The organism is Pedobacter nyackensis (assembly GCF_900176505.1).
Lineage (GTDB): Bacteria > Bacteroidota > Bacteroidia > Sphingobacteriales > Sphingobacteriaceae > Pedobacter > Pedobacter nyackensis.
Window position 1 is genome coordinate 1 of sequence record NZ_FWYB01000014.1, and the last position, 57671, is coordinate 57671.

General features: G+C 40.2%; 38 protein-coding genes (1 of these 38 running past the window's edge). 11 read left to right on the forward strand and 27 right to left on the reverse strand.

The window, feature by feature from the left end:
- Both B9A18_RS19860 and B9A18_RS19865 read left to right on the forward strand, forming a co-directional pair.
- Window positions 1–244 (forward strand): integrase core domain-containing protein (locus tag B9A18_RS19860; protein WP_144009553.1); only part of this gene is annotated, 244 nt, incomplete at its 5' end.
- A gap of 222 nt (window positions 245–466) precedes the next feature.
- Window positions 467–742: a hypothetical protein gene (locus B9A18_RS19865; protein ID WP_084291299.1), complete on the forward strand. Its 276-nt coding sequence runs from the start codon at window positions 467–469 to the stop codon at window positions 740–742.
- Between the two features lie 11 nt (window positions 743–753).
- On the opposite strand, the gene B9A18_RS19870 is transcribed toward B9A18_RS19865, so the two are convergent.
- The 3 genes from B9A18_RS19870 to B9A18_RS19880 form a co-directional block, all read right to left on the reverse strand.
- Window positions 754–2664, reverse strand: a complete 1911-nt coding sequence (locus B9A18_RS19870) for an AAA domain-containing protein (protein WP_084291300.1) — start codon at window positions 2662–2664, stop codon at window positions 754–756.
- Between the two features lie 37 nt (window positions 2665–2701).
- Window positions 2702–4231, reverse strand: a complete 1530-nt coding sequence (locus tag B9A18_RS19875; protein WP_084291301.1) for a sulfatase — start codon at window positions 4229–4231, stop codon at window positions 2702–2704.
- Window positions 4232–4305: 74 nt separating this feature from the next.
- Window positions 4306–7110, reverse strand: coding sequence for an FAD-binding and (Fe-S)-binding domain-containing protein (locus B9A18_RS19880; protein ID WP_084291302.1), 2805 nt, complete (start codon window positions 7108–7110; stop codon window positions 4306–4308).
- Window positions 7111–7381: 271 nt separating this feature from the next.
- Here B9A18_RS19880 and B9A18_RS19885 point away from each other — a divergent pair, with 271 nt between their 5' ends.
- On the forward strand, window positions 7382–7810 hold the full coding sequence (locus B9A18_RS19885) for an SRPBCC family protein (protein ID WP_084291303.1): 429 nt from the start codon (window positions 7382–7384) through the stop codon (window positions 7808–7810).
- 3 nt (window positions 7811–7813) lie between these two features.
- On the opposite strand, the gene obgE is transcribed toward B9A18_RS19885, so the two are convergent.
- From obgE to B9A18_RS19925, 8 genes are all read right to left on the reverse strand, one after another.
- Window positions 7814–8821 (reverse strand): GTPase ObgE, encoded by a 1008-nt coding sequence (gene obgE, locus B9A18_RS19890; protein ID WP_084291304.1) that lies wholly within the window; start codon window positions 8819–8821, stop codon window positions 7814–7816.
- Window positions 8822–8901: 80 nt separating this feature from the next.
- A complete protein-coding gene (locus B9A18_RS19895) occupies window positions 8902–9471 on the reverse strand; it encodes an adenylate kinase (RefSeq protein ID WP_084291305.1) in 570 nt (189 codons plus the stop codon).
- 333 nt (window positions 9472–9804) lie between these two features.
- On the reverse strand, window positions 9805–11373 hold the full coding sequence (locus B9A18_RS19900; RefSeq protein WP_084291306.1) for a right-handed parallel beta-helix repeat-containing protein: 1569 nt from the start codon (window positions 11371–11373) through the stop codon (window positions 9805–9807).
- An 81-nt stretch (window positions 11374–11454) separates the two neighbouring features.
- On the reverse strand, window positions 11455–12765 hold the full coding sequence (locus tag B9A18_RS19905; protein WP_200816410.1) for an IPT/TIG domain-containing protein: 1311 nt from the start codon (window positions 12763–12765) through the stop codon (window positions 11455–11457).
- Between the two features lie 33 nt (window positions 12766–12798).
- Entirely contained in the window at window positions 12799–14667 is a 1869-nt protein-coding gene (locus B9A18_RS19910) for a RagB/SusD family nutrient uptake outer membrane protein (protein WP_084291308.1), read from the reverse strand.
- Between the two features lie 22 nt (window positions 14668–14689).
- Window positions 14690–18112 (reverse strand): TonB-dependent receptor, encoded by a 3423-nt coding sequence (locus B9A18_RS19915; RefSeq protein ID WP_084291309.1) that lies wholly within the window; start codon window positions 18110–18112, stop codon window positions 14690–14692.
- 172 nt (window positions 18113–18284) lie between these two features.
- Window positions 18285–19490: a FecR family protein gene (locus B9A18_RS19920; RefSeq protein WP_084291310.1), complete on the reverse strand. Its 1206-nt coding sequence runs from the start codon at window positions 19488–19490 to the stop codon at window positions 18285–18287.
- 70 nt (window positions 19491–19560) lie between these two features.
- A complete protein-coding gene (locus B9A18_RS19925; RefSeq protein ID WP_084291311.1) occupies window positions 19561–20148 on the reverse strand; it encodes an RNA polymerase sigma factor in 588 nt (195 codons plus the stop codon).
- Window positions 20149–20370: 222 nt separating this feature from the next.
- Between B9A18_RS19925 and B9A18_RS19930 the strand changes: the two genes are divergently transcribed.
- The 5 genes from B9A18_RS19930 to B9A18_RS19950 all read left to right on the forward strand — a co-directional run bounded on the left by B9A18_RS19930 (window position 20371) and on the right by B9A18_RS19950 (window position 27938).
- On the forward strand, window positions 20371–20949 hold the full coding sequence (locus tag B9A18_RS19930) for an RNA polymerase sigma factor (protein WP_084291312.1): 579 nt from the start codon (window positions 20371–20373) through the stop codon (window positions 20947–20949).
- A 76-nt stretch (window positions 20950–21025) separates the two neighbouring features.
- Complete coding sequence (locus tag B9A18_RS19935) at window positions 21026–22198, forward strand: FecR family protein (protein WP_084291313.1); 1173 nt, start codon at window positions 21026–21028, stop codon at window positions 22196–22198.
- 138 nt (window positions 22199–22336) lie between these two features.
- Complete coding sequence (locus tag B9A18_RS19940; RefSeq protein ID WP_084291314.1) at window positions 22337–25840, forward strand: SusC/RagA family TonB-linked outer membrane protein; 3504 nt, start codon at window positions 22337–22339, stop codon at window positions 25838–25840.
- A gap of 17 nt (window positions 25841–25857) precedes the next feature.
- Entirely contained in the window at window positions 25858–27405 is a 1548-nt protein-coding gene (locus tag B9A18_RS19945; protein WP_084291315.1) for a SusD/RagB family nutrient-binding outer membrane lipoprotein, read from the forward strand.
- An 8-nt stretch (window positions 27406–27413) separates the two neighbouring features.
- Entirely contained in the window at window positions 27414–27938 is a 525-nt protein-coding gene (locus B9A18_RS19950) for a TlpA disulfide reductase family protein (protein ID WP_084291316.1), read from the forward strand.
- Window positions 27939–28081: 143 nt separating this feature from the next.
- On the opposite strand, the gene B9A18_RS19955 is transcribed toward B9A18_RS19950, so the two are convergent.
- Window positions 28082–28777 carry a peptidylprolyl isomerase gene (locus tag B9A18_RS19955; RefSeq protein ID WP_084291317.1) on the reverse strand — a complete coding sequence of 232 codons (696 nt, stop codon included), beginning with the start codon at window positions 28775–28777 and terminating at the stop codon, window positions 28082–28084.
- A 143-nt stretch (window positions 28778–28920) separates the two neighbouring features.
- On the opposite strand from B9A18_RS19955, the gene B9A18_RS19960 reads away from it, so the two are divergent.
- Both B9A18_RS19960 and B9A18_RS19965 read left to right on the forward strand, forming a co-directional pair.
- The gene (locus tag B9A18_RS19960) at window positions 28921–29796 is read left to right on the forward strand and encodes an Rpn family recombination-promoting nuclease/putative transposase (protein WP_084291318.1); all 876 of its coding nucleotides are present in this window, start codon (window positions 28921–28923) and stop codon (window positions 29794–29796) included.
- Between the two features lie 75 nt (window positions 29797–29871).
- A complete protein-coding gene (locus B9A18_RS19965; RefSeq protein WP_084291319.1) occupies window positions 29872–30228 on the forward strand; it encodes a DUF1622 domain-containing protein in 357 nt (118 codons plus the stop codon).
- 52 nt (window positions 30229–30280) lie between these two features.
- On the opposite strand, the gene B9A18_RS19970 is transcribed toward B9A18_RS19965, so the two are convergent.
- The 14 genes from B9A18_RS19970 to rocD form a co-directional block, all read right to left on the reverse strand.
- Entirely contained in the window at window positions 30281–32485 is a 2205-nt protein-coding gene (locus tag B9A18_RS19970; RefSeq protein ID WP_084291320.1) for a GH92 family glycosyl hydrolase, read from the reverse strand.
- 19 nt (window positions 32486–32504) lie between these two features.
- Window positions 32505–33938, reverse strand: a complete 1434-nt coding sequence (locus B9A18_RS19975; protein ID WP_235005387.1) for a sugar MFS transporter — start codon at window positions 33936–33938, stop codon at window positions 32505–32507.
- Between the two features lie 48 nt (window positions 33939–33986).
- Window positions 33987–36269 (reverse strand): GH92 family glycosyl hydrolase, encoded by a 2283-nt coding sequence (locus B9A18_RS19980; protein WP_084291379.1) that lies wholly within the window; start codon window positions 36267–36269, stop codon window positions 33987–33989.
- Window positions 36270–36292: 23 nt separating this feature from the next.
- Window positions 36293–37714: a glycoside hydrolase family 125 protein gene (locus B9A18_RS19985; protein WP_084291321.1), complete on the reverse strand. Its 1422-nt coding sequence runs from the start codon at window positions 37712–37714 to the stop codon at window positions 36293–36295.
- Window positions 37715–37734: 20 nt separating this feature from the next.
- Window positions 37735–40389 carry a glycoside hydrolase family 2 protein gene (locus tag B9A18_RS19990; RefSeq protein ID WP_084291322.1) on the reverse strand — a complete coding sequence of 885 codons (2655 nt, stop codon included), beginning with the start codon at window positions 40387–40389 and terminating at the stop codon, window positions 37735–37737.
- A 53-nt stretch (window positions 40390–40442) separates the two neighbouring features.
- Complete coding sequence (locus B9A18_RS19995) at window positions 40443–43166, reverse strand: glycoside hydrolase family 3 protein (protein ID WP_084291323.1); 2724 nt, start codon at window positions 43164–43166, stop codon at window positions 40443–40445.
- 28 nt (window positions 43167–43194) lie between these two features.
- Window positions 43195–44643: an alpha-L-fucosidase gene (locus B9A18_RS20000; protein WP_235005388.1), complete on the reverse strand. Its 1449-nt coding sequence runs from the start codon at window positions 44641–44643 to the stop codon at window positions 43195–43197.
- 119 nt (window positions 44644–44762) lie between these two features.
- Window positions 44763–46358 carry a SusD/RagB family nutrient-binding outer membrane lipoprotein gene (locus B9A18_RS20005; protein WP_084291325.1) on the reverse strand — a complete coding sequence of 532 codons (1596 nt, stop codon included), beginning with the start codon at window positions 46356–46358 and terminating at the stop codon, window positions 44763–44765.
- A gap of 19 nt (window positions 46359–46377) precedes the next feature.
- The gene (locus B9A18_RS20010; RefSeq protein WP_084291326.1) at window positions 46378–49638 is read right to left on the reverse strand and encodes a SusC/RagA family TonB-linked outer membrane protein; all 3261 of its coding nucleotides are present in this window, start codon (window positions 49636–49638) and stop codon (window positions 46378–46380) included.
- 67 nt (window positions 49639–49705) lie between these two features.
- A complete protein-coding gene (locus B9A18_RS20015) occupies window positions 49706–50887 on the reverse strand; it encodes an ROK family protein (protein WP_084291327.1) in 1182 nt (393 codons plus the stop codon).
- Window positions 50888–51142: 255 nt separating this feature from the next.
- A complete protein-coding gene (gene bla / locus B9A18_RS20020; RefSeq protein WP_084291328.1) occupies window positions 51143–52033 on the reverse strand; it encodes a class A beta-lactamase, subclass A2 in 891 nt (296 codons plus the stop codon).
- 48 nt (window positions 52034–52081) lie between these two features.
- On the reverse strand, window positions 52082–54382 hold the full coding sequence (locus tag B9A18_RS20025) for a T9SS type B sorting domain-containing protein (RefSeq protein ID WP_084291329.1): 2301 nt from the start codon (window positions 54380–54382) through the stop codon (window positions 52082–52084).
- 133 nt (window positions 54383–54515) lie between these two features.
- Window positions 54516–55475: an arginase gene (locus B9A18_RS20030; protein ID WP_084291330.1), complete on the reverse strand. Its 960-nt coding sequence runs from the start codon at window positions 55473–55475 to the stop codon at window positions 54516–54518.
- Window positions 55476–55480: 5 nt separating this feature from the next.
- A complete protein-coding gene (rocD, locus tag B9A18_RS20035) occupies window positions 55481–56740 on the reverse strand; it encodes an ornithine--oxo-acid transaminase (protein ID WP_084291331.1) in 1260 nt (419 codons plus the stop codon).
- Window positions 56741–56891: 151 nt separating this feature from the next.
- On the opposite strand from rocD, the gene B9A18_RS20040 reads away from it, so the two are divergent.
- Window positions 56892–57344, forward strand: a complete 453-nt coding sequence (locus B9A18_RS20040) for an Lrp/AsnC family transcriptional regulator (RefSeq protein ID WP_084291332.1) — start codon at window positions 56892–56894, stop codon at window positions 57342–57344.
- 89 nt (window positions 57345–57433) lie between these two features.
- Here the strand turns inward: B9A18_RS20040 and B9A18_RS20045 are convergent, their stop codons facing one another.
- A protein-coding gene (locus B9A18_RS20045; RefSeq protein WP_084291333.1) for a hypothetical protein crosses the window boundary here: on the reverse strand, window positions 57434–57671 show its 3' portion. 689 nt of this gene lie beyond the right edge of the window; the window shows 238 of its 927 coding nt (coding positions 690–927); its start codon lies off the right edge, out of view — the gene reads right to left on this strand; its stop codon occupies window positions 57434–57436.

The window sequence follows — 57671 nt, forward strand, 5'->3', positions numbered from 1 at the left end:
AGCCGAAAGGATAAATGGGATTCTCAAAACAGAATTTAAGCTTAATCGTATTTTTCAATCCAGGAGTCAAGCGATGCATGAGGTTGCTAAAAGCATTGACTCTTATAATCATCTTCGTCCACATATGAGTTGCGATTATCTCACACCAGTAATTGCTCATACTACTGAACAACCGTTAATTAAGCGGTGGAAAAACTGTAGAAAAAAGTATAATAGAACTAAAGAAAAACAATTAATTTTATAATTATTAACCCCTCTCAAAACTGTAAAGTAAAACCCGTATCAGACCTAGTGTATAGCTCTTTTAGGAATCGACAAACTGTCAATACAAAATTTTCCCGATTTCGCATTACAAAATCATTTTTAAAACCTATTCAGTCGACGCACTGTTTAACCTATATGTAACCAATGCAATGAATAAAACTCATGATAACTTCATCACCGATAAAAAACAAACTATATACAGATGAAAAAGCCGAAAACAAAGACTGAGCAAGCAGAAAGAGCAGATCAAGAAGAACCAAAAGGAGCAGAACCCGAAAACCAAACCTCAGCTAAAGACGCAAAAAAAGCAAACGTTAACCTCAACAAAAAACGCATTCACCCTGATGGGCTAGATAAATGGAACGACCGTTTAGACCGTAACCTTGAAAGTGAAAGAGAGGGCAATTCAACTGCAGATGAAAATGCAAGAAAATACAATGAAGAATTTGGCAGTGGTGATCAGTCTGATGAAGATTAAGTTATAGACATTTAATCTACATCAGCAAATTCCCATGCACTCTGATAAGCATCAATCTGTTCCGCATAAGTAATAAAATCAGCATAAAAAGGCAACCTTGATAGTGTTGCACTATCTCCAATTACAACTAACTTTTTTCTTGCCCGGGTCATAGCCACATTCATCCTACGGATGTCGGATAAAAAGCCTATCACCCCCTCATCATTACTCCTGGTCATTCCAATATAAACGATATCACGCTCCTGCCCCTGAAAACTATCGATAGTATTTACCGAGATTTTAGCTGCGTATTCCTGCAATACAGGGTGATTAAGCAGTAAATCCTTCAATACATGAATCTGCTGTTTATAAGGAGAAATAACTGCTACCGATGGAAAATCCTCAATCGTATATCGGGTACTCAAACTTGCAATCAGCTGCGATAAATGCTTCAACAGAAATACAGCTTCTTCCGGGTTATAAGTACTGGTGCCTTCAGTTTTCTCTTCAAAACCGCAACCTGCAGTATCAACAAAAGCCAAAGGCGAATCCCCGGCAAATAGCAAATGACTGGCTACAGAATCGTGTGCTTTCAGTTTCCCTTCATAAAACACCTCCGAAGAATAATTCATAATCTTCTCATTCATCCGGTATTGTTCCTCCAACAGAACAACTGCTTCGGGATGCAAGGCTACACATTTCTCTAGCAATGTAGTACTTAAACCGGCTTTAGCAGCCTCATTGGATTTAATAGTAGGCGATAATTGACAGTGATCTCCAGCCAGGATCACTTTTTTAGATTTCAAAATTGGTATCCAGCAAGCAGGTTCTAATGCTTGTCCGGCCTCGTCAATTACAACCGTATCAAATTTACGGTCTCTAACTGTATAATGACTGGCACCAACCAAAGTTGCAGTAATCACCTGAGCCTTTTCAATCAGGTCATCCATGATGTATTGCTCAGTATTAGCAACAGCTTTCATGATCTTATGTGCCTCATCAAAAAGTGCTTTGCGTTGCTCCTTCTCCGCTCTGCCGAAATTCCTTTTATACTTATGGGCCATATGCTTATACTCCGCTGCCTGCTTTTTTAAGTCTTTAACCTCTTTTATGGCGCCATGACTAGCCATTTTGCTATCTAAAGTTAAAGAAAACAGTTTTTCCGAAACCCTTGCAGGATTTCCAATACGCAGTACATTCAAGCCCTCGTCAGACAACTTTTCAGCCAGCAAATCAACCGCGGTATTGCTTGGCGCCACCACTAAAATTTGTCTACCCGTATCTTTTATTAACGCCTTAATTGCCTGCACAAGCGTAGTTGTTTTACCTGTACCCGGCGGGCCGTGTACAATGGCCAGCTGCTCTGCAGCAACAATACGGTTTACAGCAAGTTGCTGTACTTTATTCAACTTAGCAATAGGATAATGAAAAATATCAGTGGCAAAAGAAGGTGTATCTGCTCCCGTTAACACTTTTATCAGTTGATGATCATCACCCTGTTCATTCCGTAAGGAAGCACGTTTAACAGCCCCTTGCATTTCATCATAAGTATGATCATCAAAGAGGACATCGATACCCAATTTACCATCTCTGGCCCAATCAGGTAATTCATCCGTACGCAAAGTAATTTTTAAGCGACTTCCACCCTGATAGGCGATCACTCCCTCAACCCGGTCATTTTTAGGATCATGATTAGAGAACAATACTGCTGGCATTCCAAACCGCAATTGATGATTCAGGTCCTGATGCGTAGTACGTTCCACCTCAACAGTAAGATAGTCTCCCCTGCTCATTTCTGAGCCCCTGATGGCAATAGGATACCATGTTAAACCATTTGCTCTGCGTTCTGCAACAGAAAGTGTTTCTTTTTGCTTTAGGTAAGCTCGTAAATCTTCTTCCCGCTCAGTTTTAAGCAGATCAAGCAGTTTTTTAAAATAAGGCATGCCTGCAAAGGTACACAACTATTCACTAAATAGGCAATCATTCGTCTGGTAGCGGGACCGATTTGCTGATCGCTTTATCCATCGGCATTGGCGCCTGCCAATTTCTTAATTGTGCACTCAATGCCTTCGACAATAAATCAACCTTTTCTGGATTTTCCTTTGCAACATCCCTATTTTCAGCTATATCATATTTTAAATTATACAATTCCTTAGTTCTGTCACGCATGTTGTATATGAGTTTCCAATCCCCCTGCCTAACAGCGCTTTTATAATTAATTCCAGGACCATCTGTCGGGATCCATTTATTGGGCATATGCCAATACAAGATTCGCTGATCATCTTTATAAGCAGCATTTTTTAATATGGGAATAAAACTTTTTCCATCAACCTGCTGTACTGTTTTATACTTTTTTACTCCTGCCATTTCAAGAATAGTTGGGAAAAAATCTTCAATGATTACGTACTGATTAGCTACACTTTCAGGTTTAACCACGCCAGGCCACTTTACAATCATAGGCTCACGTATTCCTCCCTCATACAAAGAACCTTTACCGGCTTTAAGGGGGAGGTTTTGTGTGTGAGCCTGTCCGCCACGTGCAGGAACCAGACTTAAGCCGCCGTTGTCACTCATAAAAATGATAATGGTATTTTTATCGACTTTTTTTAACCTTAGATAATCCATCAAATCTCCCAGGCTCTTATCCATTCCTTCAATCAAAGAAGCATATTTTGCTTCCCGAGTGTCAAGCCCCTTATCAAGGTACTTCTGATAAAAACGAATGTCGGCCTGTAAAGGTACATGAACAGCATAGTGAGCCATATTCAAGTAAAAGGGTTGCTTATTCCTTATAGGGGCATCAAGTGCTTTTATAGCCTCCAACGTCAAAGCTTCCGTTAAAAAAGTATCTGTCCCGTAATATTCTTCAAGGTCAGGGACAGCTTGCCAGCTGTTTTCCTTAGGCTTATTTCCGTAATAATCTTCTCCAAAGTAGCTCTGAGGGTGGCCTGCTGCATGCCCTGAAACATTCACCATAAAGCCGAAATTATAAGGATTGGCACCTGGAGTTCCTGCTGAACCCCAGTGTGCTTTTCCTACATGTACGGTAAAATAACCTGCCTTTTTAAGAAGCTCGGGAAACGGTGTCGCATACGCACTATTCGGAACTCCTGGCTGAGGACTCAAACCATTAAAATTCCAGTTGGCCTGGGCAAACTGCTGATCCTGACTATCCGTGTTATTATCCTTTTGGGGAGAGGTCCAATTTGTAATATGGTGATGAGTAGCATTCATACCACTCATTAAGCTTGCACGGGTTGGTGTGCAAACAGAAGTTGAATAAGCATTCGTAAATTTCATGCCCTCTTTTGCCAAACGTTCCATATTTGGCGTGTGGTAAAGTTGGTTCAAAGGAGTTTTCTGAGTCCAAAAAGGGACAGAAGTGTCTTGCCAGCCCATGTCGTCAACAAGAAACACAATAACGTTTGGTCTCTCCTGTGCACAAACTTTTAATTGAGTTGTTACTGTGAATACAGAAATCAACGCCATTATCCTTAAAAAAAAATTCATACTCCTTTTACAATTCTATTTACTTTCTAACATCTATTTCTATTGCTTCAATCAATTGGGCACTATGTGAAGGCTTACAAACATTCATCGGCCAAATATAAAATAGACTCATAATTTTTGCCAACTGCATCAGACATCGCCATTTCACAAGTTTTAGCAGTAGAATAATAACCGGAATACTCCCTGCTTTTCACTTCAGTGGCTTCCGGTGCTGTGGCTGCAGCAGTAAGTTCAGGAAAAAGGAATCCCCTGTCACCCGCCATTCCGCAGCAGCCCGTATTTAACGGAACATCAACATGATCTGCAAACTGTGCTGCAATCGCATATAATTTACTCTCCAGTCCCATTTTTTTCAATGTACAAACAGGATGTAAAACGATGCTATTCTTTTTTTGAACATTGTTCAATTTTGGCATCACATAGTCGTGAAGATAATCTATGCTGTCGATAATGCTCATCTGATCGAAATAGGCTTTATTTTCCTCGGTAAGTACTGCACGACAATGCTGCAAGGTATGCGTACATGAACTGACATCGAGTACCACAGGTAATTTACCCCCTTTGGTCCACCACCAAAGTTTTTTTACGGTTTCATTTGAAGTATAAACATAAGCATCATTATACCCCTTAGAAGAGAACAGTTGTCCACAGCATATACTATTGATATCATCAGGAATCAATACAGCAATCCCTGCTTTCGCAGAAACGCTCATAAATGTTTGTGGTACACTTTTCTTTGCATCCTTTGCGCCACCCATCATCCGGTTTATACAGGTAGGAAAATAAACTATTGATCCTTCCCTATTCCCTTCAATTCCCCCGCTGGTTGCCTGCAACTGATTACTCCATAAAGGTATAGCAGGTATGACCTTTTTCAATCCACCTGTAATGTTCCTCATGGTCGATTCACCAAAAATATTGTTTACAATGTCGCCGGCTTTTACAGCCAATCCCACCGTAAAGGCTGTAGCACCAAAGTTTTTCGCAACCGTTAAAGCCACATCATTAGCGAACCTGCTATGGTTTTCCCTGCGTAAACGCTTAACCAGATCACCGGTATTGATATCAACCGGACAAGCTGTAGCGCATAAGCCATCCACTGCGCAAGTGTCCAGACCATCATATTGGTATTCAGTAACTAGCTGATCAAAGTCCTGCCTATTGCCCTTTGCCTTTAATATGGCCAGCTCCCTTCGTATCACAATCCTTTGACGCGGTGTAGTGGTGATGTTCCTACTTGGGCATTTATGCTCGCAATAGCCACATTCAATACATTTATCTACCTCCTGCTCTACAGAAGGCAAAGGCTTTAAATTGGTGATGTGTGCATTTTTATTTTCATTGATGATTACCCCGGGGTTGAGCAGATTTTGCGGATCGATAACAGCCTTCAGATTTTTCATAATCTGATAAGCCTCGCCTCCCCATTCCGTTTCAATAAAAGGAGCCATGTTCCTGCCCGTTCCATGCTCAGCCTTTAAAGTACCATCATAAGTTTCAACGACCAGCTTCACCACATCCTGCATAAACAAGTCATAGCGCTCAATTTCGGCAGCCGTATGAAAGGCCTGCGTTACTACAAAGTGAATGTTACCATCCTTAGCATGACCAAAGATGATCGCTTCATGGTATTCGAATTTTTTAAACAATTGTTGAAGATCGAGTATCGCATCCCCAAGTTTTGCCACTGGGAAAGCAATATCCTCCAGGATCACAGTTGTACCACTGGCCCTCACAGCACCAACTGCGGGGAACATCCCCTTCCGGAGCTTCCAAAAGAATGCCTGTTCTTTTACATCTTCGGTAAACAAGGGCGCTTCAAGCATCGATAAGGAAGAAGCTGATGATAAAAACACATCCTTCTTTGCATTCAATTCTTCTAAAGTATTGGCTTGAAATTCAACCAGCAATGCCGCGGCTGTCTCAGGTAAAGTCTTTAACCTTTCGGGTACTCCCTTTAAGCTATCAATAGATCTTAACGAAGCCCTATCCATCAATTCAACTGCCTCAGCGCCAGCAACCGTTAAAGGGATAATGGCCTGACAAGCGGCATAGATATCCGGAAAATATAAAAAGGCTGTAGTTTTATAAGGATAATCAGGAACAGTTTCCATTACCGCTTCGGCAATAAAACCAAGTGTTCCTTCGGCACCAATTAAAAGATGCGACAATACATCCAGCGGATGCTGATGATCGATAAAAGCATTCAGCGAATAGCCGACTGTGTTTTTAGTCTCGTATTTTCTGCGGATCAATTCATAAAGCTCAGTATTGCTTTCCAATTGCTCCTGCATACCTTTTATTGCAGTATAAATATGATTACACTCCTGTTCAAAGCGAATGTAATCATCCGTATTTTCAGTCGTAAAAGTCTTGCCGTCAGGCAAAATGAAACGGATGTGTTTGGTAGTATGGTATGAATTGAGTTTAACCCCGCAGCACATACCACTTGAATTATTAGACAGGATACCACCCATCATAGCGGCATCAATACTCGATGGATCGGGTCCGATCTTTCTTTTATAGCGCTTCAAATAAGCATTCACCATGCTCCCGGTAATCCCCGGCTGCACCCTCACCAGGTCGCCATTATCTTCAATAAGCATTTTATTCCAGTACTGGCTCAAATCCACCAGAATACCATCGGTAATGGACTGTCCGGATAAACTTGTACCACCCGTCCTAAAAACCAGGGGGATTTGATACTGATGAGAAAATCTGAACAGTGCAACAATTTCCGATTCAGCAACCGGCTGCACTACTGCCTTTGGTCTTAAATAATAAAACCCTGCATCTGATGCATAAGCCACCAAATCAATTAACCGCACTTTAATGCGTGCTTCCGGTAAAATACCTTCTAAAAGTTTCCCAATTTCCATTTAAAAACAAAATACATATTCAAGCAAAAGAACCAGTTATGAATGCTTAAACAAATAAACCATTAAAAAATCACAAATTACATTATTTTCTTATTGATACTAACCGGATACCCCCGTTTAGATGGTATCACATTTTGTGACACCTTGCCCTGCAACCTCCTGTTCATGTTTTCACAATCATTGAAATCGGAATTTTTTAATAATCAAAACCGTTTACACCTGCCCGGGGTTTATAAGGATAGTTATCATTTTTATACAAAATAAATAATTCATGAAAACAGACCCCTTTGTAATTGAAAGAACCTTTAGCGCACCTCCAAGCAAAGTATGGGAAGCCATTACTGATACAAAAAAAATGAAGCAGTGGTATTTTGATCTGGAAAAATTCAAACCTGAAGTAGGTTTTAAATTTCAATTCCTGGCAGGCAGCGATACCAAAAAGTACCTGCATATCTGTAAAGTTATGGAAGCAGAAGAAGGTAAAAAACTGGCTTATACATGGAGTTACGACAATTACCCCGGAAATTCATTAGTTACATTTGAACTTTTCGAAGCAGGAACAGGCACACGCGTAAAATTAACACATAGTGGTTTAGAAAGCTTTCCGGCCAAAGACGACCCAAACTTTGCTAAAGAAAGTTTTGCCGCCGGATGGACAGAAATCATTAGTAAAAACCTAAAGAATTTTATAGAAGAATAACGATTAAACCTGATGGGCGTTTATCGCTTCCCAAAGCATATCCTTTAACTGTACAAGTCCCTTTTGGGCCACAGATGAGATAAATATTGCGGGAATATTTTTAGGCAGTTGCTTTTTCATTTCCTCAGTCAATTCTTCATCCAGCATATCCGATTTGGTAATAGCCAGCAAATGCGGTTTTTGCATCAGTTCCGAATTGTAATCTTTAAGTTCAGATTTCAAAATCTCGTATTCTTCTGATATGGTTCTATGCGTATCTGCGGGAACCATAAACAACAATACTGAATTACGTTCAATATGACGTAAGAAACGATAACCAAGTCCTTTACCCTTAGAAGCACCTTCAATGATTCCCGGTATATCGGCCATCACAAACGATTTGCTGTCACGATAAGAAACAATACCAAGATTTGGCACCAGGGTAGTAAAAGGATAATCAGCGATTTCGGGTTTAGCAGCAGAAACTACAGACAATAAAGTTGATTTACCCGCATTAGGGAAACCTACCAATCCTACATCGGCAAGTACCTTCAGTTCAAGGACAACCCACTCTTCTTTTCCAGCTTCGCCCGGTTGAGCAAAACGAGGCGTTTGCAGCGTTGGTGTTTTAAAATGCCAGTTACCTAAGCCTCCGCGACCACCTGGAGTCAGGATTTTTGTTTCCCCATCCGCAGTAATCTCGAATAATACTTCACCTGTTTCAGCGTCCTTGGCAATGGTACCCAGAGGCACGTCGAGGATCTCATCTTTACCAGATTTACCAGTAGATGTTCCGCTTGAGCCCGATAAACCATCAGGAGCAATAATATGTTTACGATACTTCAAGTGTAGCAGCGTCCAGAACTGGGAGTTACCTCTAAGGATGATATGTCCACCACGACCACCATCACCACCATCCGGACCACCTGTAGCAGTTCTTATGTCGCGGTGCAAATGTGCAGAGCCCGCCCCCCCTTTACCGGAACGGCAGCATATTTTTACATAATCTACAAAATTGGAACCCTGCGACATAATCTTTCTCTGTTTTTTTTTTATAAATAACAATAGCGGGCAGCATTGTGTTCTGTCCCGCTATCTATAATGTTTTTGTACTAGTACTGGTCTACTACTGCACTTAAATCTGCAAAGATGTCATCGATTTTACCGATACCATTCACTTTACTCAATTTACCTTGTGCCTCGTAATATGGCAAAACGTGAACCGTTTTGTTAAAATATTCTTCAATGCGTTTTTTCAGCTTATCCGCCTGATCATCAACACGACCGGTTTCAAGCTGACGTTGAGCGATTCGTTTTGTTAACTCATCCTGATCAACATCTAAAGCAATTACTCCTGCAATAGTGCTGCCTTTGCTCATCAAAAACTCATCCAGGGCCTGTGCCTGTGGCACCGTACGCGGAAAACCATCAAATATAAATCCTTTAGCCTGTGGATTTTTATCCACTTCCTCTTCCAGCATAGCGATGGTAATTTCATCAGGAACCAATTGCCCGTCAGCAATTAAAGCACTCACACGCTGTCCAAGCGCAGATTGATTTTTAATATGTGCCCTGAAAAGATCGCCTGTTGAAATGTGGATCAATTGATATTTTTCAATCAATTTTTCAGATTGGGTGCCTTTGCCTGCACCCGGTGGGCCAAAGAGAACAAAATTCAGCATTTGGGTTGTCTTTAAAGTTAAAAAGCCTCTACCATCAGGCTTAAGGCTTTTGTCTGTTATTTAAGCTCTCAACGTCAAAAATGCATTGCAACTAATCGAAGATTTAATCAAACCTACTGTTACAAATTGCGAATTAACCATTGAAAATATTTTATTGTTACCTATTCAATCCAATCATTATAACACATCCATTTTCAATTCATTAAATCACTGAATAAGAAAAATAAGGTGGTTAGTTTTGAGGTTGCAAATATATAATTATTAATTTACTATATTTATTTTTTTGCAAAATAAGCATCCAAAGCAAAACAGACAGCTATTGATTATCAATGGCTATTGATATGCTCCCTTACTAATCAAATTATTCACTACACGTGCCTGCCCATCTTTATCAGTTGTGCCGTTTACTGTAGCTGAAGTAATAATCCCGGTGTTTTTTGCTGCTGATGTCGGCTTAAGATGCAGATCATAAATAACAGTATTCATAAATTGTGGAGCTATACCCGCTGTGGAACCCGTATCATCACCACATGCCACTCTCCAGAGGTTAAAATCTGTATAAGGGATATTATTCCAACGCCAAATATTTACCCCTTCAGAATAATATAAATTATTAGAAACTGCATTATTTGTTCCCCCCACTATCTGCTTATTGATGAATACACCTCTCTCCGCTCTTGGATAAATGATATTGTTATTGATTACATTGTTATTGCAGTTTTCCGTAAGCCTGATCTCCCCCTCAACTTCATTTGAATAGCCCAGGTCTTTATTGTTATGATAAATGGTATTGTTAATCACATAACAGTTATTGGTACCACCACCAGTATAACCAATATAGCCACCCAGGTAAATCCCGGCTAATGAACAGTTGTAAACCAGGTTATTCCTAACGGTACATTCCTGGGTAGGAAAATTATTGGTCTCACTAACGATACCGATCCCACGGCCACAATCTTTCACCAGATTTTTTTCGACAATAATGTTCCGGGCTCCATCAACATAAATACCTATTGCACCATTGTGATCTTTGAATGCAGGTATGGGACCTGTTCTACCGTCAATGTTAAACACCTCATTATCGGCAATGATTCCATTACGCACATAATTATAAGCGGGATTGGAATTGGCGGCATAACCACCCGCAGCAACTATCCCAATATTTTCACCATTGTACACTTTATTTTTTCTGACCTCAAAGCCATCTACATAACCATTTATCGTTAAGTTCTCGCTGTATCCTGTATTACAGTCAAATATTTCATTTTCCTCCACCAGGATTTTAGTCATGGCCACATCTGTATTTCCAATTACATGTATCCCATGTCCACTTCTCCACAATTCCGCCGTTGCGTTATTCTCAATATTGTATACCCTGTTCTTTCTTAAAGTAATATTGCTTGAACCAGCCTTTACGACTATACCATCTACATTTACAGATGCAGCAGCACTTTTAAAATCACAGACATCCAATCCTTCGATGGTGATAAAACTTACCGAACTTATTGTAACCAGTGCCTCACTACCCAACACCGAAAGTCCTTCACCACTCACAATTGCCTTCTCAGCCTGATAGGATTTTAAAGTGATTACTTTGTCCTTACGCCCCGATCTGGGAAAGTTTAATTTCTCTTTATACGTCCCACCTCTTACGAAAACTGTAAAACCGGGGGTAACCAGTTCCAATCCTTTTTGTATGGTATTTACAGGAGCGTTCAATGTCCCCTTATTTGAATCATTTCCATTAACTGCAACATAAATATCCCTATCGGCAGATTGCCCATCCGGCTGCTCAGCCCCTGCTATACTCTTCTTACTGCATGCAGTCAAAACACTAAAGCATAACAATACCGTTGCCAAAAGGAAGACTCCCTTAAAACAATTTAATTTTGATGTATCCATGATTTAAATCCATTAAGCAGCAGGTTAAAGACAACGTGTCTTCAACCTGCTACAGCATTTGTGTGTTTGTGTGTATTTTTCTTATTCCGATACGATTTTCCGAACGCAATTATTGTTTCTGTCGAGTACGTAAACGGTCCCGTTCTTATCTACGGTAACGCCGGCAGGGGCACTAAAGGCTGCCGATTTTCCGATGCCATTTACATTTCCGGAAGTGCCAGATCCGGCAAAGGTGCTGACTTCGTAGCTGGCTGCATCAATATAGCGGATACTCTGGTCTGGATTTGAAAGACCACCGCCACCCGCTCCATTTCCAGCTATGTATAAATTATTTGTAGCATCGATAGACATACCCCAGGGTAATGAGAATTTTGCACTCTTCGCTGATCCGTCAAGATAGCCTGCAACTCCTGAACCGGCAACAATACTACCTGTCCAGCTGCCAGCCAGAAACTTTTTAATCACATGATCACCATGTATGGTCACAAACAAATTGCCTGCATTATCAAAAGCCATTGATGAAGGGTAATTAAGGCCACTAATGACTTGAGTGGTTACACCTGTCGTGGTAACCTGATAAACATTTCCCGGCGAATTACAGCTGGTGTAAAATACGTTTCCGCTTTTCTTATCAAAGGCAACACTCCAGGGCTCCTGATTGGCCCAGGCAAAAATAGTTGCGGTTCCATCCGGGGTTATTTTTCTGATGTCCCAATTGCCCGGGTCAGCGCTATACAAATTACCCTTGTCGTCAATTGTCAGACCATAAGGAATACTAAATTTAGCCGCTGTCCCCTTACCGTCCTGATAACCTCCACTACTCGGATTACCCGCAAAAGTCGTGACATTTCCATCCTTATCAATTTTCCGGATGCAATGGTTACCTACATCCGTAACATATACGTTAAGGTTATCATCAACCACAATTCCACTGCACCTATACCAGGATTCGCCACTAAAGCTAAATTTAGCATCCGTTCCCTGTCCATTTGCAAATCCGGCAACCCCAGAACCTGCCAGCGTGGTTACTGTCCGCATATATTCGTAAGTGAATGCAGTTTTGCTTGTGGCGCTTTTGCTACCAATAGTTACTGTAATTACACCAGAACCAGCCTTTTTAGGCACTACAACCATCATTTGTTTACCATTAACCCCAATTACTTTCAATTGCTTCCCGTTCAGGGTAACCTTAACCTGCGAGGTATCTGTTGTAAAATTACTTCCGTTGATCAAAATCTCTGTGCCACCACTACCTTTTTCCGGAAGAAGCTGATCAATTGTTATTGGTGCGGACGCATCATGTGTAAATCCTTCTTCTTCCTTTTTGCAGCCTGTAGTCACCACCACCAAAACAGCGACAATGAATAAGCATGCATTTATATATTTTTTCATAATCTTATGCATATTAATAAATAATGAATTTCATTACCAGCCTGGATTTTGTACCAGTGAAGCATTTTTATCGATGTCACTCTGCGCAATTGGGAAAAGGTACATTTTATCGTTCCATACCCTGGTCTGCAATAACGTACGTTTGTTAAAATCTGTAAAAGCAAAGCCCTGATTGCCATCATTCGTGATGGTATTCATCCGGTAAATAGTCTGCACTTTTGAATCATTCATCATCAGTCTCCGGATCAGTGTAAAATAACGGTCGCCTTCAAATGCCAGTTCAACCTGTCTTTCCTGCAGAAGACGTTTTCTCATTTCATTCTGATTCCCTACTGCAGCAGGATAAACCACCTGTAAATCAGGAACACCGGCCCGTTGTCTTACCAGGTTCACATATTTTAAAACATCCGGGTTATTTGGCTCAATTTCGTTTAAGGCTTCAGCATAATTCAGGTACATCTCTGCAAGGCGCAAATGAATAAAGGGACGGTAAACCACTGCACTCGTTCTGATGTTGGAAGCAGGACTTACATTTTTGAGCACATCATAACCTGTAATGTCACCGTTATTATTTACCCCTACTCCAGATTTCCCTGAATAATAGAACTCGGCTCTTCCTGTACCATCTTTGTTCACATCAGAAGAAAAGAAGTTTCTATCATCCTGGGTAAGTGCTGGTAAAACAGGTTTCCCATTATATTGAATGCTTACATAAAACCTGGCTTCACGATTGGCATACATATTAGCGTTTCCTTTAACATACCCCCTGTTTAAACCATCTTTGGATTTGCCCCAGTTAGCCGGATCGTCAACTTGAACAAATCCGGTTTCCACATATTGCGACAGTGGGTCATCTATTGTCCTTCCGTTGCGCATATAAAATGCATCAACAACATTCTGGGTGGCGTTTTGCATGTCATATCCACCTGGTTTCGGTGCACAACGGACTTCGTGCCCCCACTGCCATGAGCCTGCCATGTTGGTAGAAAATAAGATTTCGGTGTTCCAATTTGTTAGAAACAAATTACGGAAAGAGAGATATGGATCAAACTGGCTATCGCCTTCATCCAGATTTGTGAAAAGTCTGTAGCCGGTCAGATCTATCACTGCCTTGGCAGCATTAGCAGCAGCCCTCCATTTATTCACATCATACTGTGATGGAGCCAAGGCTACTCCGTCTTTATTTTTTAAACTTGCAAATCTTGGATTGCCGTTCCATAATGGACTAGCTGCCCATAAGGTTAACTGAGATTTAACGGCAAGACAAGAGGCTTTGTTAGCCCTTCCATAATTTGATGATGAAGACCAGGTAGCTGGTAAATTAGCCGCTGCCCTGTCTAACAAGTCATTGATGTGTTCCACACATTCATTAAATGGTGCACGAGGGTATTTGTTATAGTCTTCATTAAGACTTAACTGCCCTGTAATTTTAACAAAGGGACCGTATTGTCTTAACAGTTTCCAATAAAACCAGCCTCTTAAAAATAGAGCTTCGGCCTTATATTGTTTTTTCAGATCAGCGCCAATTACAACATCAGATATCTTATCTATGTTTTGCTCAAATACAATACTTTGTCTGATGCCTGCATAATTCTGACCCCAGTAATACCAATAATTGCTTTGTGCATTCCAATTGCCAGAAGTCATGTGTCTTACGTTCACCCCCGGAATACTGCAGGAAGTCTCATCGCTTCCACCCAGCATAGTATAGTCATCGGCAGGAATACCAATACGTCCATAAACCTGGTTCAGGTATCCTTCCGCATTTGCCCTGGTTTCCCATAGCATATCGGAGGTCAGCAGGTTATCAGGTGCTACATCTAAATATTTACAGCCTGGGCCAGACAGCAATAAGCACAATGCAATGCTGCCTAAAAGAATATTTTTAAATATGTTATTCATCGTAATCATTATTAAATGGTTATTAAAACTGAGCCCTAATCCCAAAAGTCATCATCCTTGTAATGGGATATTTTGCACCATTAGATCCCAGTTCAGGATCCCATATTTTGAATTTACTGAAGGTCAAAAGGTTCTGTCCCGATGCATAGAAGTACAACACAGGGGTACCTGCTTTTTTTATCTTTTCTGAAGTAAGTGTATAACCCAGAGAAGCTTGTTTTAAACGAACATAAGAACCATCCTTAAGCCAGTGTGTACTGTTCAGATAATTGTTATCAGAAAGGCTACCCACCGATAAGCGGGGATAGTATGCATCCTGGCGTGGGTTATCTACAGTCCACCGGTCTAACACTTGCGCCATGGTATTGTTCGGGTATTGTCCCAGGCCCGAAAATGGCACGACACCTACCCCATTTACACCTGCACCATTGCCGGGAATAAGCGACCCGTTTGCCATGACGCCTACATCCCCAACGCCCTGAAAGAACAATGACAAATCGAATTTTTTATAGGCCATAGAGAAACCGGCACCATATAACCAGGAAGGAAATGGTGATTTACCTAGTCTTCTTGCATCATAAGCATCAATAACATCATCACCATTCTGATCTAAATAACGGATATCACCAGGCCTCACCACACCAAATTTTTGCTCGGGACGTGAATCAATATCATTCTGATCAGTATAATAACCATCAGCTACATAGCCAAAAAATTCATTGTGGGCAAAACCAGCCTGACTTTGATAAGCATACTTCCTTGCCGGCTCATCGGCAAAAATGATTTTATTCTTGCTATAGGTTATATTACCAAATACCCTTACACCAACTTTACCAATCTGGTCATTGTACTCAATACTGGCATCCATACCACGGTTGCTCATCTCCCCTAAATTAGCATAGACTGGTGTTCCGCCTAATCCGACTATGGAAGAGATGGATTCACGCATGATTAAAATATTTTTACGTCGCTCATCAAATCCATCAATAATAAGATTTAACTTATTGAACAGCCCTATTTCAAATCCGACGCCTCCCTTGTATGCTTTTTCCCAGGTCAGATTTTCTACTCCTATCAGATTTTCCGTTAAGCCTCCATACCAGGTACCGTTTAGCCCGAACCCGGTGCTTGAACCATCACCTATTTGCGTTAAATAGGGGAATCTCTTTTCATCGCCAATGTTATCATTCCCCACAACACCATAAGAACCGCGGAGCTTTAATAAGTTGAACGTATTGGTAAATGGCTTAAAGAAATTCTCATTGGAAATTACCCAGCCCCCTGATATAGAAGGGAAAAGTCCGAATTTACTTCCCTTTTGAAAGTTTTCAGAACCTGTATAACCAGCATTCACTTCCAGCAGGTATTTATCCATATAACCATAGGTGATCCTTCCGGCCAGACTTTGATTACGGAATGGGATTGCATCGATCACATCTCCTGCAGTACTTTTAAGTCTGTTTCGCATATTATACAAAAACATGGCACCCACACGGTGATTGCTGAAGGTACGGTCGTAATTCAAGTTTCCTTCCAGGTACATGATCCTTTCACCATCTGATCCCTGACCATAACCTAAAAACTGCTGCCCTATCCTGTTTTGAGTGAACAACAATTCACCGTTGCCATCACGGCCTATAGCCAGCCAGTTGTCGTTAACACCAGTCCTTCTGTTGTTAAAGTCCCCATAACTATCAAAGGAGAATCTGGCGTAGGATGACAGCCCTGATGTCAGGGCATCTAACTTTTGAGTCACCGTAAAAACAGATTGCACAGCCGGCCTGAACTCATCAGAATAACCATTATTTTGCACTGCATTTAATGGGTTGACACCTCCATTGGGTGTCGGGCCCGCCCATTTCCCATCCGGATACTTTGTTGGATAAGCAACAGGGGTTGTGGCATAAGACTGGTACCATAGACTACCCGCACCTATACCCGGATAACGTGCGTTTACCAGCATCGCACCAATATTTAATTGCAAGAGTGTACTTCGGGTAACATTGACATCAATGTTACTTCTAAAATCATAGCGTTTAAAATTCAGGTTGGGATTGTAACCGTTTAACTTCTCAACTTTATAGGGCCCCGTCTGATTGTAAAATGAACTCGAAATATAATAACGTACAGTTTCTGTACCGCCATTTATATTCAAGTTTGCGTTGGTTAAGGTTGAATGTTCTTTATAAACCTCATCAATCCAGTTCACATTCGGATATAGATAAGGATCCAGGCCACTGGCCGTTTTCTGTATCAGTTCGTTAGAAAAATTAGGCAGCAGTCCCATGTTGATTCTGGCCTCATTGAACAACTCCATGTATTGAATTCCGTTCAGCATTTTTGGTCTTTCCGTAAAACTGGTTATTCCGGTTTCTGCTTTTAAAGATATTTTCGGTTTACCTGCTACCCCTCTTTTCGTTGTAATGATTAGTACGCCGTTGGCACCTTTTGCACCGTACATGGCTGTTGATGAAGCATCTTTAAGCAGGGAGATACTGGCAACATCTTCAGGATCGATGTTGTTAAAAGATCCTCCAAAAGCGCCGTTTACATCATCTCGCTGTACACCATCCACAATAATAAGTGGTGAAGTATTTCCGGTAAAAGTTCCCAGTCCGCGAATGGTGAATTGAGAATTATCATAGCCGGGTTCACCACTGGATTGCATGGAAATGATACCAGCTACCTTACCAGCCAATGCATTGGACAGACTGGCTACTGGCGTTCTCATATCTGCCATGTTCACTGAACTGATAGATCCGGTTACCGTGATCTTTTTTTGCGTTCCATAACCAACTACAACAACTTGTTCGAGTTCACCAACCACCTCTTTAAGTATAACATTTATAGTCGTCCGGCCATTAACAGCAATTTCCTGGGTTGTAAAACCTGTATAAGAAAAGAGGAGAACAGCGTTGGTCGCGGTAACCGCAATACTGAAATCTCCGTTACTATTGGTGGTACCACCACCAGTTTCACCTTTTATCCGTACCGTTACACCCGGAATTCCTTGTCCTTTCATGTCCGTAACACGGCCACGTATATCAATTGCACGGATAGCAAGTCTGCCCTTTAATGGAATTTCTATTTTTTCCTTTAATACAATTGTACGGTCTTCTATAGTATAAGACACTGGCTGGCCAATAAATAGCCTGTCCAGCACATCATCCAGCAAGGCTTCTTTTACATTTATATCTACCGTTTTTGCGTTTTGCACCAATTCATCCGTATAGATAAAATCATAATTACTTTGCTTTCGTATTTCCTTAAAAACACTTTTCAGGGTCGCCTTCTTTTTAGAAAGGGTAATCCTCTGGGCGAAACCTGCTGCACTCACCTGCATTATGGTTGCTATTAATATCACGGTGGTTAATCGCATAATCAGCAATAGTTTATCGACATACCTGTTGGGTACACCAAGTTCATTAGCATAATTTTTATACATTTGTTAGTCTGGTTATTCGCAGGTTAACCTTGATCCTTAAAGATCTATAGTTGTCCGCGGGTTAAAGTTGGTTAAATCGCATTTTATTGACTTAGTAATCCAGGTATTGGCCAGTTGTGTTGCAAGCACTTCTGGCTTTTTTCTTTTTAAGATTACTTTATGGGTTGAGTAGTTATTTGGTAACTATAATCCTCCTTTCTTCTATTTTAAAGTGAACCTTATTGGTTAATTGTAATTTTTGGAGGACTTTGGATACATTGCTGAAACGGCTCACAGTACCACCAAACCCATCTTTGGGTCTATCACCTTCAAATACAACTTCTACGTCATACCATCTTGAAATCTTTCTCATTACCGATTCTATATCTTCGCTTTCAAACATAAAATATCCGTTTTTCCAGGCTAAAACTTCGTCAATATTGGCCTCGGTAATTGTCAAACCATCGGGGCCTACTACAGCCTGTTTTCCAGGTGAAAGCACTTTTTCGGTTCCAGCGGCTTCAACCAATACTGATCCTTCAATCAATGTAGTTTTGGTAAGCGGTTCATCAGCATAGCTGTTTATATTAAAGTGTGTACCCAATACTTTTATTTCCTGTTTATCGGTTACGACTATAAAAGGCATCCTGCGTTCCTTGTGCTTTGCCTCTTCATCCTTCATTACAACTTTTGCCACCTCAAAATACGCTTCCCCTTTTAACTGTACACGTCGCTCTTTAAGGTCAGCAAAAGAAGCCGGATAAGTCAATACCGAGGCTGCATTCAGCAACACCTTACTTCCGTCAGGCAATACAATCAGATATTGTCCACCCTTTGGTGTTTCTATCGTGTTGGGTGTTGAGTTTCCAGCTTTACCCGGTTTTACGGTGTAGACAATTTTTCCATCAGCTAGTTTGGTCACCACTACGCCACCCTGTGCAGCCAGCTCACCATTTTTTGCATCGGTAAGGATTATTTTTTTACCATTAGCCAATGTAAGTATTGCTTTATTACCACCAGGAGCTATATCCTGAACCAAATCACCTATATTCTTTTGTCCGGAAAAATAATAGAAAGTCCCGGCACCGAGGGTCACCAGAATAACCGCAGCGGCAGCAATTTTTCTCCAGAGTGCTACGCTTAAAGAAAGCGTAGTTGTCTTATTATTTTCTTCGGTAATCGTATGTTGTATTTTATCATGAAGTCCAGAGACTACTTCAAATGACAGCGCCAATTGGTGGTCGCTATTTACCAATGCCGCAGCGTCTTCAGTCAGTACAAACTCCCATTCACTTTTATAACTGCCTTCCTCAATCAGCATTAGTACTTTTTCAAGTTCTGTTTTACTGCATTGATTGTTTAAATATTTTATAAATAACTGTATGATTTCGTTGTTCAATTTTTCCTCCTTTTGTAACTAATACAAATGGCGACAACGATACATCTATCCGGGAGAAAAAAAAATATAATTATTTTGTTACAGCTGCCAATAAGACCAGCACGGCAGTTCGCATTACAATAAAACCTCGGATAGTTTTAAGGGCTTTAACCATTTGATTATTGACTGTACTTTCAGAAACACCCAATTCTTCTGCTGCCTGCTTATAAGTCAGCCCCTGAATCCGGCAGCGAATGAAGACTTCTTTTCTTTGTACTGGCAAACTATTTATCGCTTCCATGAATATCGAACTGCTTTCCGTATAATCGATTAAAAGTTCAGTAGCATTCTCTTCACTAACTGTACTTTTTTTGATCTCCTCCATGATGTTAACTTCATGTTGGGCCCGCTTCAACAGATTAAGCAGGTGCCTGCGGGCAATGGTATACAAATACGGCTTAAACTGCTGCTCGCAATCAATTTTCTCACGATTTTCCCAAACCTTAATAAAAGTATCATGCACAACATCCTCTGCAAGTGCCGATGACTTAGCTGTCCTTAATACAAAATAGTTTAGTTGTTTGACATGTAAATAATACAGACTACTTAGCGCATTTGCATCTCCTTGTGCAAGAAGATTAAGCAGTTTTTTCTCACTGTAGTTACTATAAGTGTTCATTTGGATTGGTTAGCGATTCTAAACTACAAAAATTAACACACACTGTACCTTTTGAGCAGTAAATACCTTCACCTTATCAGTAATTATTAATTTACTATATTTATTTTTTGAGTATACCAGTTCGCTACATGATAGAATCCAGGTCATTTCGGTTTCATTTTAACACTTAGATTTTAAATTAACATTAAAATATCTACCTTCGCCATAGATAATATATACAATATGTCAAAACTCAGTATTTTAAGTGATTACGAGCTAACCCAATTATTGAAGGATGGTGATCGTAGTGCTTTTACTGAAATATATGACAGATATTTTTGGCAGCTTCATGCCCATGCCTATAAATGGATGCGCAATAGAGAAGAAACAAAGGACATTATCCATGAGCTTTTCTTAGCCTTATGGGAAAAGCGCGAAACACTATCTTTTGAACCTAGTCTGCTCAATTACCTTTCTGCAGCGGTAAGGAATCGCATTTTTAACGTGCTATCGCACAAACGCATTGAATCTGCATATATCACCTCTTTAGATAGTTTTATAAATGAAGGGACCTGCCTTACTGATCACCTGGTTAGGGAAAAACAGTTAACGGAGATTATTGAGCATGAAATTTCCGGCATGCCCTACAAAATGAGGGAGGTTTTTGAATTGAGCAGAAAAGAAAACCTAAGCCATAAAGAGATTGCCTGTCAACTAAACATCTCTGAGCTCACTGTTCGTAAACATGTTCAGCACGCGCTAAAAATACTGCGTTACAAACTAGGAATCTATCTTATCCTATCTTTTTTAATGAACACTTAATTATTTTCATTTTTATTTACCCCCTCTATATCACTCAACTGTATCTCTTTATAGGGCATTAAATGTCTGATAGGATATGGAAGAAAATAAGGCACAGGCACTGTTAAAAAAATACTTAGCAGGAAATTGTACTGAAGAAGAAAAAGCAATGTTGGAATCGTGGTATCTAGAACGAGATCTGGAAATTTATCCGGATATGAATGCGGAGGAGCGTTTAGCAGATAAACAGCAGATACTGGCTTCCCTTGAGCAAGCCATTGCGCCTAAAAAACGAAACATCCTGTGGCCAAAAATGGCAGGTATTGCAGCTGTAGCATTTGTAACCATCAGCTTTGGCCTGTACACCTATCTGATTAAAAACTCACCGGTACAGCAGTCTCCAGTGATGGCAAAAGCTGATGTACCTCCAGGTGGAAATAAAGCCGTGCTTACCCTGGCCAACGGACAAACCATTAATTTGAGCAGTAATAAAAAAGGGATTGTAATTAAAACCGGTACGCTGGCCTATAACGATGGTACGAAAATCAATACCACAACAACAGATCAGCGTCAAACTTCTGCAAAAAACATCATAAGTACTCCAGTAGGCGGAAACTACCAAGTCGTTTTACCTGATGGCACTCAGGTTTGGCTCAATTCAGCGTCATCTTTAAGCTACCCTACTAATTTTAACGCCCGGGATCGGAAAGTAGAAATAACCGGAGAGGCTTATTTTGAAGTAGCGAAAATGATGATTAAGGATAAAGCAAACCAGGGCAAGGAGCGCAGAATGCCTTTTGTTGTCGAAAGTAAAGATCAAATTGTAGAAGTGCTTGGCACACACTTTAACATCAATAGCTATATGGATGAGAATGCCACAAAAACCACACTATTAGAAGGCTCCGTTCGTGTGTCAGCTTCCGGCGCTCGTCACTCAAACCTTCAGCAGCATAATGTAGTGCTCAAGCCCAATCAACAAGCTATTTTAACCGGTTCCAATCAGATTACTGTACAACAAGTTGATGCAGAATCAGAAATTTCCTGGAAAAATGGCTATTTCAAGTTTAACGAGGATATTAAAAGCATCATGAATAAGATTGCCCGCTGGTACGATGTAGATGTGGTATACAAACCGGGGGTAGATTTAAGTCAGACCTTTTCAGGAGAAGTTTCTAATTCAAGAAACGTTTCTGTACTGCTAAAAGTAATGGAACTCACAGGAAATGTACACTTTAAAGTTGAAGGAAGGAGGATCATCGTTATGCCCTAACATTACCCATAAAGATGATCTTTAAAAGAAGCCGGGAATGATTGGACCCATCCCCGGCAGAATGTAAGGGCTCTAAAATCCGCGGCTTAAGCGGAATCTTATCTAATTGACAATTATCTAAACCCTAAAATCAAATGTATGATTTTTTACCTAAACGTTAAACGTGGTGGAAGCCACAGTATTAATCGAAAACTCATCATGCGGATCAACTTATCGATATTTTTCATCTTACTGGCTATGATACAAGTATCTGCCAAAGGTGTATTCGCGCAGAAAATTACGCTGAACAGAACCAACAGCAGCCTTAACCAGGTCATAAAAGACATCCGTACACAGAGTGGATATGATTTCTTTTATAACAATGCATTGATTGTAAAAGCACGACCAGTTTCCATACATGTAAAAAATGTATCGCTGGAAGAAGCCCTGAATAAATGCTTCGCAAACCAATCCTTTACCTACCGCATCACCGATAAAGTGGTGATCATTACGGAGAAAGAAACCAATATAGCTACACAAACAGCGCTTATGCAAGAGTCCATTACCGGAAAGGTGGTAGACACACTGGGAATGCCACTGCCGGGCGCTACAGTTAAGATTAAGGGTACTACAAAGGTAACGATAACTGATGCCAGCGGTGTATTTGTGTTTAAAGGTGTAAATGACAATCCCATTCTTGAAATCTCTTTCCTTGGCTTTGTTAGTCGCGAAGTAAAGGCCAGCAGCAACATGGGCAAGATTGTTTTACAATCGGCGCAATCCGGATTAAATGAAGTTGTAGTTACTGCAATGGGCATCTCCAGAGAGAAAAAAGCACTAGGATACGCTGTTCAGGAAGTGAAATCAGAAGAATTGACCACCCGACCAACTAACGCATTAAGCGCAATTTCCGGTAAGGTTTCTGGTTTACAGGTAATCTCCTCGGGTGGTAACATGGGTGGATCAACCCGCGTTCTGCTTCGCGGAATCAATTCCATCACCGGAAATAACCAACCGCTTTATGTAATTGATGGCACCCCGATCGACAACTCAGATCTGAACACTTCATCTACTGTGAATGGAAGTGCCGGTAAAGATGTAGGGAATCTGATTCAGGACATCAATCCGGATGATATAGAAAATATTTCAGTCCTTAAAGGACCTTCTGCCGCTGCATTATATGGCTCAAGAGCTGCCAATGGGGTAATTTTGATAACGACAAAAAAAGGAAGTAAGAAAGATAAATTCGACATTACGCTAAATACCGGACTTGATCTGGAAAATATTGTGCGTTTACCTACCAGACAGCATTTATATGGGCAGGGCTACGCCAACACCTTTGCTAAGGCAACAATTAATGGTAAAGAATATAATATTGTGGACTATGCTGCTGATGAAAGCTGGGGACCAAAACTTGATGGAACGCCGGTACTACACTGGTATAACCTGGATCCGGAATATCCGGCCGACTACTTGAACCCGCAACCCTGGGTTTACCCTAAAGACGATGTAAACTACTTCTTCCGTACCGGTATTGCTAACACCAATAACATTGCGGTGAGCGGATCCAGTGGTCAAACCCATTACCGTTTATCCTACACCAATAAAAATGTTCGGGGTACGGTTCCAAATTCCAGTTTAGGTCGTAATGCCGTAAACTTTTCAGGCGCTACACAACTTGGAATTGTAAATGTATTCAGCAACCTGAATTTTATTAAAAACAATACTATGGGAAGACCATGGACCGGTGCCTCTAACCGTAACATCATGCTCGAAGCCTTCCAATGGGGTGGCGTACAGGTTGATTACAAAAAACTGAGCGAATACAAAAGAGCTGACGGCACGGCGCGTCCGTGGAACAGAACAGGTTACCAGAATACGCCAACTGATGAAGCAACCCGCTTTATCGACAACCCGTACTGGTCTGCCTACGAAAGTTACATGGAAGAAAACCGCGATAGGCTTTATGGAAACATGGGCTTCACTATAGATGCCAATAGCTGGCTTAAATTAACGGGAAGAGTACATGCTGATGTGTATACTTCTGAATACCAGGACCGCATAGCGGTATACTCCCGTTCTCAATCACAATATCAAGAATACACCAACCACTTTAACGAATTCAATTACGAGTTTTTGGCTAGCGCTAAAAAAACATGGAATGAGTTCTCCTTATCGGGAAACATTGGTGGAAACATCAGAGATGTAAAACGCCGTATAAGTGATGGTTTAACGCAGGGGGGCCTAATTATCCCGCAATACTACAATCTTAAAAACGCACCTATTGTACTTAATAACAATAACTTTTATCACAAACAGGTCTATTCATTGTACGGAAATTTCTCTGCCGGATGGAAAGGAATGCTATATCTGGATGGAACTTTACGCAATGACTGGTCGTCGACCCTTCCTGTAAACAATAATTCATTCATCTACCCGTCCCTAACCGGAAGCTTTGTATTTAGTGAACTTCCAGGTTTAAAAAAACAGGAATGGCTTGATTTTGCCAAAGTACGTTTAGGCTGGGCACAGGTAGGTAATGATACTGATCCGTATCAACTGTTACCTGTTTTTGAACCGCAACAGTCATTTAACGGAGGTTCATCTTACCGTTTACCAGTTACACTAAATAACCCTATGTTAAAACCAGAGATCACCAGTTCTGTAGAAACGGGGATAAATGTACAAATGTTTAAAAACCGTTTGGGACTTGATGTAACCTATTACAACAACAACAGTCGCAACCAGATCCTTCCTGTACCTATGTCTGCAGCCTTTGGCTATGACAACAAGGTGTTAAATGCAGGAAAAATAAACAACAAAGGTATAGAGGTTACCTTGAATGGTACCCCGATAAAAAGTGATGACTTTGAATGGAACAGTACGCTTAACTGGTCTAGAAACCGGAACAAAGTGCTTTCCCTGGACAAAGGTGTAAACACGCTGGAACTAAGCAATCTGCTGGTAACTTTAGTAGCTCAGGAAGGCAAACCTTACGGACAAATCATGGGTAATGATTTTGTGTATGCACCAGATGGACAACGTGTGGTACAGGCAGATGGGACTTACCTTAAAACCTCACAACAAGTAGCGCTGGGTAGTGTCTTACCGGATTATCTGTTTGGTTTCCAAAATACCTTCAGCTATAAAAAAATGCGTTTAAGCTTCCTGATAGATGGAAGAATGGGCGGAAGTTTCTTCTCGCAGACCTATAAAGTAGGTATGTATTCAGGCGTGTTAGACCGTACTGCAGCAAATGGCATCAGGGAAACCGGCATTGTTGTAGATGGCGTGAAAGCTGATGTAGCTTTCCATCCTGATGGTTCATACACAGTGACCAATACCCGTAAAAATGACACGAACATTTCGGCATTGGCCTGGGCAAGAAATGAGTACAATGGACCTACCACCTTTAGTGTCTTTGATGCTTCGTACATTAAATTAAGGGAGCTAACCCTCGGTTATACTTTCGACCTGAAAAAGACCAGTGCTATCCGCTCTCTTGGGCTAACTGCATACGGCAGAAACCTTTGGAACATCTACACCAAGAGTAAATACATTGATCCGGAATTCACCAACAGTGGCGGCAACGTACAGGGCATAGAGGGAGGTAACATTCCAGTTCCAATCACCTATGGCTTAAATGTAAGTGTTAAGTTTTAACCCAAAAAATTACTGAGATGAACTTTTATAACAAAATATCAGCCCTTGCATTATTGTCACTTACAGCATTTGCTTCGTGCAGCGACGATAAACTGGCAGAAATCAATATAGATCCGAACAGACCGGGCAATGTGCCTACCCCTACCCTTATTTTATCTGCTGAGAAACAGATCATGGACAATGTAAGGAACCTGGATTTTTCATTGAATGGCACCATGCTGTTTGCACAGTACTACAGTCAGAATATTTATACAGATCAAAGTCGTTACGATATTCCGAAAAACACATCAGATCGTTATTGGGCTGATGGTTTTAAGGCTTTAAATAACTTAAATGAGATCATAAAACTAAATACCAATCCGGCCACTAAGGCCATTGCTGCTGCAGGTGCTGTTGCAGGTACAAATGCCAACCAGATTGCGATCTGCCGTGTATTAAAGGTCTTTACCTTTCATTCCCTGAGCGATGCATTTGGGGATATACCTTACCAATCATTTGCTGGTGCAGATCCTTCATTTGAAGCTCTGCAACAAAACCCTGATAACTATACCCCAAAGTATGCTACCCAGGAAAAAATTTATACGGATATGCTGAATGAACTAAAACAGGCAGCTGATACTTTATGGAAATATCCAACAGCCAATACTTTTGGCGTTTCGGATGTTATATACAAAGGCAACAATGAAAACTGGGCGAGGTTTGCCAACTCATTACGTCTGCGCTTAGCCACTAGAATCCGTGGTAAATTACCTACGCTTTCGCAACAACATTTTGCTGAAGCGCTGGCTCAGGGTGTATTTACATCCAATACACATACCGCTGCATTTAAGTACAGTATTTCGGCGCCAAATGAAGCTCCGCTTTACAAAGGAACGGTTACGGCTAACCGTCAGGATTTTGCGGTATCACACATCCTCATCAATTCCTTAAAAGGAGAATTGGGGCCTTTTAACACCTTAGATCCTCGTTTACCAATCTATGCACGACCTAATAAAAACAATGAGTTTATTGGTCAGCCTTACGGTTTACCGTTAGAAGTTGCCGGAGTTAATAAGCCTGCCGACATCAGCTTACCAGGCATATTGGTTAATGCAGCAGATTTTAGCGAAGTACTTCAGGAATATGCGGAGGTAGCATTTTTGATCTCTGAATACCAAAATTGGAGCGATAGCGAATACAAAAAAGGGGTTGTAGCCTCCCTGACCCGTTGGGGTATTGCACAACCAGCTGCGCAGACCTACGCGAACAATCTACCTGCAGCAACTAAAGAAAGGGTGTTGACACAAAAATACTTTGCGCTTTATACCCAAGGATTGGAGGCCTGGTCGGAAATTCGCCGTACGGGATTCCCTAGCTTTTTGGTTAAACCAAATGATATCGTTTGGACAAGAGTACTTCCTACCGGAACTGTTAATTACGTATTTAAGCCAGTGTTCGGAGATGGTATACCTAAGCGTATCTATTATCCGTTAAAAGAACAAAGTGTAAACAAAACCAATTACCAGCAGGCACTTACTGCCCAGGGAGATGATGTGATCACCACTCCACTCTGGTGGAATAAATAAACTTAGCTATGAAAACATTATTAGTTTACCTGATCTGTTTATTCCCGGCCTTTGTAATGGCCCAGGATACCAAACCGGATGATCGCGGTTATAAAGTAAAAGTGGGAGATATTGTACCCAGTGATTTTAAACTGGTTTTATCCAACGGAAAAACGACTAGCCTATCCGAGTTGAAAGGAAAAGTAGTTGTTCTACAGTTTACTGCCAGCTGGTGCGAGGTATGTCGCGAAGAAATGCCACACCTGGAAAAGGATGTATGGCAGGCTTATAAAGATAAAGGATTAATGTTGATCGGTGTAGATCGTGATGAGCCACTAAAAGTGGTACAAAAATTTGCGAAGGACATGAAGATCAGCTATCCATTGGCTCTTGATCCGAATGCAGATATCTTTGGCCGTTTTGCAGATAAAAAAAGTGGCGTAACCAGAAATGTAGTGATCGACCAGGAAGGAAAAATCGCTTACCTTACCCGTCTATACAACAAAGAAGAATTTGAAGGTATGCTTGCTGCAATTGATAAATTACTTAAATAACAGCAGATTTGAATAATTAATGAAAAGGCTAAGGGCATGCAGTCCTTAGCCTATTTCATTTTCTAACCAATTGTGTGTGTTGGTATATGCTGAATTGAAAAAATCGCAATGATATTTCCTATAACGCTATTTCCCTTTAATAATTATTCGTGGGTGTAGATCTTTTTCTTCTTTAGCTGTTGCTGAAATTTTGTTGCCTGTTTTTTAGAAAGTATAACCGGATTAAAAACAACCGCACTAAGTGGCACGTCATTCTTATCTGTAGCCATAGCATTGATGGCATCTGCCACCTCCATGCCTTCTACGATTTCACCAAAGATGGTATAGTCCTGGTCCAAATGCGGTGTCCCTCCTGCTGTTTTATAAATTGCTCTCTGTGCTGCAGGAATCTTTCTGTTCTTTTTTTGTTCGATGGCATCCAGCTGTGCATCGGTTTGCTTTTTCCCTACTACCAGATAGATCTGTGTAAAGTAAGATGCTTTCTCCGCATTATCATCTCTGCCAGCTCCTAGCGCTCCTTTTTTATGGAATAGGTTTGGTTTAATTTCTGCCGCGAACCTTTTTGCACCAAGCTCCGGATGTCGCTTTTCTCTGTTTAGTATGGTATCGTCCAATTCTCCCCCCTGACTTACAAAGGATTTTATGACACGGTTAAATTCTGCATTTTTATACCAACCCTTTTTTATCCCCGTCAAAAACATATCCCTGTGTTTTGGCGTTTCGTCGTACAACATAATGGTGATGTCATCTTTATTGGTCATAAAGCGCACAAAAGTAGATTGGGCTTTTACCTGTGTAACTAATAAAACCAGAAAAAGGGAAAATATAATTCTTTTCATAAGATCAGGAAATTTAATCAGCCAAGATACAATTCAATCAGCACCAGTTAAAATTCAGAGAAAAAAATAAAACATCTACTAAACCTTTACCTATTTCTAATTAAAGAAACATAGATTTCTCCTATTTAATCAATTTACTACTTATGACAGAAAAGACTAGCCGCTACATCGATCCATTAACTGATTTCGGGTTTAAGCATTTATTTGGAAATGAACCTGATAAAGATATTCTTATCGAATTTTTAAACGACCTTTTTCAAGGAGAAAAGATCATTATCGATCTTAGTTACAGCCCGACTGAACATGGAGGAAGTAATGCTAAAGAGAAAAAAGTACTTTTCGATCTAACCTGTACTGGCCAGGATGGCGAGCAATTTATTATTGAGATGCAGAGAACGGGACAGGAATTCTTTAAAGATAGGTGTGTATTTTACATGTCCAGACTGATCAGTGCACAACTACCAAGAGGAACTCAGGATTGGAATATACCATTAAAAGAAGTTTATCTCATAGGAATTATGGAGTTTCAGTTCAATAACATCAACAACAATTATTTGCATAACATAGCATTAACGAACACCGATACAGGTAAAGTTTTTTACAAAGGTATGGGTTACAAGTTCCTCGAATTACCTAACTTTGATAAACAGGAACATGAATTAGCGTCTGATCTGGACAAATGGCTTTATCTTCTAAAAAACTTAAGCCACCTGAATAAGATCCCGAGCTTCCTGGACAAAAGGATATTTCAAAAGATATTTAAAATTGCCGAAGTGAGCAAGTTAACCAAAGAGCAGCGAGAATTATACGAATCAGATGTGAAAGCTAAATCTGATTGGAAAGGTGGCATGGATTGGGCTAAGAAACAAGCTGCTGAACAAGCAGCCGAACAGGCAACCAAAGAAGCTACAAAACAAACTCAGATCAACATTGCACTTAAAATGAAAAAAGATGGAATGTCTAATGAGGTAATAGCGAAATTCACTTCGCTTTCAATTGAAGAGATCGAAAAGCTATAGCACACCAAGATTAAATGATGAGCAGAAGGTCACATCTAAAATAATTTGCTATTTTTATGTAAACCCCATCGGCTCATGGATAACGTGCTCCAATTTATATCCGAGATCATCAGCTACGTCAGTATCGCTATTATCTGTTATGGCGCTGCACTTGGTTTGCTGAAATTTATCAGCAACGAGGTCAACCGACTCAAGAATACCTTTTCACTGGCCAAAACCATTCAAATCAAAATAGAAGTAGGTTATTATCTATTACTTGGTTTAGAGTTTCTGATTGCATCAGACATTATTGATACCATCCTTAATCCATCATTCGAGGATTTGGGAATATTGGCAGGAACTGTAGTAATCAGGACAGGTTTATCTTATTTCCTTAACAGGGAAATTGAAGACATTGCTGAAAACGGTCCAATAGAAGAAGATAAAAATTAATAAGGCCACCTGTTTCAATAACAGATGGCCTTATCATACTATTTTCAATTACCTAAAGCGGTCGATCTTTTAATGCAACACCCCAGGTTGTAGAGGGCTTGTCAGCCATATAAAGAACCAACTCACCACCATTAACAATCGTCTGATGCTGCAAATAGGATTTGGTATAACTTTTACCATTCAATACTGCTTTAACGATGTATTTATTGCGGTTGCTGCTACCAACTACCTTAATATGAAACTTTTTATTGCCGGCTAAAGTGATCACTGCATCATCTACTGTAGGAGATCCAAAAATATAAACTCCGTTTGCAGGATTAAGCGGATAAAAGCCAAGTGCAGAATAAATATACCAGGATGACATTTGTCCTAAATCTTCGTTACCACATAAGCCATCAGGTTTTACAGTGTACAAGGAGTCTGTTACCTTACGAACAACATCAGCTGTTTTCCATGGTTGGCCGGCAAAAGCATACAGATAAGGGATATGATGATTAGGTTCATTGCCATGTGCATACTGTCCGATTAAACCGGTAATATCAGGAGAACTACCTTCAGTCATTGCAGAGCTTATGCTAAACAAAGAATCCAGTCTATTAATAAAACCTTTCTCTCCGCCAAACAATTTGATTAAGCCTTTAGGATCCTGAGGTACCAGCCAGGTATACTGCCATGCATTTCCTTCCGTGTAATCATCCTCTCTATGCTTAGAAGCAACAGGATCAAAAGGCGTACGCCAATTGCCATTTTCTAACTTACCACGCATAAAACCTGTCTGCTTATCAAAATACATGGCATACAAACCAGCTCTTTTACTAAAATAAACGTAATCATCAGTTTTACCCATACGCTTAGCCATCTGGGCGATACACCAGTCATCGATTGCATACTCAAGCCCTTTAGCTACAGCCTCAATTACTTTATCGGCAGGTATATACTTTAGCTTTTGGGCGTAATCTATACCATCAACCTTTTGCATTGCGCTATGTTTTGCAGCCTCATAAGCAAGATTTGCATCAAAACCTTTAAAGCCCTTTAAATAAGCATCAGCAATAATTGGAACGGCATGGTAACCGATCATTGTATTGGTTTCATTTCCCATTAAATGCCATACAGGAAGTTTTCCCTGCTGCTTGTAAATCGCAAGAAATGAATTAACAATATCTGAGACCTTTTCAGGGTGCAAAATGGTGTACAAAGGATGAAAAGCTCTATAGGTATCCCATAAGGAGAAAGTAGTATAATTGGTAAAATCAGCTTTTGGATACACCTTTTTGTCTGTACCTCTGTAATCGCCATTTACATCATTAAATAATGATGGAGCGAACATGGTATGGTACATTGCGGTATAAAATTTTTTAAGCGTTGGAGCATCTGCCTTGATCGCTATTTTGCTCAGTTCTTTATTCCATTTACGATCTGCAGTTGCCCTTACTTTATCAAAATCCCAATGAGGAATCTCTGTATTTAAGTTTAGTAATGCATTTTCATAGCTAACTGGTGAAAGACCAACTTTAAGCTTTAACACAGCATTATTGATGGTGTTAAAAGTTATCACAGCTTTGATTCGTTTACCTTCTGCTTCAGTACCATTTAGTGCAGTAAGGCTATCCGTTAGCTTTATACCAGAAAGTGGTTGAGATAATTTGACTGCGAAATACAAGCGCTGATCATTTGCCCAACCTTTAGAAAAACGGTAACCAACCAGCGTAGTTGCATCGATTTGCTTTACATAGGTCTTTGTAGGCGTGTCCCAGCCCAAACCTGTACTTAAATCGAGCATGATATGCGGGTTATCCTGCGCTTTAAAAGTGTATTGATGAAAGCCTACCCTTTCTGATGCTGTGAGCTCGGCCTTTATCTGATATTTATCTAGTTGCACACTATAATATCCAGCGCGACTAACCTCATTCTCATGTAAAAAAGTAGAAACGTAATCGGCCTGAGCCGGACCGGTAGCCGGCATAACCAGAATATCATTCAGGTCACCTATCCCTGTTCCACTTAAATGGGTATGGGTGAAACCTGTAATGGTGTTGCTTACATAATTATAACCACTGCACCAATCCCATCCGCCAAAAACATTCGCTGGTCCTAGCTGCACGGCCCCAAAAGGAACGTTTGCACCTACAAATACATGTCCATGTGCTGCAGAACCAATAAGCGGGTCTACATATTTGGTCAGATTTGTTTGTGCCGTTGCACAGAAATTGGCAACAAAACCACAAATGAGCGTAAAGGAAAATATCTTCTTCATCTTATATGCAAAATTGAAATTAATGACCAGAAGTGGTTGCCTTTTCTAATTCAAACTCAACAGACTTAAATTTCTTCATGCAGAACAAGCCGAAATAGGTAATGTACACATAGCAAACTACCGGTATCAAAAAGGAGAGTTGGATACCTACGGTATCTGCCAAACTACCTTGCAATGGTGGAATTACTGCACCACCCAAAATAGCCATAACCAATAAGGAAGATCCCTGACTTTTATACTCACCCAAACCTGATATAGATAGGGTAAAAATGTTAGACCACATGATTGAATTGAACAATCCAACACCAACAAGACACCACATAGATAACGCACCACCAGTCATTACTGTAACCAGCAACAATACAATATTGACAGTAGCGAATAACGACAACATTAAAGCCGGACTTGATTTACCGATGGTAAAACCGATTAAATTGGCGGCAATAAACAACAGGAACCATTGCATCTGTTCGAAACTAAGGTCTACAATCGCATAGATCAAAACGAACAATCCAACGCACACCAACACCATATACAGCATTTTTTTACCTTGACTAAGCGCATCACTCATAGATATTGCACCAAGGAACCTACCGATCATTGCTCCACCCCAATACAGAGAAAGGAAGTTTTTTGCCACAGTTTCTTTCATTCCGGTGATATCGCCATGCTCTAAAAAGCTGATCATAAAACTACCTATGGTTACTTCTGCACCTACATAAAAAAAGATCGCAAAAGCCCCTCTTTTAAGCTGAGGGAAACGTAAAGCGCCCAAACCATCTAATTCCGACTCATGACCTTTAAAAGCAGGTAATTTCACTTTATAAATAAAAAAAGTAAGCAATACAAAAACACCGAAAAAGATAAGGTAAGGCATTTTAGTAGCCTCTGCAGACAGGGTCCCTTCTGTAGCGAAGAAATGGAAAATTAAATAACCACCCAATATTGGTGCTATTGTGGTACCAAAAGAGTTAAAAGCCTGTACGAGGTTTAACCTACCCGAAGCTGTACTTTCTTTTCCGAGTAAAGAAACATATGGATTGGCAGTGATTTGCAATAAGGTAAATCCTAAACCAAGTACAAAGAATGCAGCTAAAAACAAACCATAAACAGAAAGTGTTGCTGCCGGATAAAACATCAAACAACCAAGGGCTGAAATAATTAAACCGAGCAACAAACCGTTCTTATAGCCGATTTTATTGATCGGATCTCCTTTAAAATAAGAGATCAGGAAATAAATTAATGAACCGGTAAAATAGGCACCAAAAAAACAAAACTGCACCAGCATTGCTTCTAAATAAGACAATACAAACAGTCCCTTTAAATGCGGAATTAAAATATCATTCATGCAGGTAATAAAACCCCACATAAAGAATAGAAAGGTTAAAGAGATTAATGGTGTGGTATAACTTTGCCCGGATTGAGCACTTTCATTTGAATCAGTATGCTTCATTTGTATGTAGTTTAAATCGTATTATTATTAAATCAGTATATTATGGTTTTACTCCTCAGATAACGAATAAGGCTGATCTGAAGTTGCAGCTCCTCTGTTTAAGTTAGGTTTGGCCGACATATTGAATTTTAATGTACCTCCATTTAAAAGGGTTGAATGATCTAACCAATTCTTTGTCCATTGCTTTCCATTTAAAGTCATACTGCTAACATAAGGCGTATTCGCTTGGTTATTCTCGGCAGAGATAATCATTTTTTTTCCATTTTCTAAGGTTAGGGTTACTTTTTTAAACAAAGGTGCCCCTATTACATACTGACCCGCAGCAGGACATACCGGATAAAAACCCATTGCCGAGAAGACATACCAGGCAGAAGTTTGCCCATTATCTTCATCTCCGCAATAACCATCAGGTGCGGAATTGTACAGTTTATTCATGATTTCTCTTGTCCAATACTGAGTTTTCCATGGTTGTCCGGAATAAGCGTACAAATAGGGTACATGCTGGATGGGCTGGTTTCCGTGTGCATACTGCCCCATATTCACAATCTGCATCTCTCTAATTTCGTGAATAACCTGTCCATAATAACTATCGTCAAAAACAGGAGGCAGTATAAATATAGAGTCAAGCTTAGTGTTGAATTTTTCTTTGCCACCCATCAGATTAATAAGGCCTTTAACATCATGAAAAACACTCCATGAATAATGCCAGCTGTTGCCTTCTGTAAAAGCATCCCCCCATTTGAAAGGGTTGAAAGGAGTGGCAAAAGAACCATCCTTATTTTTACCGCGCATTAACCCACTAGATGGGTCAAATAGCTTTTTATAGTTCAAACTTCTGCTTTTATACAGATCTGTTTCTGCCTTTGGACGCCCCAATGCTTTCCCTAATTTATAAATAGCAAAATCATCGTAAGCATATTCCAGTGTCCTTGCCGCATTTTCGTTAATACCTACATTGTATGGCACATAACCCAATTCATTATAAAAAGGAGCACCTCTTCTTCCAACAGCGTCCATCGGACCTTCGTTGTTTGCGCCATGAATCAAGGCGTCATATAAGGTATTGATGTCATAACCTCTTAACCCTTTCAGGTAAGCCTCAGCAACTACTGAAGCAGAATTATTACCGATCATTACATTGGCATAACCAGGGCTCGACCATTCCGGCAGCCATCCTCCTTCTTTATAGCAATTAACCAAACCTTCCTGCATTTCTGTATTGATACCAGGATATACCAGGTTTAAGAATGGATAAAGCGCACGAAAAGTATCCCAGAAGCCTGTTCCGGCAAACATACGGCCGGGAAGTACTTTCCCATTATACGGACTGTAATGAATAGGCTCCCCCTTTGCATTAATCTCATATAGTTTGTTTGGAAACATCAGCATCCTGTATAAGCAGGAATAAAAGGTACGAGTTTGTTCTTCCGTTCCACCTTCTACAGCTAAACGACTCATCGCCTTGTTCCAGGAGGATTTTGCCTTTTGCTTAGTTTGATCAAAATTGTCTTTGCTCAACTCCCGCTGCAAGTTGAGTTCAGCCTGTTCCATGCTTACAAAAGAAGATGCTACCCGCAGGTTAACTTTTTCTCCTTTATTGGTTTTAAAACCGATTACAGCAAGGGCATGCTCAGCCGAAATCTCTAATGAACGACTTTCTTTTTTATCGGCATAAGTTTTAGCCAGACTAAAAGCCTTATCAGAATAAATGACAAAATAATTTTTAAAATTGACTAATGATCCAGCCGCATACTTAGTAGAATAGCCGATAATTTTATGCTCCGAGGGAATAATTTTAATATACGATCCTTTGTCAAAAGCATCTATCACCACAAATGAACTATCACTTTTAGGGTAGGTAAATCTAAATTGTGCTGCACGCTCTGTTGGGGTAAGTTCGGCAGTAACATCATGATCGGCCAGGTAAACGCTATAATAATAAGGTTTAGTGACCTCAGTTTTATGTGAAAACCAACTAGCCCTATCATCCTGGTTAACCTTTAAACGTCCGGTAACCGGCATGATAGAGAACTGACCATAATCGTTCATCCATGGCGAAGGCTGATGCGTTTGTTTAAAACCTCTGATACGATAAGCATCATAGGTGTATTGCCAGCCATCCCCCATTTTACCGGTCTGCGGCACCCAAAAATTCATTCCCCAGGGAACAGCAACTGCGGGATAAGTATTCCCGTTCGAAAGCTGGTAGCTAGAGTTTGTGCCCATAAGGGTATTAACCCACTCTTCGGGCTCATTGATTTTTAGTCCCTGAGCATTGGCGTGTATGGCAATCCCTAAAAACAGCGCAGTTATGGCAATTATCTTATTCATCTTAATAACATTACACATTATAACTATCCTAAAAGCTGAGGCATTTCTTTATAAACTTTCCACAAGAACTCACCATAAATGGTATTCGCCCATGCAAACCAACTTCTGGTAAATTTAGATGGGTCGTCTTTTTGGAATGACTCATGCATAAAACCTGTACCTGCGTGTGAAGCTTTTAACATTTTAAGGCAATGTTTAATTTCCTGCTGATCGGTACTTGTTAATCCTCTGGCAATAATACTCAGCGGCCAAATCATGTCAGCTTTGCCTACGTGTGGACCTCCAATACCTTCAAAATTTTCGCCTTTATAGAAGAAAGGATTGCTTTGTGAAAGACAAAAACGACGGGTATTCTGGTAAACAGGATCAGAAACCGGCATAGCATCCAGGTATGGCAAGGCCAGTAAACTAGGGATATTGGCATCATCCATTAAATTGTGGTTGCCATAACCATCTACTTCAAATGCATAAATTTCACCAAATTCGGGATGTTTATAAGTAGCGTGTTGTTTTAAAGCGCTTTCCACTTCAGTGGCCAAAGCCAACAATTCTTTACTCAATACTGTTTCCGAAGTTAAGGCTGCAATCATTTCTGCTGCTTGCTTTAAACTGGTTACCGCAAAAAAGTTAGAAGGAATCAGATAAGGATAAATGGTGGCATCATCACTTGGTCTGAACATAGAGCAAATCAGCCCGGTAGGTTTAACCGGAAAACCATAACCATCCATTGGGAGTGTGTCGGTAGGTTTTGCCGTTTCACGCTGAAAACGATAAGGCCCGCGATCTGTTTTCCTTTGTTGCTCTTTAAAAGTCTGTAAGGTTAGTTTAATAGCCTTAATCCAATTTGCATCAAATGGTTCTTTATGCTTTGTTTTTTTCCAGTAAGCATAAGCCAATCTTATTGGATAACACAATGAATCTATCTCCCATTTACGTTCATGGATACCCGGTTTCATATCCGTCAAATCAGTTTTCCATTCGCTTACCATGGTTACATCCTTATAAAAGGCGTTGGCATAAGGATCTTCTATAATGAATTGTGTTTGTCTGTTTACCACACCTGCTATTAAGGTAGCTAACTTTTCGTCCTTGTGAATAAAAGGAATGTATGGCCAAACTTGTGCACAGCTATCACGAAGCCACATGGCATCAATATCTCCTGTGATTACATAAGTATCTGGTCTTTTATTGATCATGCTGTGAAAAACAGTCGTATCCAGGGTATTGGGAAAACAATTTTCAAACAACCAACCTTGCTCCTTATCTGCAACACCTGCTTTAAAGGCTTTAATAGCCTCTTCTACCGTCTTACTTACAAATTTTCTTTGCGCAAGAGGTGTTCTTACCACAGGAAAGTCATCTCCCATAGCAAACAGATGTGATGGATTATATAGCAATGCTGCTCCCATCAAAGCGGTATTTTGTATAAAATTTCTTCTTTTCATGGTTCGGTTCAATTGATGGACTAGTTAATATTTAAGGGTAAAAGTTGTTCTTTAACATTCCAGCCATATACCTGGATGCTTACCGGAACATTGGTTTGAGCAGGAAAATCTATCTGAATAGTTTTCTCTTCGCCTGGTAGTACAGTTAAGTAGTTATCAGAAAAGAATGCAGGTAAAATCCTTTCGCCGGTTTTTGAATTAACCAATGCGATACGGTTAAAAAAGGCTACCGGGTTGGCTTTATCGTTCTTTAAAATAAGCTCGATATTTCCTTTTGTTGCCTTACGTGTCTCAACCTTTAATACAGCGTTTTTCATGGACTGCAAACCAGTGTACTTACCATCTGCTCCAGGCAACCAGTATAAGTTTTCACTTAGCACTTTTTGCTGCGCATTTAATAATTTCAAGACAACAAATGCCCCATTTTTAATCTTTTTAAGTGGCTCGTTGATAGGAAAAGTTCGCTGTGTAGTAGATGCAGCTACTTCTGTAAAGGCCTGAATTTGCTGTTGCAGTTTCCCGTCTATATCATACACATTGGCTTGTACCATAGTGTTACGTTCAATACCAAAGCCATTGTTTACTATAGTAACCATGCTATCTAATGGATTCATCATGATATGTAATGGTTCTCCGCCCTTCCGTAAACCATACAAGCATGCATTTACATCTAAATAAGCATCATACATTTGGCCACGCATTGCAGTCCATGGGTTTTGAGTTTTCCAGATCATCACACCTGTATACCAATCCCACATATGTGCGGAGAAACCTTCCATTAACGAACGGTATTGGTCATAATTCACCAACTGCGCTTTCATTGCAAAATCCTTAGCGTCTTTAGCTTTTCCATAAGGATCGACATGCTGATCGTAAGGAATATATTTATGATAAGCCCAAACTGAATCCGGTTCCTTTCCATTTTGAGGAGCGATCAGATTTTTCTCAGGAATAAAACGTTTTAATGAAGCATAATCTCCTACCCCTACAGATCCAACTTCTGAATTGTATGGATAAGTTTTAAAGGACCAGAAAGTCTTTTGGTCTTGTATGGTATATGGTCCATCTCCGTTTCCACCCAGGAAATTATAAGACATATCGTTAGAGTTAGAATAGTCGTAGAAATATCTGGTACCATCTAATTCAGGAAGAATCCTATCTTTAAGTGCAAACAAAATATCATCTGGTGGCGTAATCTCATTACCTCCGCACCAGAAGGCCAACGAAGCATGGTTTCTGATCATTTTAATTTGATCTTCTGCAGCCGTTAATACCAACTCGTGGTTGTCAGGATACTGTCTGCGCGTCCATTGATCATCTTTTTTCAAAGGATCGGTCCACTTACCGTTACAGTCGCCGCTAAACCAAAAATCCTGGAACACTAACATTCCATATTTATCACAAGCTTCGTAAAATTCCGGTCTTTCGATTATTGCACCTCCCCAAATCCTGATCAGGTTTAAGTTCATATCGCGGTGGAAGCGAACTTCTGCATCATATCTTTCCTCAGAGAACCGCAGCATAGCGTCTGATATTACCCAGTTCCCTCCTTTAATAAAGATCTTTTGTCCGTTTACATAGTTTTCTCTACTTCTGGTACGTTCGTTCCATTGCGTAGTAATTTCTCTGACACCGACCTTAACAGTTTCTTCATCTATCAATTGCCCACCAGTCGTTACAAACTGCATGCGGATGGTATAAAGTGGTTGCTCACCATACCCACTAGGCCACCATAATTTTGGGTTTACCAACTGAAAATCAGGAAGCTTAACCACTCTTTTTTCTCCGGCTTTTAACTGCACGGCTGTTTTTATCGTTTTCCCTTCCAGTGTATATTGTAAAAAACCATTCACAGTTTTATTTAAAGGGTTTTCAATTTCACCGGAAGTACGGATCACTGCAGCTTCCTGTTTGCCTGCAGGCAAACGTTTACCCGGAACCAATGTAATCACATGAGGGTTTTGCAGGTTAACCCCATTGGTTTTTTCGATGAATACTTTATCCCATATTCCTGTATTACGATCTCTTATGGGTTGTATCCAATCCCATCCGGCTGTATACTGAGTAGTTAAGCCCTTGGCTATTGTTCCATCTCCGCCCTGACCACCATTTGGTGCTCCTGGAAAATCCGGTGGGTAAACCAATACGGCTAATCTATTTTGTCCGTTTGCTGCCAGCAGTTTGGTAATGTTATATTGTTGGCGCAGATGCATCCCTTCATGCGTTTGAGCATTCACCTTATTGCCATTCAAAAACAGCTCACATTTATAATTTACACCTCTAAGTTTTAACCAGACTTGTTCGTCGCCTTTAGCCGTTTGCTCAAATGATTTCACAAACCAATAAGTATAATAGGCATTTCCGGTACTATAAACATCCTTGATCAACTGGTTGTTCATTCCATAGAAAGGATCAGGCACTTTATTGTTGTTTAACAAAGTGGTAAGTACAGTCCCGGGAACCGTTGCCGGCATCCAGTCTGACATATTAAAACCAGGTTTTGTTATGGTTGCACCAGAGACACTCACCTCTTTTAAAGGCTTGCATTGCCAACCTGAATTCAGTTCATATTGTTGCTGTGCATTCAATTTAATTCCACAACATACAACAAGCACAAACAGTATCAAATAAGGAGTTTTAAAGCTCCAGGAAAAATATAGTAAGGATTTTCTCATTTGTTATTGGTTAATCTATTGTGTGTGTTACTGGGGGCTCCCATATTTTTGTATCAATTAATAACCTTTACGATGTCCTTTAGCGCCAATTCCTTACTGGAAGACCCAATCATAATTCTGAAGTCACCAGGCTCTATAACTAATTTCATTTCGGCATTTAACATACTAAGCATTGAAGGTGTAATTTCAAATGAAACCTGCTTAAGTTCCCCTGCTTTCAACCTGATCCGTTTAAATCCCTTCAATTCCAGAACCGGTCTGGCCACACTGGCAAGCATATCCCTGAGATATAACTGTACCACTTCATCTCCATCGTACTGCCCCGTATTTTGCAGGGTAAAACTCGCCGTAATCTGTTCTGTTGCCTTAATCTCCTTTTTACTTAACTTAAGATCTTTGTATTCAAATTTGCTATAGCTTAACCCGAAACCGAAAGGAAAAAAGGGTTCACCGCTTAAATTATTATAGTCATCTCCGCGGCCCGTTGATTTGTGATTATACACCAGAGGGAGCTGAGACTCATGAACCGGGTATGTTATCGGTAAACGACCCGCGGGATTGTAGTCGCCGAATAAAGTTTCAGCTACAGCAACTCCACCTTCTTCACCAGGATACCAAACATTTAATACTGCCGCGGCTTTATCAAACCATTTGTCCATGGTAATCGCACTTCCCCCAACCAGTAAAACAACTACAGGTTTCCCGGTATTTTCCATTGCCTGAATAAGCTGCTCCTGGTTCCCCGGCAAGTTCAGATAGGCACGATCAAGGAATTCACCTTCTTTTATTCCGGCTGCAACAACTATTACATCCGCAGTTTCTGCCATTTTAATTGCTTCAGCTAATTCTTTATCCCGGTCGTCAGGCACTTCATAATTCCAAACCAATTTGATATACCCATTCCCTTTAGGTTCTTTGAATTCTATACGTACTTCATAGGATTTATCCTGATCAAAGTTGAATGGCACCAAACGGGTATGGTAAGACCTTTTTTCCCACTGGTCAATCAGCAGTTTACCATCAATATAAAGACGATAACCATCATTCCCTTCAAGGCCGATTTGATAGGTTCCTGACTTTGGTGCATGAATACTACCGGTCCATCTCACTGAATACTGATCTTTAGCCAACAACTTATCGGGAGCATAAAGCGTCCACATGAAATCTATATTTTTATCTATCCTGTTCAATACCGGTTCACCGGATAGCGAAAGGTTATTGAAATATGCCCCACTCAACCCTTTTGAAATCCCAGATTTTAAAAACTCCTGCTTTACTGGCACGAACAATATTGGTTCTCTACTGCTTCCCTTGCTATATTGTATTTTTATTTCATTGCCTGCCCGTCTTTTCAGGCCTTCAAAAATATTCACCTTCTGGTTACCCGTTCCGCTATAACCACCCAACCTGGCTTCAAGTGCGTCCTCGCCCAACAGTAATATATTTTTCACATTCTTTAGTGGTAAAACTGATCGCTCATTTTTCAACAGCACGAACGAACTTAAAGCCGCTTCCTTCGCCACTGTTTTACCATTTTCATCAGTTAAAGATGCTTTCGCTTCTTTTTCAGAAACGTACGGATTTTCAAAGAGACCTAACTCGAACTTTGCGCGCAGCACCCTTGAAACCGCATCGTCTATTCTTTCATTGGTAATTGATCCATCCAGGAAAGGAGGGATAAATAATTTATAATGATCATACTCTATCTGAAAAATCACATCCAGCCCCGCTGTAATCGCCTGTTTTGTGGCTTCAGCATATCCGCTAGCGGTATTGTGCAATACATTTCCACCACCTACGGCACCCGCATCAGAAATGACGAATCCTTTAAAGCCCCAGTCTTCCTTTAACTTCTGAGTTAACAACCAGTGGTTAGAAGTTGCCGGAGTACCATCAATTGAATTATAGGCCGTCATTAACGATCTGCTTTTTCCTTGTTGTATAGCGGCTTTAAAAGGAGGGAAATGAATTTCTTCTAATAGGCGATGGTTAAAGCTTATCGGATAGCTATCCCGTCCACCATCCCCCACATTTGCAACAAAATGCTTAGGCGTTGTGATGATATTACGTGATTCAAATGCATTTACAAAAGCTAGCCCCATCTGGGAACTCAAAAAAGGATCTTCACCATAAGTTTCTTCTGTTCTTCCCCAGCGTACATCTGAAGCAATATTTATAACAGGCGTTAAAATATCTCTTATACCTCTCGCTTTGGCTTCATACGCTATGGCATCTGCCACCTTGCCCATCATACCCGTATCAAAACTGGCTGCCAGGCCTATAGCCTGTGGAAAGGCTGTGGCTTCCTGTCTGACTAATCCATGCAAGGCTTCATCGAAGGCAATGATTGGAATACCCAATCGCGTTTCCTTCAAAAAATATCTTTGTATGGTATTTATTTTCTTTGCGAGCGTATAGGCATTTTCTTGCGTACGGTTATAGCTCAGCATTTGCCCAGCCTCTCCTCCGCCTTGAGATGCAGCCCCTATTTGCAGACCAAAAATACCCTTTTTGTATAGGTTCTTATTTACTCCGTCCAGGTCGCCCGGGATCATAAAAAGTTGCCAAAACTTTTCTTCTGGCGTCATTCTCGACAATAAATCCTTTACACGAGCCTCAATATCGGCTTTGGGATCTTTGTAAAGCGCATTTTCTAATTTATTTTCGGACTTCCCTTTAGGCTTAGCCTGTCCAAAGCCACTACTCGTGAACATAACGACACCCACCGAAACAAGCAGGAACTGAACAACACCAATCTTTATGGCTACATACTTCATCTATTGTAATTTAATAGGTATTTATAGATTAACCCGCAGGAGCAAATTCAAAAGCCAATGCAATGCTACCTTCATTCTTAGAAACAGCCGCAGGCAATTCAATAAAGATTTTACCACTCAACTCTTTCCATTTCATTTTTTTACCTGTACCAATCAGGGTGACAGAAGTACCTTTTTTAGGTGTATTTCCAGTCCAGCTGATTGTGGATGGCAATTTTTCACCTTCTATCGGGCAATAAACCGCATAACGAGTCTTACCATCTTTACTTTGTGTAAACCAGGTATTCCCATCGTGATAGGCTTTGGTAATCCTTGTACCGTAAATTGCCTTTCCGTTTACATTTACCCATTTCCCAATCTCTTCCAGGCGAGTGATTACTTCCTGAGGAAATGTCCCGTCTGCTTTAGGACCGACACCTAGTAGCAGACTCCCTCCTTTTGCAGTAACTTCAACCAGTGTATGGATTACTTTTGCTGCTGACTTATATTGATCATTAGGAACAAAGCCCCATGCGCCACCTAATGTCATACAACTTTCCCATGGATTGGCCAATTGCTTTTCCGGAACTCTCTGCTCTGGCGTCTGATAGTTTTCGTAAGGACCATGTACCGTTCTGTCGACCACCAACAGCCCAGGTTGTGCCTTACGGGCCATACTAGCAATTTTTGGCATGTTTATGTCCTGATCCCAGGCAGGAATCGCAGCCCCCCAGGCTCTTACTTCATCGTTTACGGTTGACAATGGTCTTACCCAACCTCCATCTAACCAAAGAATATCAACTGAACCATAATTATGCATCAATTCGCCGATCTGGTTAAAGGTATATTGTTTAAACATATTCCAGCGCCATGGGTTTTTCCTGATGTCATAATTATTATTCCTGTCGGCAGTCGCATATTTAGACCACCAGTAATATTGTGAATGCCAGTCTGGTTTAGAAAAATAGGCACCTATCATAAAACCTTCCTTACGGAAAGCGTCAAAAACATGTTTCGCTACATCTGCTTTGGGGTTCGTGGCAAAGGGCCCTTTAGCAATACTAAAATCGGACTCTTTGGTATCGAACATGGCGAAACCATCATGGTGTTTGGTCGTAAATACAAGGTATTTCATGCCTGCGGCTTTACCTGCCTTTGCCCATTGTTCCGGATTAAACTTTACAGGATTAAAATCTTTGCTTTGATCCCAATACCATTTCTTATAGTTGTCATAGGTAATTGTACTGTCCCGCTCAATCCAGTCTTCGGAACATATAGACCAGGATTCTATGATCCCGGGCACTGCATAGAGTCCCCAGTGGATAATCATCCCAAACTTCTGATCCTGCCATTTGTCCAGTTTTTGTTTTACCAGCGGGTCTTTGGGCCATTCGTAAGTAGTTGACTGATGATGAACACCATGATCTTGTGCAACCACCTTGCTACAAATACCTATCAACAAGACTGCAATTTTGATTATCTCTCTTTTCATCATCATATTTTTATGATTATAAAGTACTCATTATTATAGGAATTATAGGCATTTATAAAATTGTCCTGGCTACAGGAGCAGCCAGGACAATGATTTATATAAATTTCCGAACCATTAAACCAGGTTTATGGTTGCCAGAATATTTTAGTTTTACGTGTATCTTTAGCCTGAACAGCCTGATAATTTACACTGTTATACGTCATCTCGCTTGCAGGATAAACCAATCTGGTAGGCGGTGTATCAAAACCAGCTAATTTACCATTTGAAGGGAAAGTCAAAACCGGATATCCTGTCCTTCTATATTCAGACCAGGCTTCCATAGATTGCAATACGCCTAGATGTGCCCATTTTTGAATGTAAATTTTAGCCAACTTGTCCGTAGCCGTACCGCTATAACCAGCCGAAGCTGAATTAACCCAGGTATCAATTACAGTACTTGCCGGCATCGGTACATTTACATACCCCCCACCTTGATTCACGCTATTCAGATAATGATAGAAAGTAACCGACTGTCTCAGTGCAATATCATAAGCGGTTTTTGCAGCGGTAGTGCTTCCCCATCTTTCAAACGCCTCTGCCTTTAAAAAGTTTACTTCAGATGCAGTGATGACGATTCCTGGTAATTTCTGATTAAAAAGAAAAGTCGCCGAGTCCAATACGGAATAATCAGGAAAACTGTTATCCTGCTGAGTAGTGGTAAATGTCACCGGCATCGCTCTGTAGTTGGCATTTGGAACAAATTTACCATTAACCATACGGCCGTATTTATCATAAATTACCGGGATACGCGGATCATTTGCAGGAAGCATTACTGTATTCAACATATAGTCTGTTGCATACCAGCTGCCTTCTAAAAAGGCATCATGCAAATCACTTGTACTGTTTGTAAGGGGCTGAAGTAGAATATCAGAAACACCTGGGTTATATGATCCATTGCTACCGCCATCAACCAAAGCATAGTTTGAAGGATTATTGAGCATCTCCAATACCCCCGTTCTGGCGGTATTTTCATCTACTTTAGAAATCCGCATCAGCAACCTTAATTTCAGAGAGTTCGCATAGCTTGCCCAAAGATTTACATTTCCTTTTAAAAGAATATCTGCTTTCGAGAAACTTGAATTGGTTGGATTTGCCTTAAAGTACGCAGCTGCGGCAGTGAGGTCACTTATAAACTGGGTATACAAAGCTTTCTGTTCATCAAACTTTGGTGGGTTAATCGTTGCTTTAGTTTCCAGACTCCCTGCTTCAGCATAAGGTATATCGCCCCATAAATCGACCATTTTAGCTGCCTGTTCTATTAAAACTACTTTAGCTGCTTGCATAATCGTAGCCTGAGTAGCTTTCTCTGCTTCAGGCAGCTTGCTGTAACTTACCTCCATCGCACGGTATAAAGCCATCACACCACTTCCATTTCCTTCTGGGACGTAAAAATCATCCCAATAGTTTTGGGAATACGGATCACTTTGCTTATAAATGGAATTTCCATTTGCAGCGTAGGTTGTCTGGGCATATACCCCTGGCATTTGAGACAGAAAAGTACGGACATGCCAGTACTTGGCCGCAATTCTGTCGTTATTTAACATCGCTGTAAAAAGGCCTGCAGGACTAGCAGTGGTCGCCTTTTCCGGGTTAAAATATTTATCTGCAACATCTTTCTTACAACCGATGAATGTTGTTAATACCACTAAAAAGAAAGCTGTATTTGTTATTAACTTTTTCATAATATCTATATTAATGCGACTAGAAATTCGCGTTTAAAGAAAAACCAAAACTTCTTGATGCAGCACTTGAACCTACATCTACACCTTGAGACCACCATTTGTTTCCAAGTGGAGCTTCCGGATCAAGATCTTTTAAGTTACGCCACAGATAGAACAAGTTACGTCCTACAAGGGACACTCTCAAATTGTTAAGTTTCAACTTTTTTGTCACCGACTCTGGTATTTTATAACCCAATACCATTTCTCTCATTTTGATATAGCTGTTGTCAAAAAGTTCTCCTTCAGCCAGGGATCCTTGTCCCCAGTTATAGGTAGTAAGGTAATAATCAGCAGCAGAGAGAACTGTGGTATTTGGCTGCCCGGTTGTCTGGTTTACACCTTGTAGCAAAACACCATCGTTATAAGTTTTTCCATTGCTGGTATAGGTCAATCCTCCATTGGCAGCATCCCTATATTGCATAGAATTTTCTAACATACCAGCACCACGCATATATTTAAGGTTAGGTGCAATCATTTTCCCACCGAAACGTCCGTCGATTGTGAAGTTAAGTGAAAAATTATCATAGCTGAAGGTATTAGAAAAACCAGCAGTCAATTTTGGCATAATATTTCCTGCCTTCGTATATTTAGTATCCATTACATAGAAACCATCATCATTGATGATATAATTACCCTTATCATCGGTAAGTCTTGGTAAAATGTAAATATTACCTAAATCTTCTCCTGCTTTTGCAACGATTTTTGCGATATCCTGATCAGAACGATAAAATACAAGCTCAGACAAGCCTTCCATTAATGAAATTACCCTTGATTTGTTTGTAGCAAAGTTAATTCTGGTCTCCCAGCTAAAATTACCGGATATAGGTTTTCCATTCAGCGCCAATTCAAGTCCTCGACTTCCTACTTCACCAACATTTACGATCTGGCTACCAGCTCCTACTGTGGTCGAAACCTGTAATGGAACGATCTGATTTTTAACCCTGTTATCATAGTAACTTAAATCCATGCCCAAACGGCCACTTAAGAAACGCGTCTCTAAACCAAACTCAGCCTCATGCTTCATCTCCGGTTTTAATAAATCATTTCCATATGCCTTTGCCGTTTTCAATGAAGTAACGGATCCATTAATGGTTTGCAAAGAAGTTTGCGTATAGGCAACATTTGCTTCATATATAGGAGGCGGATTACCCACCACACCATAAGACGCCCTTAATTTACCATAGTTCCAGAAGTCAGGCAATTTCCAAACATCACTAAAAACAAAACCACCATTTACTGAATAATATGAATAGTTATTGTTTGCCGGAGGAAGTGTAGAAGCATATTCCTGACGAAAAGTTCCTTCCAGGAACAGATAATCTCTAAAGGATAAATTCAGAATACCCAAGTAAGCATACTTTAACTGCGATTTCCTGTCATCTTTTGTTTCCGGAACACCGAATGAGTTGCTGATCGAAAACCAATTCTCTGACACTAATCCATCTCTGGTATTTGATTTCTGATCTTTATAACTTTCGTCACGCGCCTGATAACCTCCGCTAACAGACAAATTCAGATCTTCAGCAATTTTATTGCTATAGGTCAACAATGCATCTCCATATAAAATGGCATACTGTCCCTGTGTAGTTGTATATGACCCCGTACTGCTAGTACCATTTAGAGCAGAAGGAATCTCCGTATACTGACGGTTTTCAGTTCTAACACCTGTATAATCGTTACCGATACGACCTCTGAATTTCAGGTTTTTAGCTACATCCCAATTTAAGGTTGCACTTGACAATAACCTGTTTTCATTTTCATCATACTTATTCTTTAATTGCTGCCAGTAGAAATCCAGCAGATTTGTAGCCCTGATATTGTAAATAAAAGGCTCAGGACGATTTACCTGATCGAAAGTCGCATATTTGTAACCATTACTGGTTTGGAACTTTTGTTTCATCAGATTCATGTCTTCCGCGCGACTGAAAAAACCGGCGAAGGATCCCAACACCTGCCCTAGTTGATAAGGTCTGTTATGGGTAATGGTATTAACATAGTTCACAATAACATCAGCAGACACCTTTGGTGAAAGCTTAACCGTAGAATTCAGATTAAATGAGTTTTTTGAACCCGTGTTTCCTGGTTGTGTCCCCCTGAAATCCAAACGTGAAGCAGAGAAACGATAGTTAACTCCTTCAGTTTGATTCGATATAGCCACATTGGCATTAGAGGTATAGCCTGTTTCATACACATCCCTATAATTGTCTGGCTGTGCAGAGAATGAACGAATTGAACCGTCCCACCATTTTACTTGCTGACCTTCCATTTTTGGTCCAAAACTGGCATAAGCTCTGAAGTAAGGTCTTAAACCAGTTGGCGAACTTGCATCTGCTATCCAGCCATCTTCACGTCCGGCATTGGCTAAGTTGGTTGCCCTATCATAACCTGGGCCGTAAACATTTTGGAAATTAGGAAGAAAGGCCACCTTATCCACGGATCCCTGATAATTAAAGTCGACGCCAAGGCCTCTGCTTTTTGAGCCTTTTTTTGTAGTAATAACCACTACACCACTTCCTGCATCCGAACCGTATAATGCCGATGCACTGGCACCTTTTAACACAGTTAAACTTTCTATATCGGCAGGATTAATATCCAGGATACCATTTCCACGGATACGCTGATCATCCCAATAATTGTTATTATTGGCACCACCTGCACCATTCTGAGCATCGTTACGGATCATTACCCCATCTACTACATAAAGTGGCTGCTGGTTATAACTTATGGAATTGATGCCTCGGATTTGCACATTTACCGCACTACCAGACCCACCCGGGGCCGTAGTGATTTTTACACCAGCGGCTTTACCATACAATGCTGATGCGAAGTTGGTGTTACCAGCCTCTGTCAATTGCTGGGATGTAACCGTACTCACTGCATAGCCTAATGATTTTTCCTGCCGTTTAATACCAAGGGCAGTAACGACAACCTCACTCAGGTTAGTATCATACTCCTGAAGTACCATGTCGATAGTTGCGGCAGCACCTACCAGAGCTTCCTGTGATTTATAGCCTATATAAGAAAAAACGAGCACAGCCCCTTCTGCAGCAGATATGACATATCTACCGTTAGCATCTGTACTTGCACCATTTTTAGTGCCTTTTATCTGGACGTTGACTGCAGGGATAGGTGTTCCCGTAGCATCCTTTACGGTTCCCGAAATGTTTTTTTGCGCATAAGCAGTTATTGTTAATAGGCTTAACAATAAAACACTTAAACACCGGGAGTAGATCTTTTTCATGTTGATAAAGTTTTGGGTTAGTATTTAGGTTAGTTAATAATTAATAATATTTTTATTGATCGATTTATTAATCGAATTTACTGTTCTCTATAACCAGACTTGCAGCAGCAAGCAGTTCCGCATCTGCGGCTAATTCTGAAACGACAATAGTGGTTTGACCTGCAATCCTCGGGATGCAGAATTCGTTCACCGCTTGTTGTACTGATGGTAATAATATTTTGCCAGCTATGGCACCGCGACCGCTCAATACAATACGTTCAGGATTCATAATATGGATTAGTGTAGCCAATCCTTTTCCAATAAGAAAAGCAGCATCTGAAAGAATAGATACTGCAAGTGGATCATGATTGCTTGCAGCTTCAAGGAAAATTTCACCTACATTTCGGCCGCTTTCTTTAAACAACTGAGTCATACTTGTTGCAGCCCCGTTCTTTATTTCCTCTTTAGCTCTTTCTGTCATTACTAAGAGCGAAGTCTCAACTTCCAGACAGCCACGTTTACCACAAGAGCATAAATTATTAGTATTGGAAAGCGGTATATGGCTAAACTCACCGGCATAACCGCTGCTTCCTCTATATAGCTTTCCATTTACAATCATCCCCAACCCTGTTCCCCAACCTATGTTAGCTACCATCACATCTTGTCTTCCTACAGCTGCACCAAAATTTAGTTCAGCCAGAGCAATTAAGCTGGAGTCATTGTCCATAAATATTGGAAGTCCCAATTTATCCAACATGTATTTCGCGAGAGGCTTACCATCTTTCGTTCTTAAATGAGAATTATTTATCCCCTCTTCCACATCAATAAAACCAGGGATACCAATACCTACTCCTAATATTTTTTCAATATCAATACCGGAAGCTTTTATATTTTCATCAATAAAGGCTATTAATCTATCTACTGCCTTAGCATCACCCGGAATGATCAATTCAAGAGTTTTAGTAGGAAAGACAATTGTACGAGATAGATCATATATCGCCATCCTTGTAGTGAACTGATCCATTGCAATAGAAACAATATACTTCTGCATTTCTGGGTTAAGAAGAAATAAAGAAGCCCTCCTACCACCGGTAGATTGCGCGAGTCCCTGATCTTTAATATAGCCATCTGCCATCAACTCATTTACAACCTTAGTCACCAGAGGTAAACTTTTATTAGTCAGTTTACTTAATTGAGCAAGTGAAAGTGAATCCTTATAGTAAAGATGCTTTATGATATCAGATCTTAATGATTGCGCCTTTTCTATCATTGTATATTAGGTTAGTATGCTTAAACAAACTTAATAATTTAAAACAATACTTCCCAAATCTTTTTAAATAATTTATTAAGTTGTTCAATGTTTATAAAATAATGTACAACTTTGGACAAAAAAAAGCCCCTTAACCATAGCTTAAGAGGTACAGATAAAAAAGGAAAAATACCATTTAAATACACGACAACTGCGTTTAACAGCTTTTTAAAGTCCGTAAAAAATAGCCACTAGCGATAAAAAGATGTCCATACTTTAATTACCTTCTTCCCAGGCAGCCTTTGCAAGCTCAGCGATGATCTTTTCATTTTCTTTTTCGCTCTCTTTAGACATGGATACAAAAACGGAAATGATCATTTTCTTTCCATTTCTTAGCGTAACAATCCCCACATCATTTGAAGCCGCAGTAACGCCCTCCTTATTCATTCCAGAAAAGCCTGTCTTGTGTGCTACAACTGTTCCTGGAGGCAGGAGTCCTTTAATTTTATTAGGTCCTGTGGTAGTTTCCTCCATTACCTTCATCAAAAAATCACCAGTATGCTTTTTTAACACTTTCCCGTTGCAAAACTTTTCCAGCAAGGCATTAGCCGATTTTGGGGTAGTCCAGTTACGAAACTGCACTTTATCGTCGTTATGCATTTCTTCTTCAGTAGCAGTTATTTCACAGTCTTTGATTCCTAAACCAGCTATATACTGATGGACCTTATTTGGTCCGCCCAATAGTCGGAATAAGATGTCACAACCATTATTATCACTCGCTGAAACTGTAAATTTGATAATTTCAGTCAATGCTACACTTACATTTCCACCAGGATATTTATCCCTTAACGGGCTCCATGTATTTGGTAACAAGTCGCTCTTTTTTACAAAAATCTTTTCATTCAGTTTGAACTTACCTTTATCCACTTGATCCAGTACGGCCAAAGCGAGATGAAACTTATACACACTCTGCATGGGATAATGCTTATCACCATTTACAGAAACAGATCTTTTATTTTCGAGGTATAATACGGAAACACCAACATCAGCTTTTTTGCCATTAATGATAGACTCCATTCTTTGTTGAAGTTTATTGGCCTGTCCATAAACTGTGAATGAAAAAACTGACATAAAAACTGTTAAGAAAATCGTGCAAATCTGTTTCATAGTTAAAAGTTAATCGGTACTGCCTAAGATAAAACAAAAAATTAATTACTACTTCATGATCATTAAACTGCCCGAAATTACTTGCTTATGATCCAGATTAATGACGTAGTAAAAAACTCCGGGATCGCAAAGTTTACCTTTGTAATCTCCCTCCCAGGACTTACTATATCCCACAGATTTAAACACCTCACCTCCATAGCGGTTAAAAATCCGAACCTTACAATTGGGAAAAGCTGAAATACCTCTAATTTGCCACTGATCATTTATCCCATCTCCATTGGGACTGAACGCTGTTGGAGGTAATATTTTAGTTGGTGTGATTACTTTCACAACGATGCCATTAGATCCTGCTACAGCGTTATATGTGCACACTAAATCTGCAATCATAGTGCAACTTACCTCATCACCATCTACAAGCGTTGTTGTTGTAAAACCAGGTGTACTTATCCCAACCGACCTTCCATTTACCTGCCAGTCAAATACAGGATTTACTCCTCCATTAACAACACTAGTCTGGAATGTAACTGCTGCACCCTTATAAATTTCAGTCTGGTTATGAGTTATAACCAAGGTGGGCGTTAAGTTTGGCTTTACCTTGACGCTAATCTTATTGCTACTAACTACAGATAACAATTGACAGTATGGGGCGTCGCTGGTAATTACGCAGGAAACTTCATCAAGATCGTTGAGCAGATTTGTTTCATAAACAGCACCATGTGGGGCATCCGACACATCATTTCCATTAACCTTCCACAGGTATACCGGATTGGTTCCTGCATTGGTTACCTGAGCACTAAAAGTAATATGTGCCCCCTGACAAATTTCATCTTTATCAGTTGAAATAACAACTGAAGGACTCGCAGATTGATCAGGGGCCTGCAAAGTAATTGGATTGCTATTAACGATTGCATTTTGCACACAGACCTCATTACTCCTAAGCTCACAAGTCACAACATCGGCCACTTTTAGGCCCGCATCAGAAAAGGTAGCGTTTATTGCTCCGCTTACATCAATTCCATTAATTTTCCATTTGAAAACAGGATTTGTACCACCATTTACCGTATTCGCAGTAAATACAGGCTGAAAAGAACTACAAACCGTATTTGCACTGCTTGTAATGGTTATGCCCGCAACTTTATTGTCTGCAACTACAATTTGGTTCGAAACGACTTCACAGCCTGTAGTTGTCTTAATTTTAGCCGTATAGATTCCGGGCAAAGTTGTGGTTAAGGTTCCAGTATAGATATTAGCAAATTTAATTACCCGATTACTCGAAAAATCAGTAACGTATAGGTTATTATGAGCATCCATCCATACTCCAACTGGTGTAACCTGATTGGCGTTTGTCCCCTGACCATTGCCTCCTGCAATGATGATGCCCGTTGATGAGCCTGGGGTCCATTTTTGCACACTATAGCCTGTATAATCAGTAACATAAATATTCCCGCTACCATCTACAAATACCCCAAGTGGATTACCTAAATAGATGCTACCATTACTCCTAGCTACAGTGACTCCACTAGTAGCTCCAGGCGCCCATTTTTGTACCCTACCATTGTCGGTATCACATATGTAAAGGTTTCCGGCAGCATCGACGAAGATTCCTGTGGGCGTTGACAACTGATTTGCAGCACTTCCATAGCCATTTCCTCCGGCCACAACAATTCCAGTACCGCCAGCTGCTGGGAACTTAAGTACACTTGCTCCATTTTGTTGAGAAACAAATAAATTACCCTGCGCATCAATAAATACTCCTGTTGGCGTGTTTAATGATGTAGCTACGGTAACTCCTGCCGTTGCGCCGGGAGCCCACTTCTGCACTCTATTGTTATTTTGATCCGCTACATAAACATTGCCTGCGGCATCAACGGCAACAGATGTTGGCCGGTTAAATTGATTGGCATTAGAGCCAGATCCATTACCGCCAGCAACAGTAACCCCAAAAGTTGCACCGGGAGCCCATTTCTGAACGCGATTATTTCCCATATCAGGAATATAAAGATTGCCTTGCGCGTCAACAAATAATCGATTGGGGCTGTTCAGTTGATTTCCTCCTGTGCCTCCTCCATTTCCCCCAGCCACAACAACTCCGTTGTTTTGCTGAACCGTGCCTTGGGTAAGAATCGTTGTACCGTTCAACTCCCAAGATATGGATGCAACCGGCTCACTGCTTGTAACAGTTAGTACACTTCCAACACAATTATCCCCAGACAATGTTGCAGTACAATCCCTATTTTTTTTCCTGGAACTTCCATTAGGGTTAACATCTGCATTAGGCAGAGAAATAGCATACACAAGGGCATTTGAAACGCAAATGACCAATAGCATGAGGAGCACTTTAGATTTCACGCGAGTCGTTTATTTTGACGTCGAAATTAAAGCTTTAATTTTGCAATATGAAATTCATCAGAATTGCAAAAACAAAAGGCGAAAACCATATGATTTTCGCCTTTTGTGCCCCAAGAGGAAAAATAGGAATATATTAATTGTTCTCCTCAACAAAAGGAGTAATTTGTTCCAATATTTCGAAAGCAGTTTCGGCCATTTTGTTCCCTTTGGTGTCAAGCAAAGGATTAACTTCTACCACTTCCAAGCATATAACCTTTCGGGAGGCAATGATCCTTTTAATGATATCAATGATTTCGTACTGATCAAATCCTTTGGCAACAGGTGTACCGGTTCCATAAGAAATCAAATCGCAATCCATGCTATCAACATCGAAAGAAATATAAATCATGTCACAATCTGACAATTTATTTAGCGACTCCTCTACACATGTTTCTAAACCACGAAAACGTACTTCTTCTACCTTATAATTTTTAATTCCTAAATTTTGTATTTGAATATCTTCAGATTCTTCGGTGTCACGAACACCGAAATATATCAAATGTTCGGGTTTCAATTTAGGCAGATTGGTTCCTATAGTCTTCAAATTATCCCAGTAAAGCAGGGTTTCTCCCTCAACCTTATTTACTTGACAGTTCAAATTATCATTGGCTAGTGCGGCAGCCAAAGGCATTCCGTGTATGTTCCCCGAAGGAGAGGTATAAGGCGAATGCAAATCAGCATGAGCATCAATCCAAAACACACCCAGCGTTTTATCCGGATGTGCAGTTTTGATCCCACTCATTGTTCCTAAAGCCGATGAGTGATCTCCAGAAAATACCAAAGGGAATTCTTTCTCCAATAAAGTTTGTTCAACTACTTTAGCAACCCGGGTACATTGTTGTAGTACTTTCTCAATTCTTTTAGCAAAAGAATTGCGGTCCTTTTCGTAGATCGTTTCATTATGCGTTTCTACATCTACAAACGGGAAATTGTTAAAATATTCACTGCCCTTATTAATGGCGGCAACTTCAATAGCATCAATCCCCATATCCGACCCCCGCGTTCCTGCCCCAATATCAGACCTATTTTTTATGAGTTTGATCGATCTTTTCATAAATCCTATGCAAACTCTAACAACGATTTTTCAATGATGGCCAGACTTTCTCTTATTTGTTCTTCAGTAATTACCAAAGGAGGAGCTAAACGGATCTTGTTACCATGCGTAGGTTTTGCCAACAAACCATTCTCTTTAAATTTAACACAAATGTTCCATGCCAAATCAGAATCTTCATCACTATTTATCACTATAGCGTTTAGCAACCCCTTACCTCTTACCAGATTAATAAGACCTACTCTCTTGGCAATATCTTCCAGGCCTGCTCTGAATATCTCTCCTAATCGACCGGCATTTTCAGCTAGCTTCTCGTCAATTACAACTTGCAAAGCCTCCTGAGCCACTGCGCAGGCAAGTGGATTTCCACCATAAGTTGAACCATGTTCGCCCGGTTTAATGGTTAACATGATTTCATCACTGGCTAAAACCGCAGAAACAGGTAACACTCCACCTGAAATCGCTTTTCCCAATATTAAAACATCCGGTTTGCTACTTTTATCTTCAGAATTTACTTCGTATGAAGCTAACATGCTTCCTGTGCGCGCAATTCCTGTTTGGATTTCATCTACGATAAACAGCACATTATATGCTTTACACAAAGCTTTAATACGTGGTAAGTAATCACTATCTGGCACAACTACCCCAGCCTCACCCTGAATAGGCTCCACTATAAAACCTGCGATGTTGTTATCCTCCTTTAAAAGTGATTCGAAAGCCTCCACATCATTGTAAGGAACATGAACCATTCCTTCTACAAAAGGACCGAAATCCTTTCTTGCACTTTCATCATCAGATGCAGAGATTACAGAAATAGTTCTACCATGGAAATTTCCTTTGGCAAATACTATTTTTGCCTGATTCGTAGGAATACCTTTCACCTGATACGCCCATTTTCTACAAAGCTTCATTGCACTTTCAACCGCTTCAACGCCAGAATTCATAATTAAAGCTTTATCGAAACCGAATAAATTACAAATGAACTCTTCAAAATCGCCTAACTTATTATTGTAAAAAGCACGAGAAGTAAGCGTAAGTTTTTCGGCCTGCTGTTTTAATGCATTTATAATTCGAGGGTGACAATGACCTTGATTCACTGCTGAATAGGCAGAAAGAAAATCGTAATATCTTTTTCCTTCAACATCCCAAACAAAGACTCCCTCGCCTTTTTCTAATACTACAGGCAGCGGGTGGTAATTATGCGCACCGTATTTATTTTCTTTTTCTATTAACTCTTCGCTTTTACTTAATTTCGCTAGATTTTCCATTATTGAATAATTTAATCAATTGAAACGAAGGCATAGACATTTCTTATATACCTTCGATATAAAACAAATTTAACTTATTTATACCATAAAAAAGTTAAATTAACTTAAATTACCCGAAATTAGAAAAACACATTAATCTTAAGAGATAACCATGGACGCTATTGATGAATTTGACATACAGATTTTAAAACAACTTGAAAAAGATGGACGCATGGCCTATTCGGCCATTGCGACTGCGTTGGGCGTATCAAATACCATGATCCACCAAAGAATATCCAGATTAACGGAACAAGGTATTTTAACAGGAATTAAACCTGTTTTGGATGAAAAAAAAATAGGCTATGATTGGGGAGCTTTTACTGGCATAACGCTCGAAAAGGATCATGATTCAAACCGTATTATTGAAGAATTAAAGAAAATACCTGAGGTAACGGAGTGTTACTACATTACAGGCGTTTACACCTTATATATAAAAATCATTGCCAAAAATCATGAACACATGAGACGAATACTCTATGAAAAAATAGATAACATACCGGGTATTGCGAAAACGGATTCTATTATCGAGTTAGGCTGCGCATTCAAACGGAATATTATTTTATAATACTGTTTTGCATTTTATATAAAAAGCGAAAAACCATATGGTTTTCGCTTTTAGGTGCTTAAAGCGACTGTACAATTTTTAGTCACCCCTTATTGATATACTAAAAAACTGATTAATGAGGTTATGCTAAAAATTTCTCCTGCCTTTACCACATGATTGCCACAATAGTCAAGATACACTTTGTTATACATCTTGGCATTAGAAACCCATAAAGAGCCATTTGGCAAGTTTTTTCCTCTGTCGACATGGATAGCAATACCGTAGTGTTCGCCCCATATTTTGAGCTTTTTAGAAGTGCTGTTTTTATTTCTGGCCCCCAGGTCATTC

Coding starts and splice junctions, on each gene's coding strand:
- B9A18_RS19865 (WP_084291299.1), top strand. CDS start 467: ATGAAAAAGCCGAAAACAAAGACTGAGCAAGCAGAAAGAGCAGATCAA.
- B9A18_RS19870 (WP_084291300.1), bottom strand. CDS start 2,664: ATGCCTTATTTTAAAAAACTGCTTGATCTGCTTAAAACTGAGCGGGAA.
- B9A18_RS19875 (WP_084291301.1), bottom strand. CDS start 4,231: ATGAATTTTTTTTTAAGGATAATGGCGTTGATTTCTGTATTCACAGTA.
- B9A18_RS19880 (WP_084291302.1), bottom strand. CDS start 7,110: ATGGAAATTGGGAAACTTTTAGAAGGTATTTTACCGGAAGCACGCATT.
- B9A18_RS19885 (WP_084291303.1), top strand. CDS start 7,382: ATGAAAACAGACCCCTTTGTAATTGAAAGAACCTTTAGCGCACCTCCA.
- obgE (WP_084291304.1), bottom strand. CDS start 8,821: ATGTCGCAGGGTTCCAATTTTGTAGATTATGTAAAAATATGCTGCCGT.
- B9A18_RS19895 (WP_084291305.1), bottom strand. CDS start 9,471: ATGCTGAATTTTGTTCTCTTTGGCCCACCGGGTGCAGGCAAAGGCACC.
- B9A18_RS19900 (WP_084291306.1), bottom strand. CDS start 11,373: ATGGATACATCAAAATTAAATTGTTTTAAGGGAGTCTTCCTTTTGGCA.
- B9A18_RS19905 (WP_200816410.1), bottom strand. CDS start 12,765: ATGAAAAAATATATAAATGCATGCTTATTCATTGTCGCTGTTTTGGTG.
- B9A18_RS19910 (WP_084291308.1), bottom strand. CDS start 14,667: ATGAATAACATATTTAAAAATATTCTTTTAGGCAGCATTGCATTGTGC.
- B9A18_RS19915 (WP_084291309.1), bottom strand. CDS start 18,112: ATGTATAAAAATTATGCTAATGAACTTGGTGTACCCAACAGGTATGTC.
- B9A18_RS19925 (WP_084291311.1), bottom strand. CDS start 20,148: ATGAACACTTATAGTAACTACAGTGAGAAAAAACTGCTTAATCTTCTT.
- B9A18_RS19930 (WP_084291312.1), top strand. CDS start 20,371: ATGTCAAAACTCAGTATTTTAAGTGATTACGAGCTAACCCAATTATTG.
- B9A18_RS19935 (WP_084291313.1), top strand. CDS start 21,026: ATGGAAGAAAATAAGGCACAGGCACTGTTAAAAAAATACTTAGCAGGA.
- B9A18_RS19940 (WP_084291314.1), top strand. CDS start 22,337: ATGATTTTTTACCTAAACGTTAAACGTGGTGGAAGCCACAGTATTAAT.
- B9A18_RS19945 (WP_084291315.1), top strand. CDS start 25,858: ATGAACTTTTATAACAAAATATCAGCCCTTGCATTATTGTCACTTACA.
- B9A18_RS19950 (WP_084291316.1), top strand. CDS start 27,414: ATGAAAACATTATTAGTTTACCTGATCTGTTTATTCCCGGCCTTTGTA.
- B9A18_RS19955 (WP_084291317.1), bottom strand. CDS start 28,777: ATGAAAAGAATTATATTTTCCCTTTTTCTGGTTTTATTAGTTACACAG.
- B9A18_RS19960 (WP_084291318.1), top strand. CDS start 28,921: ATGACAGAAAAGACTAGCCGCTACATCGATCCATTAACTGATTTCGGG.
- B9A18_RS19965 (WP_084291319.1), top strand. CDS start 29,872: ATGGATAACGTGCTCCAATTTATATCCGAGATCATCAGCTACGTCAGT.
- B9A18_RS19970 (WP_084291320.1), bottom strand. CDS start 32,485: ATGAAGAAGATATTTTCCTTTACGCTCATTTGTGGTTTTGTTGCCAAT.
- B9A18_RS19975 (WP_235005387.1), bottom strand. CDS start 33,938: ATGAAGCATACTGATTCAAATGAAAGTGCTCAATCCGGGCAAAGTTAT.
- B9A18_RS19980 (WP_084291379.1), bottom strand. CDS start 36,269: ATGAATAAGATAATTGCCATAACTGCGCTGTTTTTAGGGATTGCCATA.
- B9A18_RS19985 (WP_084291321.1), bottom strand. CDS start 37,714: ATGAAAAGAAGAAATTTTATACAAAATACCGCTTTGATGGGAGCAGCA.
- B9A18_RS19990 (WP_084291322.1), bottom strand. CDS start 40,389: ATGAGAAAATCCTTACTATATTTTTCCTGGAGCTTTAAAACTCCTTAT.
- B9A18_RS19995 (WP_084291323.1), bottom strand. CDS start 43,166: ATGAAGTATGTAGCCATAAAGATTGGTGTTGTTCAGTTCCTGCTTGTT.
- B9A18_RS20000 (WP_235005388.1), bottom strand. CDS start 44,643: ATGATGATGAAAAGAGAGATAATCAAAATTGCAGTCTTGTTGATAGGT.
- B9A18_RS20005 (WP_084291325.1), bottom strand. CDS start 46,358: ATGAAAAAGTTAATAACAAATACAGCTTTCTTTTTAGTGGTATTAACA.
- B9A18_RS20010 (WP_084291326.1), bottom strand. CDS start 49,638: ATGAAAAAGATCTACTCCCGGTGTTTAAGTGTTTTATTGTTAAGCCTA.
- B9A18_RS20015 (WP_084291327.1), bottom strand. CDS start 50,887: ATGATAGAAAAGGCGCAATCATTAAGATCTGATATCATAAAGCATCTT.
- bla (WP_084291328.1), bottom strand. CDS start 52,033: ATGAAACAGATTTGCACGATTTTCTTAACAGTTTTTATGTCAGTTTTT.
- B9A18_RS20030 (WP_084291330.1), bottom strand. CDS start 55,475: ATGAAAAGATCGATCAAACTCATAAAAAATAGGTCTGATATTGGGGCA.
- rocD (WP_084291331.1), bottom strand. CDS start 56,740: ATGGAAAATCTAGCGAAATTAAGTAAAAGCGAAGAGTTAATAGAAAAA.
- B9A18_RS20040 (WP_084291332.1), top strand. CDS start 56,892: ATGGACGCTATTGATGAATTTGACATACAGATTTTAAAACAACTTGAA.